The organism is Desulfosediminicola sp. (assembly GCF_048381775.1).
GTDB classification, from domain to species: domain Bacteria; phylum Desulfobacterota; class Desulfobulbia; order Desulfobulbales; family Desulfocapsaceae; genus Desulfopila; species Desulfopila ganghwensis.
Map to the genome: position 1 here is coordinate 1 of NZ_JBLXGE010000015.1, position 57,671 is coordinate 57,671.

Sequence of the window (57,671 nt, forward strand, 5' to 3'; positions counted from 1 at the left end):
AAGCCCAGGGCCATTATGAGAGAGATTCCACACAGGAGTAAATATGTTGCTAAAAAGGGCTTAAACTAGCGCCATTCGGGTCAGAGCAAAATTAAAACTCCGGATAACAAGTTTACCTATCAATATGCCTGAATCCCACATGTCTTTGGTGCCAATGTTCAGTTTTTTGGCGAGTGCGTTAGTTGAGATTTGCTTGGTAGAATCAGACATGAAAATATTGAATACTTTTTACTACTACAGAGTAATAATGAGAAAAAACAAATATTTCAGCATAGTATCTCTGTATCGCCGGGCGTGCAATAACGAATTTTTCCGCAGAAATCTGGCCTGTTAGAAAAGGTTGTCTTCGTAGGTTGCTCAGCTGATTCTTCTGTTTAGAGAAAGCTACAGGGTGAGCTTTCATTTATTGGAAACACAAAGAAAGGGAGATTATCAATGATCCTCGAATTGACAACCTAAACCGGGGACAAAGAAATCTGGAGACTTGGAGCCAAACTAAAAGTTGGCTCAGGCTCAACTTCTGCTGAGCCCACCAGTTAAAAGAAAAGCCCCGGGAGATTTCGATCTCTCGGGGCTTTATTATTTTGTATTTTCCACTGAAATAGGTCTTTAAGATACAAATTGATCTTTAGGGCGCTACGGGCTGTCAAATAGCATTTATCGGGGACGTACAAACGGTAAATGCGTATGCATTTGGATAAACAGGAGGTGCGAGAGAGGCCTTCCCGTACAGTTTTCTGTGAGGCCGTGGTGGACCGGATCACTTCACCTTTGTCGATGTGGCAAAAAATATTATCGGCAACATTGAATAGATAAAGCCGATAATTAAAATCGAATATATAGATAATTAGTATTGGTAACCGTCTAATATCCATTGTAAAAGTGCGTTCGCTTAAAATTGTCTAAGTGAAATTGTCGGTGCTGGGCTAATGACCGATTTTTGTTCTATCTAAGTATTCAAGGAGAAAGCGATGCGCAATATCGGAGTAATCTGTATCTATCTGTCCATATTGATGGCAGTGTTTTGTACAAACGTAGCTGCACAGTCACCTGTCCCCACGCTCAACATGAGTTACATCTTCACTACCCACCATACGCCGCTAATGGTCGCAGCGGAAAAAGGCGAGCTTTTCAAAACCACCGGAGCGTATCTGGAAGAGATCGTTCCGAAACAGAGGTATAGTTTGAAGAACGTTGATGGTAAAGAACTTGCGGTGTTCAACCTCATCGTGTCGAAGTCCGGTTCGGAGACAACAACCTTGTTTGCCATGAACAAGCTCGACCTTGGTCTTGCTTCTTCAACCGCTTTTATTAGTGGCATTGACAAGGGTGCAGCGATGAAAATCCTATGCCCGCTCCATGTTGACGGGTTGAGTATGGTTTTCCCGAAAGACAGCGATGTTAACAGCTATGCAGATCTGGAGCGGCTGGTGGCAACAGCACAGCATCCGGTAAAAATTGGTTATCACTCACCGACCAGTGCACCCAGGGTTGTTTTTGAGGGTGCATTGCATGAAGCTGGTTTTACCATAACCGGTAATCCGAACAATGCTGATGCGGATATTCTCATGGTTGATCTGAAATCTACGGCAAATCTTATTCCTGCCCTGGTTTCAGGTCAGGTGGATGCCTGGGTCGGGCCAGCCCCTTTCCCTGCGGTGGCAGAACATCGTGGTGCCGGTCATGTGGGTCTCGATTCCCGTGCATTGCCACCGGCAGGACAGTGGACCGATTTTCCCTGTTGTGTTCTGGGGGCCAGCGAAAAAGTAATTTCTGAGCACCCTGAAGTGGTGCAGGCTGTCACTAACCTTCTGACCGCGGCTGCGGATTGGAGCAACTCCAACCCACCGGCTTCCGCGACGATCTCATCTGCATGGATAGGGGTTCCCGCCGAGGCAGTAGCAAAGTCATCAATAATTTTCACCACTAACCCCACCGAAAGTTGGTTGCGAGGAGAAGGGATCTTTCTTTCAGTGCTGAATGAAATGGATAAGCTCAGAGGTTCTATGAAAGACGCAGAATTCAAGGATGTGTCGCCTCTTCTCTACGATTTTTCATTTATTGAAAAGAGCCTGTCGGCACAGTGATCCATCGACTGTACCAGAGTCAGCCAACATATTAAATGCCTGCAAGAAAGGAAGTTCTTTATTTTGTTATGTTTAAAAGAATTCTAGGACGGATTGTCCCAGCGCTAGCCCCGCTGCTGCTGATAGTGGTGTGGGCGATATTGGCCGAAAGAATCGCTAACCCGGTTATTTTGCCAGATGTTGCGCAGGTATCGAGCATACTCCTGAACCCGCTTGACGATCTGATCAGTATGGGCTCACTTGCCGGCAATATCTTTGTCAGTCTGATGCGGGTATTGCTTGGCTATCTGCTTGCAGCTTGTGTTGCCATTCCTCTAGGTTTGTTGATGGGGTATTACGCGTTGGTGTATCGTTTATTCAACTCGTTTTTGACCTTATTCAGACCAATCCCACCTCTGGCCTGGGTGCCTCTGGTAATGGCCTGGTTCGGCATTGCAAGCCTTGCCTCTTTATTTGGTGTGCAGAGCGGACAGGCTTACATTTATCTGAACAATATCAAGTTCTCGATGCTGTTCATTATCTTTATTGGGGCATTTTATCCGATTCTTACTTCAACTCTTCATGGCGTACGCGGCGTAAACAGTATCTTTATCGATTCTGCACGGGTGCTCGGGGCAAAAGAACATCAGATCTTTCTCAAGGTGCTTTTGCCTGCAGCGATGCCCTCGATACTTACCGGAATGCGGATTGGGCTGGGGATTGCCTGGATGTGCCTGGTCTCAGCAGAGATGCTCCCCGGCTCTCTTTCTGGTGTAGGTTACATGATAACGCATGCATTTACCCTGGCTTCGACAGACATAGTCATCGCTGGCATGATTTCTATCGGTATTGTCGGGGCAGCCATGGATAGCGCGTTCCGTTGGGTGGAGCAAAGGAAGTTCTTTTGGAAAAAGACGGTGGGGATCTGATGGTTCAGGACATATTGGAAATTGATTCCCTGCGTAAAGAATTTGTAACTGCTTCGGGGGAACAATTTCTTGCTGTCGATGGCGTGAGTTTGAGAATTGAGGAAAATTCCTTTACGTCAATTCTGGGGCCATCGGGCTGCGGCAAATCGACGATTTTGCGTATTGTGGCCGGTCTTGAGAGTTGCACGCTTGGTATTGTTCGATATCGGGGAGGTGAAGTGCTGAAGCCGGGTGCGGAAATAGGCATGGTGTTTCAGGAGTATTCGTTGTTTCCCTGGCTGACAGTTGTTGAGAACGTTGCCATGGGGCCAGCATTTTCGGGTGTTGGTCGTAGCTGGAGGCTGAAAAACGCAATGGAACTCCTGGAGGTTGTTGACGTCGCCGATTTTCATAGCGCATACCCCCATGAACTGTCGGGGGGTATGCGTCAGCGTGTTGCAATAGCCAGGGCATTGGCAAATGATCCTGATCTGTTATTGATGGATGAACCGTTCGGTGCTCTCGATGCCCATACCAGAATTCTGATGCAGCAGGAGTTGTTAAGAATATGGGAATTGACCGGAAAAACAATTGTTCTGGTGACCCACTCGGTGGATGAGGCAATTTATCTCTCGGATGAAATTGTGGTAATGTCATCCAGGCCGGGAAGGATTGTGCAAAAGGTGGCGGTGGATATGGAGCGTCCACGAAACAGGTCTGACGCACGGTTTGGTGAGTTAACCGATATGCTGCTGCAAAAATTACAACCTGCAATTTAGTAATTTATCAGGGAAGTACGAGGAATTTGTTTGCTGACCACTGAAGGCCTCGGTCGCGTGAAGTACTCAGGAAACAAATAGGCTCAGAGCGAAATGAAAAGTTGGCTCGGGTTCGACTTCTGCCGAGCCCACTAGTTAAAAGAAAAGCCCCAGGAGATTTAGGTCTCTTGGGGCTTAAATATTTAAGGCAATTATCGGGGAGTACTCCGATAAATGCCTCTTTGGTTATGGCATCTGGGATGATGTAGGACTACATTCATCTAAGCCCACGCTGGCAAAGCAGGCAGGTCCCTTTCTAGTAGACGTTATGTCTAGGCATTTTTGTTCGTCAAGATTCTGCACATGTTCATCATTCAATTCAATCAGGTTGCAGCCAGATTCTTGATAGATTTCCTGCTTTCTCAGGTAGGTGTGGATCTCTGCATATAGACCCAGATGAAGACAAGCATCTCAGCCTTGAAGCGTACGAAATGGCCATCGGTTGCCCTGGGGCTGGTTCCCGGGCAGGGCACATAAGGTTCACCGGTTATTTTTTTTCTCATCATGAACACCACCTTGTTTGCTTCCCTGTGGAGTGGTCACCCAGCCTCTCATTCCCTTGCACAACAACTCCGGTGTTGACTGCCAATAAATGCATATAGTCTAGGAGTAGAAGGGATAAGGAGGAAAAGAGTCAGAAAATGAGAATAAGCCCTTTTCCCTTTAACCGAGACACCGCTATGAGACGTCCCAACGAGGTATAGAGGAGGAGTCTCCAATGAAACGATTCTTTTCAGCGCTGGTTATACTGGTTTTTCTAATCGGTTCCGTATCCGTTTCCATGGCCGGTAAAAGATATTACCGTTCACCACACTATGGACATTCCTACGGCTACAAATATCACCATTATGGCAATCGGTACCATCGGTACCGTCATCACCACGCTGATGACGCTCTGGCCGGACTTGTCGTCGGTGTACTTGTCGGGGGAGTACTCGTAAGCGCCCTCGCCACGGCCTCTCAGCCGAGAACCGTGTATGCACCACCGCCTGCACCCATGTATCAAACCCGGGTCTGCTTTCAGAATCGCAGGGTGAGTGGTGAATGGCAACAAGGCTCCTATGGCGGCCCAATGGTTTGGGTTGAATTTCCCTACCCATTGATTCGCAGGGTTCAGGTTCCTTGTAATTGATGTTTGTATTCTGTTGGGATTATCATCAAGTATCTAGTACATACATGGTGAAAAGAAGGTGTGGTTAAGTGATTCGGTTTGCTTTGAACTGCTTACTGGGAATTAATGGGAATCAGAAAAAAAATAAATCTATCCACTCTTCATACTGTTCTTAAACTATCCTCTGGTTGTATTCCTTGCCCCGACATAAAAAAGGCCTGCACCATAAGAAACAGATGGGCAGGCAATCAATGAATCTGCTTGTGCATTAGTAGTTACACCCGTACGCTCGGGTAATCAGCCTCCAAAATCGTAATCGAAGCGCAATTCTTCGTTTTGGTTAAACCTCTTGCTTGAGCCAGCAATATTTGGAGTCTTCTCGTCCTCTTTTTGTGGCTCCCATGAGATGGAGCATTCATTCCTGAGTTGATCGATTCGGTCGCTCATCTCGGTAATGATCATATGGAGTCCGTTTACCTCCTCATAGACGCCCTGCTTGCTTGAGGTCGGCCTGTTATCCAGCTGACTGACAATATGAGACAGTTTCTCTTGCCACTGGGACAGCTCGGTGTCGACATTTTTGCAATAATCTTGAATTTCCATAACACCACCCTCTAATCAGAACTGAGGTACTCACCTGGTACTGTGAGTATCAGTTAGAGCTCAATTATAACGGGACTCTTCCATCATCAAATGGCTCTCCCAGCCAATCGTTTCGGAACAGCCATTTATACTAGAAAAATAAGGCACAATAGGGGGAGAATCCATGGACAATCTGCAGGCTCCGGCCAAATTACAGTGTTGAATTCGATTCTACCTCAGAGCTAACGAAAAAATTGTGGAATTACTCCTATAAAAAATCACCAAGGACACAAAAAAAATAATCTGATTACCCCTAAAGCTCAGCACGAGCAAAAGTAGGGTCAGGATGAACCTCCCCCGTTTTAACGGAGCCCGTTCGGTTTTCATATACCGGTCTGGCTACTACCTTTCGGGAGATAGAGGAGGTATCCCGCCTGAAATCCCTCTTACCATCAGTGCATAATCACTTGGGTAGTCCACCATTCTGCGCTGATGGATAACTTTTGGGTTTTAGCAGTCCTTGCTATAAGCGGAGAACTGTTTAGGATTCTGTAAAGGAAAAGATAAAATGGAGTGAGGGCGCATATGCTTTGCGTAACCTCGGTAGAGGTTAGTCGCTTTCCTGTAGCTTATTACGGTATGGGTTCATAACCAGAATCGGGCAATGAACTCGTTTAATCACCCTCTGAGTAACGCTGCCGAGTAAAACTTTCTCAAGCCCTTTCGCGCCGTGAGAACAGATAATCATCATATCTGCATCGACCTTTTTAGCTACATTAACGATCTCTTCAACCGGGTCACCTACCACGACCGTACCGTTGCAGGCAAAACCTTCCTGTCTGAATTGCTCGACAAACTCTTCCATACGGGCGTTGATCTGTTTTTTCACGGCACTTGTAGCTTCCTGTGAATGTGGAACTGACCATAAACCTTCACCGTAAGCGACAGGAATGATGTGGATAAGGTGCAACTCAGCAGAATGCGATTTGGCCATATACTTGACATAATCAAGCAATTTTTCCGTGTTTCCTAAAAAGTCGACGGGAACCGCGATTTTGTTTACTTTTATCATAATTTCTATCCTCACTTTATATAGCTCAATATATTACTGTGTTTTTCCGACGCTAATCGTTGGAGATAACACTCTTTATTCAAACCTTACTTTATACCGCTTTGCATCCCAGCAGAGCACTTAAGATCCTGCTCTGTTGTGCTATTTTTCCTGTCCAATTGTTGCGGCAAGAGATTGTTGCAGTTGACTTTTCAAGCAGTTGAACCACTAAAAGCCTTCCCAGGCAACGAGCCTCACAGGAATAGTCGGCAATTGCGAAATATCTAACCATTTTGTGGTATTAATATCAACAGGTTGATCACCACACAATGTAGCCATGTCAAATTATCAAAGCGTCCCTGACCTACAGTGCTCCTTGAGCATCACATTTCGTAGTTTGAAGAATCGGTGCTTTCATATAGTCCTGTTTCAATGAACGATTTCTGAAGTATTCAGAGAAAAAAAGGGGCCATGACATCTTGTTAAAGATCACCCGATCTTACTCTTGCCTCTGAATACTCTTCTGCGCTGATGGATAACTTTTTGGTTTTAGCAGTCCTTGCTATAAGCGGAGAACTGTTTAGGATTCTGTAAAGGAAAAGATAAAATGGAGTGAGGGCGCATATGTTTCGCGTAACCTCGGTAAGGGTTGGCGAATGCTGGGGAGGATGAATCATTTTTTAAGGAGATCAGTAATGAATGCAACGAAAGTTAAAGACGTGATGGTGCCTCTGGCTGAGTATGCCACCATCTCTCAGGACGCGACGTTGTACCAGGCTGTGCTCGCTCTTGAAGATGCGCATGAGAAAATAGGTGTAAAAAAATATAAATATCGGGCCATGCTGGTTCATGACAATCATGGGCGAATTGTAGGAAAGCTCGATCATATAAGTATTCTTCGCGCCATGGAACCGAAATTTCAGGATGTTGGCGATATCAACATGTTAACGAGGTTTGGTTTCGGGCCAGATTTCTTAAGAAAAATTACCCGGGATTTCGACCTGCTGCAGAAACCTCTGGATGATATCTGCAAAAAGGCCATAAAAGTCATTGTCCGCAACATCATGCACATCCCTGACAAAAGCGAGTGCATCTCACAGGAGGCATCGCTCAACGAGGGTATTCATTTGCTGGCTCTCGGTCGGCACCAATCACTGCTCGTCAAGGAGAACGAAGAGGTGGTTGGGATTCTCAGGCTCTCAGATGTGTATCGTACTGTTCTCGAAATGATGAAAAGCTGTGAGGTCGGGTAGAGCAAAATAAGGGGATGTTTCCGGATTGAAATTGCATTGAGGGTTCAAGGAATTGCCACATTCTCACAACCCCAATGAAACAGGCAGGGTTTTGTGGTGCGTATGGTTATGGCCCATACGCACCACCGAAAAGCAAGGTCCTCTGCCTTGATCACACTCCGATTCTGTCAAATATACCGGGTGTACATAACTCTGAATGCTTCAAAGACCATACTTGACACCTTCTCACACCATCACCTAAAATCTTGTTAGAAGTGGATATCCGGCTTAGAACAAAAATCATGATCCGAGCCACCCTTGTCGTACCAGCCTGGCCCTTGGGCTGAGTCTTACCTGGTCGTAAGCTGCATTGGAGACACAAATACGACCAGTTCTATTGCATGTGGCTAAACATGGCGCCTGTATTGTTAATGTCGTCAACTTTACCTGTAAATTGATAATAAAAACGGAATCACCTGGGAAACAGATGGATAGCAAGGCACAAGGTTCAACTTCTTGAAGAGGAGATTGCCAATGCCAGTGTACGAATTTCGTTGTGAAGAATGCGACCATATCTTTTCTCTGATTATCCGAATTTCAGATTACGAAAAGAAAGACTTTTCCTGTCCGAAATGTAAAAGCAAAAAGGTAAAAAGACAGCTCTCGACCTTTCAGCCCATTACCACAAAAAAGAGCTAAGTCAGAACTGTTAGCCGATCTCCAACCATTAGAAAATTATCAGGTATTGCAGGGGATAAGGGATAAATAGGGCCAGAGTGAAATTAAAAGTTTGATAACTCAATTCACCCTGTTTCTTGAATTTAATTAAGCCTGAATCCCATGCTTCAGCAATAACCTTTGGCGGAATATCATCAAGGTTTTGCAGATGCTCATCATTCCACTCAATCAGGTTGAACCCATACTTCCGATAGATTTCCTGTTTAGTTTTTTTGCGAGCCAGATATTTCTTATCGTGAAGAGTAGGGTCACCCATTGAAAGGCCCCGCAGGTTTCGATTTGCGGGGCCTTTTTTTGCGGTATTATTGTTGTCCGGCCTGGCTGAGGAGGTTGATTCAAACTTCAATGGACTGAACAGGATATGCAGGGATCGTAGGCCCGGACCAGCATTGCCGCGAGTTGGGCGATTTCGCTGTCCGGGAGTCCCGAGGCAGCCGATTCGGCGACCAGTTTGGTGAGGTCGTGTTGGATGTTGGCATGATTCTGGCTAGTGGGAATGACGCAGTCGGCCTTGGTAATAATCCCCTGCTTGTCCAGGGAGTAGCTGTGGTAGAGGATTCCCCGGGGCACCTCGATTGCACCGACACCTTTGCCGGCCCGGGGAATAGGGGTGGCACGGGAATTCTGCCACGTTGTCGCCAGCAGCCGGTCGATTAAGCACTCGGAATCTTCGACCACATGCAGACATTCGACCAGCTGGGCAGCCGTGTTGTAAAACGGGTTGTGGCAGGCCGGCAACAGGCCGAAGCTGTCGGCCATGGCCCTGGCCCCAGGGTGGAGCAGGGTGCCGTTGTTGTTCAGCCTGGCCAGGGCGCCAACGGCAAAAGAGTCACGCGACAGCCTGCTCCATTTGGCGGTGGACTGTTCAGTCAGATATTCATTGGTCATTTCCAGATAGTTGTCTTCTTCCTTTATTACCCCGTCTGAGGAGAGCAGCATCCCGCCGATGAAGGGATAGCGTGTCTCGCCTTTTAAGGAGACGTATTCCGTCTCCCGTTGAAAATCCGGGAGAACGAACGAGTGCATAAGCTCCGCTGCTTGGCTGAGCTCGTGGCGTGTCTGGCGGAGACGTTGCTGCAGACTGACCAGCATATCCTGACGGGGCAGCTTGGTGAAGCCGCCCACGATGAGCCGGGTCGGATGCAGTCTCCGGCCACCGATGAGATCGGCGCCGTCGTTGGCCAGTTTTTTCATGCGCGCTGCAAGTTCGACGATCTCGGGCCTGCCGGCGCGCAAAGACAGCAGACTGTCGGCTTTCAGAAAATCGGGCACGGCAAGGAAGAAAATATGCAGAACGTGGCTCTGCAGGGTTTCCATATGCTTGAGTAGCAAGCGCAAGGTCCGGGTCTGCTCAGGTGGCTCAAAGCCAAAGGCCCGTTCTATCGCCCGTATGCTGGCGAGGGTGTGGCCGATGGAGCAGATACCGCAGATCCGGCCGCACAGGGAGGGGGCGCTCCACCAGCTTTTACCGACCAGGATTGCTTCGAAAAAGCGGGGCGATTCGACAACCTCCCAGTGGGCATGGACCAGCTGACCCTCGACAACTTTGATGGAGATGTTGCCGTGTCCTTCGACCCTGGTGAGGTGTTTTATGGAAATGTCGCAACTATTTTTCATGACGTATGCTGTGTTGTGGCGGTTGCCAGTTTCTGTCGGAGCCGGGCAGACCATTCGGGAAAACCACCGTGGCATTCCAGGTAGTCGAGCATAACCTCCAACGGAATCCCCCGCTGTTGAAAGATCTGCTCGAGCTCTTCAAGGTTGGCGACTTCGGCGGGGCCCCGGCAGCCCTGACAGCCGGAGCGTTCCGCGGGGCACCAGGCATTGCAGCCGGCACGGGTCACGGGGCCGAGGCACGCCTCGCCATGTTCAAAAAGACAGATATGGCCGGCGGCGGTGCATTCCATGCATACCGGGTAATTGGGATGACTGATTTTTTTGCCGACAACGAGGTTGGTGACGATCCGTTCGACTTCACCCTTGTGAATGGGACAGCCGAATATCTGCAGGTCCACCTCGACCAGGGCATGCAGCGGGAGCACCTTGGGCAGGGGCGTCATGGGAATGGTGCTGTCGCCGTAGACCAGCCGGCTGGGCCAGTCGCTGTCGCTGAATCTGTTGCGAAGCTGGTTGATGCCGCCAAAACAGGCACAGCTGCCGAGAGCCACCAGGGTGGCCGCTCTGGTTCGTATCTCCTGCAGTTGCGCCACCTCTTCCGAACAGCTTATGCTGCCCTCGACAAAGGCGATATCATACTGGTCGGAGGCGGAGGTCATGGCCTCACGAAAGGTGACAATTTCCAGGAGATTCAGGAAATCGAGCAGGTTGTGCTCGTCGTTGAGCAGCTGCAGCTGGCACCCTTCGCAGGAGGTGAACTCAAAGAAGGCAACCCGGGGACGTGGGAGGTTCCTGCCCAGGTATGAGAGTCCTTTTTGCATCTCAGATAGCCTCCTTGAGGTTTACGACCGACCAGAAATCGAACACCGGCCCATCGAGACAGGTGTAGGTGGAGCCGACATTGCAACGGCAGCACTTGCCCTTGCCGCAGTGCATCCTGCGCTCCAGGGAGACGAACATGTGGTGCATGGGCAGACCGGCGGCGAGCAGTGTGCTGCAGACCGCCTTGAACATCACCGGTGGTCCGCAGACGATGGCGTACCAGGTGTCAGAGAGGCTGATACCTGACGACAGGAATTGGTCGACCAGGGAGGTGATCATGCCGACCTGGCCGGACCAGCCTTCGTCGGGTTCATCGACGATACATTGCACTCCAATGTCCGTATTCCGCCAGCTTTCATACTCGTCGGCAAAGAGCAGGAATGCGGGGTTTTTCGCTCCGCAGAGAAAATCTACCCTGGCATATCTGCTGCGGTTTTCCAGCACCGCCAATAAGGCCGAGCGAAGCGGGACGGTTCCCAGGCCGCCGGCGATGAAGAGCATGTTGCTGCCTTTCATGCGTTCCAGCGGGTAGGAGGTGCCGAAGGGGCCGCTGATACCCACCCGTAGTCCCCGCTCGCATCGGGCAAGAAAGGAGGTGAGGGTGCCCACCGACCTGATGCACAGTTCGAGGTCGCCCCGCCGTGATGGGCTGGAAGATATGGAAAAGGGAGCTTCCCCGATGCCGGGCACCTCGAGCATGACAAACTGACCGGGGACAAAAGAAAATGTCGAGTGAACCGCCGGGTCGAGCAACCGTATGCGGTAGAGTTTCACTGAATCGATGAGTGGCGAGATCGACGTTATTTCGGCTTCGTGGCAGTACTCGTAACGCATCAGATCAGATTTTCGCCGATGAATGTGATCTGCGGCGAGAATATCGACCACGGGGACGTTTCTATCCATCTTCTTCTGCCTCCCTGCGTACGCTCGCTATCACATCGACCGGGGCAATGTCGGCCAGACATGCCTGGCCACAACGGCCGCAGCCGACGCAAAGAGATTCTTCGAAAGCTTCAACGAACCCCCTGTGCTTGTGATAATATCGGTATTTCAGGCGGGTGGCGCTCTCGGGGCGAAAATTGAAGCCTCCCGCCACTTCGGCAAAATCAACGAGATTACAGGAGTAGAGGCGCATCTCTTTTCGGGCGCTGCCAAGTGTGAGGTCGATGAGCTGCTCTGTGCCATAGCAGTAACAGGTGGGACAGACACTCGCGCAAGTGCCGCAGGAGAGGCAGCGTCGTCCCCACTCATGCCAGACCTCCGCTTGAAATTCCATATCCAGGATCCTGACCAGGTCGGTGGTGTCCATTTGGCTGGTGAATTGTGCTTTTCGCTTCTTCGCCGCCTGGATGAAAAGGGCATGGTGTTCACTTTTCGCCTCTTTTGTGCTAATCCCCTGCAGTACCTGATAGGCGGCGGAGCTCCTGATTTCGCAGAAATAGAGTTCGCCGATATCGGTGATGAACAGGTCGCAGCCATGCAGCACCGTTTCGCAGTCCATGGATTCGCAGAAACAGAAAGGTTGAGGGGAGCAGCTGGTGCCGACGATAAAGGTGTTGCGGCGCCTGGCCGCGTAAAAAGGGTTCGGGTAGGTACTATCCAGAAGCACCTTGTCCAGCCTGTTGAGAGCATTGATATCGCAGGCGTGCATGCCGAAAAAGACCACAGGGGTCTCAGGGGTGAAGTGCACCTCCTTTCGCCAGCTCTGGTCGTTAAGGGCATAGGACGCCATGGTCAGCCTGTGCGGCAGAAAATACTTCTTAGGGGAATGGGAGGTGGTGGTATGTTCGAAGGCGAGGTCTGCAAAATCGAATACCTGCTCGTAGGCGTAGAGGGGCCAGCTCTCCGGTGAAGTCTCCTTAACAGTAGGACCTACCAGGCAGTTATAGGAGAGCACCTCGAAGAGATGTCTGAGTTCACTTTTGGCAAAGACGCAAAAAAGCATAGTTGACCTCATACCGATGTGGTGAACCGTTCATCACTGACCACATAATATTATACCGCTTGCGGTAAATGAGGCGTCAAGAAGTTTTCTGTGATTTACCGAGATCGATTGACCTTGGCCATATAGAGCCAGTTGTCAACAAGCATTTCTGCTTGTGAGCGGGCACCGATGGCCATCGGTGGCGCTATGTTTTGCCTGGAACTTTTCTCTAAAACCCGGGTCTTCGATTGAAGAAGGTTCTGCCGGGAGAAGTAAATGGGGAGGTGCCCCGATATTTGCACTGACGTTCAGCTTTTTAGGGGGTGCAGTTGTTGAGATCTGCCTGATTGAATCAGGTATAAGGATTTTTCATGGAGTTGGCACTATTTGTGGTAGGCCGGCTGCGACCTGACAGCAGGTCCTGGGAATAAATATTATCCCAGGTTGGTGATTGTAACCAGTTGTTTTGTTATGTGAATAACTACATTCTAAAAAATAATTATATCTGCCATTGAATGCTGTTATAATGATATTACCAAATATGATTTATTCGTTTTTATGCTAAAACATGGCAGCTGGTGACTGGATTGATTGATAGTGGTTGCTCTTTTTAATCTCTCTTTTGTGTTTTCAAATAAAACAGTGAGGAGGGGAAATTGGAATTTTTAAGTAAATATTTCATTCCAATTCTTTTGTGTACACTAAGTCTTGCTTCAGGGATGTTTATAGGGCATAAGATTGGTCGCGGAGAAAGTATTTGTTTGTGGAGGTCTACAAATGGCACAACTGATATTATATTAGGTCCTGCGTCAATAACAAATTTCGATTTAAATAAACTGAGTGATTCAGATGCTGCAGCTCTTTTTATAAATATCAAATCTTTGAGCAAAGACCACTTTGTAGCAAAGAGTCTGAATGAGTTATGTGATTGCAATGAGGCATTTTTTGAAAATGAGGAGGTTCAGCTGACCGTAAAATTTCACGAAGAAGACGGGCTGATATCCGGTGATAATGGGGCAGCTTGCATGAACACCACTCCATATAAGAAGCGGATATCTGTAACAAAAATAATTGATAATACAAACGAGTCAGGTGGATTGTATTACATGAAGGAATTTTTTATCATTCATACTATGAGTGGCGAAAAATGCCGGCGGGAAAATGCCGAAGCAACAATATGGATTTCAAATGAAGCTGCACGAAAGTGGTTGCCGGAACAACAATTTGAAGAGTTACCAACGGAGGTCTGGGTTGAGGCTCAAATTATGGCAACTCTTTGATTATGGGTGATTACATGAAAAAAATCTTATCCAGTGTGCTGACGATTTTATTTTTGCTTTTGGCTAGTCAAACATTCGCCGACTGTTGGTATAATGGGGAACTGTATCCAACAGGAACCAGAATTAACAATAAGACATGTCAGGCAGACGGAAGTTGGCGATAAATCCTCGGCAATAATATACAATTCATGGTTGCGAATAAAATGTGGGCGTACCCCCGTTATTCGTACTAACAACTGCTTTGAATTATATGGGGATAGAGCGTTTCTTGATAAATATAATTTAATAATGAGCCGAAGTTCAGAGCAGTAAAAGGAATAGTGTCCGAGTAAAATTAAAATGTGGCAAATTGAATTACAAATTTTTCAGGATATCAATATGTAAACAATTAAATAAAGATCACGTTTGTAAGTGCTCAAAGCAAATCCGACTAATTATTCTTGCCTCCTTTCCCTATTTCTTTTTTTACCCTTATACCGAACTGGCATCCCGTTAAATTTGGACATTGTGCGTAGCTGGGCAGCAAGGTTTTTTAGTTCGCCCTTGGACAATGCATAGAACTTGTGAAGCTGAAAAAACTCCCGGCTTGTAAAGTCGTCGTCCTTGTATCTCATGGATATATTGAGCCCGTAATGCAATACAGTGATAGTGTTAGCCTTTATTTTAAAATTCATTCCTTTTTTAAAGCTATGTGTTTTTGGCGTCTGGAACGACACTACCCTGAAAGTCGGTGCAGTCAGTACCTTAATTGCATTAATCGAGTATTTGCCGGCAGGGAATTTTTTGATTGCGATAAATTGCTTATTAACCCTTGGCCTAACATCTATTTTGACAGTGGACTTCGGCTCATACAGTAGAGAATAATAGTAGCAAAATGGATAAGAAGTTTTGTTGCTGACAACTGTTGGTATCACCAGCACACCGTAGCCAGATTTCGGGTCCGTCGCAAAAGAGTTATTAACGCATAAAGTTGTTAGAAAAAAACAACACAAGACTAATACAATCGCAATTTCAAGCAGGAAGTTCGTTATATCTTTCATGGGAGTCTCCTAATCTTGACGATCAGACATCCTCTCTCCTCACTCCCCTCACTCCGATTTAACTCTGGGTCGATCATTTATTTGGTGACTACCTTTTCCGCCACTCCATTTTTGTCGAAGGTTATAAATATGCAACAGCCGCTCACCCGATCTTCACCATAAGCAGCACCAAATGTTGAGAGCGGATCGAACCACAGACCATGTCCACACTTCACCTGAATTGTCAAATCACTGCTTTTTGAAGTCTGGGTGCTCACTCGGGCAAAGTGCTTTCCCATGAGGTTTACCAAGTATTGGCAGAAGTTCGTAGCTTCTGGTTAGGCCCTGGAAAAACACTGGATATTTCCAAACCTGTAAGGCATAGGTGTAGCCTGGGCATCAGGTTGTCATATATCTCTACAATAAGGCGCCATTGAAAGGCTGGAACAGCTGTATTTATAGCTGAAATTTAAGTCGTGTGGAGATATCGAGTCAATGCCACAGTGTCGCAGATGGTGAAAAGGGGCGGAAGTGACATGTGATCTGTGTCCGTATCGAGAACTCAGGAAAGTAGTAACTGAGCAGGCTTGATTTTGGCAGTGTTTGCTTGTAGATACTGAGGTCTACCGGTGTACCTTTGGGCTTCTGAGAGTTTCCCCCTGAAGTAAGAGAATATACCGTACATGGATATTGTAGCTTGAGTGGTCTGGTAGTAATCAGATATTGTTGAAGATTCGTTACCTCAATTCAGGAGCTTACCCTAATTGTCATCTGCGTTGCTCTGCTCAGTAAAGAGCAATAATCTCAGGCTCTTGCTTTCAATTTTCCATATGCAATCGGTAGCTGAAAGGGTTTTCATGAAGTTTCCCAAAACTCTGCTGGCTTTTTCGGCTTAATGATTCTATCTATACCTTGGGTTGGTTTTCAGTTAAGTAGCAATTAGCTGCTTAATTCCAGCAAGATAGAACATGTACTATGTTATGTTATGGCGATGTATCGCTCAGGTTTACCTATGTCGGGAAAAATTTCACATATTGTCAAAGCCTTTGTTCATCGGCTGAAAAGTCTGCTGACCAAATCGTCCCAGGAAGAGATGCTGGGTGAAGTGCTTGTAAAGAAGGGCATTATTTCAGAGAAACAACTTTATTCTTCTTTGGAGCAACAAAAGCGGGTTTTGCATGAGAGTGGCAAGGTCGTACCGTTGGGGCTGATTATTGTTGAGCAGGAGAATATTGCCGAAGAAGATATTATCGATGCGGTCAATGATCATTATGACCTCTCGATCTCCTCTTTATCCGACAACTTACGGATACTGGTTGGCAAAATACGGGCGAATCTGTCAGAGGAAGTACCATCCCCACGTATTCCGATCTGGCTTCAGCTGTCAGTCGCAACCATGATTGTACTGGCAGTGTCCATATCTGTTCTCAGCTATGTGATTATGGAGAGGCAGAGGGAACAACTGTATGCTCAGACAGTGAAGCTGGGAACTGTCAGTCTCAACTACGTCGCTAATAACGCAAAAGTACCGTTGTTAAATGGTGACACTCTGTCGCTGAATACCCTCATAAACAACGTCGCCTCGGTTGAAGGTCATTATTATGCTTTCATTTTGAACAACGAGGGGATGATAAAGGCCCATACCAATCATGCGAAGATCGATAAACCATTTACACCATTTACTGCAGTAGAATCGCCTTTTATAAAAGGACAGGTTTCCTACTTTAATTACACCCTGCCTGGAAAAGGTCATGTGCTTAACCTCAGCATGCCGATTGTGTTTCAAGATAAGAAACTCGGTGAGGTACATGTGGGATTGTCGATAGACTTTATCCATAACCTGTTCGTCAATGAACGTGCGTTTCTTGCTGCTGTTGCCTTGGCGATAATCTTCGTAAGCATGGTTGTTGCCGTCTTGTTCAGCTTCCGTTTTTCCAGGCCTGTGTCGAAACTGGTCGAGGCCACCTCGGAGATTGCCAGGGGGAACTATAATTTCAAACTCGACCTCAAACGAAATGACGAGCTGGGAACCCTGGGTGGGGCGTTTAACGTGATGGGAAGTGAGTTGTACCGGCAGTCTGTTATGAGGGAATCATTCGGCAAGTATGTCGGGCCGGAGGTTCTCGATATGATCATGAAGAACCCGGCAGAGTCATGGCTTAAAGGCAGAAAGAACGAAGCCTCGGTCCTGTTTGCCGATGTCAGGGGGTTCACTGCCTATTCCGAAGGCAGGGAGCCGGAAGAGGTGGTGGAGAAACTCAACCAGTTTTTTTCAATTGCCACTGAGGTTATTCTTGAACATGGCGGCTATATCGATAAATTTATAGGTGATTCTGTGCTGGCTGTATTCGGTGTGCCGGTGTACAGGCAGAATCACACCAGACGGTGCGTTATGGCGGCGATGGATATGCAGGACAGACTCGCCCGTGCTTCCCTGGATGGCAACCCGTTGTTAGACCGGGTCGGGATAGGCATAATGTCAGGTGTCGTTGTCGCCGGTAACATAGGTTCACAGGTCAAGATGGAATACACAGTGATAGGCGACAGCGTCAATGTTGCCTCTTTCCTGAGCAATCTTGCTGGTCCTGGTGAGGTTGTGGTCGGTGGTAGCAGTGAAAAAGAACTCATTGAATTCATAGATGTGGAGTCGATGGCGCCTCAAAAAATAAAAGGCAGAGAAGGGTTGGTCCAGGCATATAAGCTTATTTATGCGAAATAAAATGCCCCAGAAGTCCGTCGGGCTAATCCCTTTTTTCCCGACTTTCGGTTATTGCTTGCAATACTAGATGTGTGGCTTCGTTTAATTTGCTTTAATTCCCTTGATTTGTGAAAAAAATGTAATACTCTGACAGACTCAGGGGATAACATGCTGGTTGAACAGTTACGACCAATAGAAATTGCCGGAACCCTCTGTAAAGAAAATAACTATGAGTTCCTTTGCAGGTGTCGACGTGAGATATGAAACAGTACGATAATTTCAGGTGGAATATTGACTTAATGAAAGTCCGCACGGGTGTTGGGCTGGTCCTGCTGCTATCTGGTCTCTCCGGTTGCGCGGATTGGCAGGGCAGTACACCCTTGCCTGTCGCCAGCCAACTTGAAGCCATAAAAAATGAGCAGGACCAGAGGTACCTGGAAGCGTTCACGTACTGGAAACAGGCAGAGCAGGTCGTTAACGGTAAATTGGACTCTATCTCATCGCAGCTCAAAACGATCTCGGAGGAACATGCGAAGCAGGCTGTGGTGTTTTACCGAGAGAAAAAGAGTGAAGAGGCTTGTCGTGAATTTATCGAAGCCTTGCGATTTGACCCATCGAACCGGACAGCTCGAGATTACCTGTTCAACCGATATGAGGTTGAACCCTCAGTCTCATATATTGTTCAGGAATCTGATACTATTGAAAAAATAGCTTCAAAAGTATATGGCGATCCCGGCTACGAATTTCTTTTGACAATGTTTTCCGGTGTTGACGCAAGTAAAGACCTCGTTGAAGGCGCTACGTTACTGCTGGCTGATCCCGAAGCATTTTCATCACAGGCGGTTCACGCTTACAAAAAAGATATCCTGGTTGCACGAAAGCTGTTCAAAAGCAACAGATATGAAGAAGCACTGCGGATTTCATATACCATTCTGGAATATCTGCCAAAGGATGATGAGGCGTCATATATTACCAATATGTCGCTGTTGAAACTTGCCGAAATCCAGATAGCAGAACAGAAATATGGGGAAGCTGTCGCCTCACTTTCTAATGTTGATCCCTCCTTTAAAAATGTCAAAAAAGAGTTGATGGAAGTACAGGAACTTCAGCAGGAAAAGATGGTGTGGGACAAGATACTGGAAGATTACGAGTTAGTGCGTCAGGGAGAGGATTTATACCGTCAGGGAGAATTTCTGGAAGCCCTGAAAGTTTTTGAGCAGGTCGATCCGCAGTATGCCGGAAGAGAGCAAATGCTGGCCCAGGTCAGGGAACAATTACGGCGTCAAGCGGAAAATCATTTCAAAGAGGGTGTGACCCTGTTCGTGGAGGAAAAACTTTCATCCGCCATCAAGGAGTGGGAGCGGGCGCTGGAGTATAATCCGAACCATCCTGAGGCGCTGAGCTCCATCGAAAAAGCCCGGAAACTCATGGAAAAGGTCAGCAGAATAAACTGATGATAGAGTATATCGCGCACCGTTTATCAGCTTGAATATGTTTTGGTAAAAGACGGGGCAGGTCTTGAAATTTGCTCACTTACGTTAGAGAACGTCTCACCTTTGAAGCCGTATCAGATCCTTTTCAGCTTCAGTTTTTTTGGCTTTTGCCCCTTTTTGCTCCTAATATCAACCTCACTTCTCTTCCAAAATGGAGTGTGGGGAAATCTGCAGTGGCTTGTCGGGGTACATCCTGCCCATGTTTACTTGTGCTGCCTGCATGATCCCATATGGACGCAGAGGAGCAGGGTTTATTGGGCTCATGACCACACTAATTACCTGTTCAGCAGAAATGGATACCCCTAAATTTAAAAAATAGAACCTGTTGCGGAATCCCATGTGATTTAGCAGTCTCTATCCTGTCAGACAGTTTGAAGTTTCTTCAGAGCTGGGTATGATTAATTAATGGCTAACCAGTTATTGCAGCTGGTCCACCGTTAAAAATTTTACCCAGAGAGGTATGGCATGGCAGAAAACAGAGATCAGAATTGGCCCGATATGTTCATTAGCCTTTATGATAGGCTCACAGGAAGAAATGCGGAAATAACCTATGATTTCGAAAACCTGAAAGTAGAAATTCCCAGTGAGGCTTCTGAGGATGCGGCGCCTGTTCCCTGGACCTTTAACGGGAAATTGAAGATTCGAACCAGAGAGGTGCGAAAATAACATCCGGCAGCCGGTTCTGGTTTAGACCATGAACCGGTTATTTGTTTCTGGATGGAATTCATAAGAATTGCCACGATGCATAATGAATAATATCTCTGATATTCGAAATGATACAATGCCCATGTCACTGAAATGCAGCCCATTAGATGTTTCCGGAGAGCTTGAGGTCACATTCCAGAGCACGTGTTTCAGACTCTTCAGTAAAGGGAGTACGTTAATATTACGCTTTGACAATCTATTGGATTCTAATAGGTTGTTATCTCATCTGAAAAAAACATCAGTAATCAACCCTGCCTTTATCTCCGAAATTGATCGGATCATGATTGATACGGGACTAACCCTGTGCGTCTTCAATAAACGTTTTGCTATTTTGGGCTTAGGAGCAAATCCTCTATTTCATCGAATGCTGGCGTTTGTGGTACGAAAGGGCTAGCAAAGATGTGCATCATAAACAGCGAACAATAATAACGTCCCTTTTTCCCGAAGTATTAATCAGGCAGTGAGTTCGCAACCAGGTCAGGTTCACCTCGTTTACCTTGATAATAAAGGCTTTTCTGACGATAAAAGGAATGTGGTGTTCCTTATTGTCGTCGTCAGGTGCTTTGCCATATATTCTTAGTTCTTTACAGCAGTTGTCAGCACGTTTTTTATGTTAATTATTGCCGGCACTTCAGGAGAAAATCCCCCGAAGTGTCTCTGGGGTAAGGCCCTATCCAGGTGTTGTGGTTTCACGACACGCCACAACCGGCAGTTTTTTTGTTTGGCTTTAACAGTTAAATAGACTACAAAGTCAGCGCTTGTTGGCAGGCGTTGGAGAAGATTGTGCCTCAAACACACCGGTAGCTGATACAATTATTATACAAAGTCTGTTCATTATAGGTCGGCTGGAAATGGCAGGCCTTTGACATAGCTGGGAGTTCGTAACAATACATGCAATGGGCGAATTGGAATATTCTGTTTGCAATGATGGCAACCGTGGCGTTTGCGTCTACAGCGGTATTGGCCATCCGGGAAGATAAGGATCTCGATGTCTTTGGTGCCATTGTTCTCGGTTTAATCACCGCTGTTGGCGGTGGTACCATTCGTGACCTTATTTTGGATGTACCGGTGTTCTGGTCCCTCGATCTGAACTATATCTGGGTTGGAGTCGGTACCTCGATTCTGGCATTTTATGGACGACGCCTTTTTACCAAACGTCATATCTATAGCCTGATGCTCTATCTAGATGGTTTCGGGGCGGCATTATTCGGCATACAGGCAACCGCCAAGGTGTGGGATCTCGGCTTTGGCCTACCTGCTGCACCTGTGATCCTGGGTATCGTTACAGCCATTGGCGGTGGACTGATGCGGGATGTATTGGCGGGTCGCACCACCCTGCTGATGAAGGCGGAGCTTTATGCAGTGCCTGTAACAATCGGTGGCATAGCTTTTGTGATGGTCCTCCATTATCTCCCTGACTACAGAGAAATCGGGTCTATTATCTGTATCCTGGCAACCTTTGCCTGGCGTGGGGCTGCAATTCACTGGAATTTGAGAATGCCCATGCTTGCCAGAACTGGTGGGGAGAGGCGGTAGCTGTATCAGGAAAAGGAAGCGGTTACCTGGATTGGTTCAGGTCTCGTAACACGTGAACAGGTGGGCCGGCGCAGGTGCCACCAGTGCCTGGGATTATTCCTCAATCTCTGCACCATATTGTAGCAGGAGATCTCTTAGAATCGAGCGATGGCATCGTGCTTCGTTCTCACAGTAACAGCCTACCGAAAAATTGCTGTTGTGGGACATGACAGCCAACATTTCGATGACTCGAATTTTATCAGCTTGGGCCATCTCTGCCAGATACTTCTTTTTAAAGGCAAGCCATTCTTTCTCGGTCGTTGCGCTCCTGCCCATCTTCATCGTTTCCGGGCTCGGGGAAAGATTAGGAAGCCAGACATCGTACCAGTTACCTGAGGAAAACTCTGCTTTGGGTATACCACGGGGCGGACGACGCACGGTACCTATCCGAATACCTTCATTCCCGGCCCTGTCACTTCCAAGTCTTACAATTCGAATACTCATTTTATCTCAACCTGTTATATGATCGGGTTATTGTTCACGGATATCCTGTCAGGGGTCTGTCCGGCTCAGAATCCTGGAATTGGCTGTAAGGAAAATCCAATTCAGCATGATCCGTCTGATACAACGTGGTATTGATATAGTGTAAATATTTAATTATATGAAACTAATCTCATTGCCACACACCCTCGGCTTAAGATTTGTGGTGGGGCAGGATAAAGGGGGAAACTACATCATAGCCGGTTTTTTTATCAAAGTTTTTTTATGATGTAATTCAACTTATTCAGTTGATGAGCTTATTGCTCAACCTACACCGCCTATACGCCTACCATTTCACGCCTGATTTTCGACGAGTTTTAACTGAGCATCGGTGTGATGAGAAACAGAATAATTTTAAAATCATATAACTACTAACCAGCCAGGGAGAGGATGATGAACCGTACCTTATGTTTGATCATGTTGTTATGCGTTGTATTATTGAGCTCCTGCACCTCTTACGTGGGAGTACATGTCAATCCCAATAACCCAAATTATTGTAGCAGTTATACGCCCCAGTATCCATGCAGGATCGCTGATGATGATTTCAGGGTTCAATTGGAAATTGATGAACTGGATGAACCGGGAAGTTATCTCGCGAAAGGTGATCTGGCTATTTTGAATAAAGCCAACTTCAATGCGATTACGCACTTGAGGATTACCATATTTATGCTCAAAGACAATGTGGTTGTAGATAGTCTCATTCACTCGATAGGTTCAGGTGAAATTGGTAAGGACCTGCCTATCAACCGGGAATTCAAAACGGATGAGGAGTTTGACGCCATCGTCGTTGGTTATAACTACAGAGTCCAGGGCTGATCGTCGCTGAGAAATTCTCAAGGGAAACAAAGAGCGATAGTTGGACTTTGGCTTACCTAGTCTGCTGTTTTGTCATCGCTTACCTACTATGATCTTTTCATCGCGTTTATTCACAATACTTACGTTTACTGTATATGTGATAACTAATAGTTCAATATTTCAGGGTGATACGCAGCTACCTTTTAGTCTTGATGAGGAAATTGCACTTTCGTCTGAAAGTAAAAGGTGGTTGCTTGCACTTCCCGCCCTGGTTAATCGAGCTAATGGTGAGTCTCACACCACACTGGAAGTTGAACTAATTAGCAGAGAGGCCACAGCAGAGCATTCACGACGATTGCAGGAGTGGTGGGGCATTAAGAACAGGAACGACCTGTTGAAGCAGATCAGCAAGCTGGAAGAACATGGGCATAATGAGCGATATCAGCGGTTGCTGGAATTACTCATTGTTCATCCTGATATGGCTCCACAGAAAATCGTAGCTGTATATCACCTGACTCGCAAAGATAAAAATTATCTGAATTTTCTCAGCGAGAATCTCGAAAAGGCTCAACAAACAGAACTGCTCGCCTGGGATTGGGGTCGGGCCGCTGCCCTTGCAAGATGGGGCTATCAATCCGGTTATCTGGAGGAAAGAGAGGCTTGGATCATTCTTCGGTATTACGGTGAGAAGATCCAAGCCGATTACAACTCGTGGAAGGAGTATGGCAGGGGCTATGCTTTTGGAAGACTCTTCTGGGCTTCAGGTTTTAATGGATTGGATAAATTCCAAGGGCAGACAGAAGAGGTGCTGGAGATTTTGCTTTCCGAACATGGTTTATGGGCGAATATTGCGTGGAATGTCGACTTGGGAAGCTAATATAATTCAATCAGGGATATCAGCATTCCGGGATCGATATGGATATTCTGCATCCGTTTCCCGTCTATTTAAATCCAGCACAATACCCCTTTCGCTCCGGACATATCAGATCCAGATCACTGACTTTCGCAGATTTACCGAAGCACTGGTTATTGTAGAGTTTAACTGTCTTGTCATGCTGGGAGGCACGAAGTTTTTGTTTATCCAGTGCCTTGTTGTAGAGATTTGAGTAATCGTTTCGTTTTGCCAACAGGTAATCATACTGGTCAATAAGGCTGTTCCGTTGGCTACCTGATGAATATTGTATCTCCCCTTCAATATCATTTAGTTTTCTATCGTAATAGCTGATTTTTTCGTCTATCTCATCCAGAATGTCCTCAAGCTTTCTGACATTCCCCTTCTTCTTCTCCATGGTCTGGTGATACGAGACACACTGCCTGAGTTCCTGCTGGCTGTAGAAATCCTGGCTGCTCTGTGCGGGACCTGCTGGTAGAAGCAGAGCCGCGGCGAATAAAAAAAATTGTGAGGCAGAGGAAAATTTCATGATGGATGTGTTCATTATGAAGATTGCAGAGTTAAGGTTAATAATATGAAATTACAACGTAAATTGAATAGCTGTCAATCTACCAGTTAGTTTTCGTCTAGACAATAATTAGCGTGATTTTAATCTCTTATTGCATGATGGGGAAATCAGATGGCGCGAAGTGAGTTGTTGCATTGATGAGGATGGTATTTTTGTAAAAGATGTATGTTCAACAGAGTATACCGAACTGTTGGTGGTATAGGGCAATTCGGTACGGGCCAGCCACGATCTTATTGGCGAAAAAGATATCGAATTTTTAAAGCCGATAATTATGGAGCAGGCTTTTCCGGCGTAATGCCGGAGGGTGTTAAAGCAGGTGGTTGGCCGGTTGTATAGGCGTGAGCGTTGGAATGATCGAAATGCTGTTTGTGCTCAACCGGGCAAGGAGAGGAGGTTACAGGTACGCATCAGCTGAGATACGCAGTTGATAATTCGGTCGCTGTGAAGGTTGATGTGAACGGGAAAAACCGGGATGACGTTGGTTTTTATGAGCAACAGGAGGGAAGGTCGTCTCCCGCTCACCACTGGGCAGCATGGGCAAACCTTTTCCGGTATTGCATCTGGAGCTGGTCAGGAAGTAGCTTGTGATTACTGATAGCCCGGAGCAAGGTCTATTCTCCAGGCTATCACGTCTCATTCTGGTGAAATACAGATTTTATTGAGCGTCTGCAGGAGCGACGCTCTCAACTGCCGGGAACGAATAGTGAGTGCCGTTTGCCTCCACCACCATGCCACGGACAGATTGCCCCTGGTCATCGTAAATGGCGATGCCAGTGTGCCCTTCCTTAAAGCCGATTCCGGCTCTCTCCACTTCATTACCATCCATGATAACCAGACCATAGCCTCGGTTGTCTCCACCGAGAGCAATAAATTTATTGCCGTTTTCATCACTCATTGCCAGGCTGGGAACACCCATGTCCATGCCCAAACCCAGTCTCGCTTTGCCGTGTTTGTCTGAGACCAAAATGCCGCTGCCCCTGTCATCTGCGGTGACACCGAGGCTCAAAACTTTTGTCCCGCTTGTATTGAAAACGCTTAGACCGGTACCAACTTTCTCATCGCTGCCAATATAGATGAGATGGTTGCCACGGCTATCGACTATGGTGATTTTCTTTGCGGTAAGTTCACCGAAAACCCCATCATTCCAGCTCGATTTTGCCCCCATTACCAGTATGACGAGTAGACCTATCGCCAAAAGGACCAGAGTACTCTGTAAGCGCCTGTTCTGTTGCTCCAGTCGATCAATTCTTCTCTGCAGGTTATCGAATCCCATAACTGTCTCCTTGTGAGAAAAGGGAATACCTCGCTATTGTGTCAGGACGTCACCCTATTTATTGAGAGCGTCATTGAGCAGGGCGCCGCCCAGAGCACCGGCACCAGCGCCTATCAAGGTTGCTCCGGTACTCGATCCTATAATCTGTCCGCCAATAGCCCCTACTGCACCGCCTACTGCCGCCCCTTTTTGGGTGGGGGTCATATTGGCACAGCCGAGAACAAAAGTTGAGATGAGGAGGCAGAGGTAGAGAGTAGTAGCTTTTCTGATCATGGTCATTTCCTCCTTGTTGGGATGAGTGATCATCATCAACCGATTATCCGCGGAAATGACAGAAGTAGGAAACGCTGGATTGATGATGATCGGTAACTGCTGCCTGCTGGTTTTATGAAAAATAATTATCTGGGGTATCCGTGTGCGTCAGATCACCTGCCTGCACCTGACCTGCCCAAACAGCGCCAGGGGCAGCTGAGTTATTCTTTAATATTATAAGATCGCTCTGAGCCAATGTAACGGTCTGAAGTGTATATTCAATCTACCTCAGGGTGGGAGATGATGTGGTAAGGCAGCAGGAATACTTGAATAAATTTGTGCGGTTTTGTGCAGACAGAGAGAAATGTCTATGCAGGTTATCGAATTTATGGAGGTTTGTCTGACATAAAAAAATTACTCCTGAAATTAAGCACGAGCCCGGCGATAATTCCAGTAACAGGGGAGAGGGGTGAAAAGTGTGAAATCCCCAACGGTGCAGGCTGTTGGGGATTTGTTGTTCTATGCCGGACTATTAACAGGCCGGGGACGGAGGTAATATCTGTAGTAACCAATCACGTTGGAAACCATGAAGCACGATTCCAGTGCCACTGCTCCGGGAGATCCGGCAAGGATGTTATGCATAATCCAGAAGCAGGTCCCGCAGAATATCAGTTCACGCAGCAGCTTATCTGTACTACTGAATGAGGCGACAGTACTCAGGATTGCGGCACCTAAGCTCAGTACGGAAAGCAGTCCGGCGTAGGTGGTGCAGAAGATCGCTCCACAGAAAAAGAGAAATACCCAGAGAAGCAGTCTGGCGGTGGTGAATATTGTGACTGTATACCTGATGGCGTTGAGCATAAACAACCATGCTCCGGTCCAGTGCTCGAGACACATGAAATGAATCGAAATGAGAAAGCAGGAGATAGCAAGGCAGGTAAGGATACTGGATCGGTGCTTAAACTGAAAAGAAGCAATATCAGCAATGACAGCTATGCCGACAATGATTTGCGAAATGAGAAAAAGGGACATCCTGAAAAAACCATGGGTAGAGCTCTAAGCAAAAGGCGGAACTGGTCGGGTTGGTGCGACCGCATCGGCGCGACAATATATAGTTGGGATAACAGCTTGTCGAGCAAATTGTGGCAGGCTGAAAAGGTAACGGGAGGAAGGTTCTGACCAGCTGCGTTTGAAATGAAAAAATAGCGTTGAATATTCATGACATCGACGTCAGGTTTACCTGTCGTACGTCATTTACCATGACGGCGGCTAAGAACTGCGATGAGGGGGTGAGCGGAGATGCCGTGGCCGATGATGCTCAGGATAACGCAGCAGACAGCAGTTATGACGATCTCGGCCTTATGGGGAAGTTGGCTGTTGAAAATCATTACAGCGAAGACAATGGTCGCCAGCCCTCTGGGACCAAACCAGCCAATAAAAAGCTTATCGGAAGTATTCAAGGCTGTGGCTGAAAGTGCGACATATACAGGTAACATTCGAATAACTGTCAAGCTGAGCAGGGCGAAGACGATACTCTGCCAACCAAAACTGCCTATGGTGCTGCTGACCACACTGCAACCGAAAACCGTCCAGGTGATAAGGGACAAGCCATCCCCGGCACCTTCTGCCGCGAGAAGATACTGATGTTTATGTTCTCTGACCATGCCACCAAAGATCAGGCCGCCACAGAAGGCCGCGATGAAACCGCTGCCGCCCGCCAGTTGAGCAAGGGAAAAACATGAAAGAGAAAGGGCAATAACCGGTAGCTCCTGCCAGTCTTCATTGATCCAGTTTCTATTTTTACAGTAGTTGATCAGCAAGCTGCCGCCAACTGCCAGCAGTCCGCCAACAATTAATCCAATCCCGATTTCTTCAAATGTGTACTGAAAAGCGATCAGCAGTGGTTTGCCCTGTTCAACACTATCGGTGGCAACAGTCAGAAAGGTGAGCAGAACCGGGACACAGATGCCATCGTTGAGGCCGCTTTCAATATTAAGGCTTTCGCGCAGGTTGACCGGAACTTTTTTGTCTGTCACCACCGCAGCACCTAAAGCTGCATCGGTTGGAGCGAGTATAGTTGCCAGTATGGCGATTTCCAACCAGCCAAGGTCCCGGAAGATTATCCCTCCGACAAGTATGCCGGAGATGATGGTTAAAGGCAGACCGATACACAGCAGCCTTTGTGGAATACGGAAATTTTGTCTCAGGACTTTGAGGTCGGCATTGGCAGCGTCACTGAAAAGTACGAGCGCAAGGGTCAGCTCTGCGAGAGATTTCAGCCCCTCTGCTTCAATGTCGAGACTGAGCAGATCAAAGCCCAAAGGACCGGATACCAGGCCAAAGGCTGTAAACATAATTGCCCCGCTGATAAGCGATCGCCCAATTACGCCGCTGGTTACACTATAAATAAATACAAAAATGCAGATTACCGCCAGATTTGCATACATGAATTCAGCTGGAGATACGTAAATGGAGTGGATGAGAGAGTATCTTCCTGTCCTGATAGTATCTCATGCCAGAGCTGTCCGGTCAAGAAAAGGAGGACGGCGGTGCGAAGAGTTGCACAGCCGGGAACGGTAAAGTCGGCAGGTGAATTCAGATGTTAGCAGGCATGGTTTGTAATAAACCATGCCTGCGGGCGGAAAGAATCACGCAGCCTTAGGAGGGATTGTTTTACCATGAAAGTTGCCTCGTTTGGGAGCCTTATGTACCATGCTGTACGCATAATCCACCCCCATGCCATAGGCACCGCTATGCTCCTGAACCAGAGCGATGGTTGCGTCATATGTTTCTTTGCGGGCCCAGTCCCTTTGCCATTCAAGGAGTACCTGCTGCCAGGTCACCGGTACCACTCCGGCTTGTACCATTCGATCCATCGCGTAGTTATGAGCGTCAAGGGATGTTCCGCCTGAGGCATCGGCCACCATGTAGATTTCGTAGTCACCTTCCAGCATTGCAGAGAGGGCGAAGGTACAGTTGCATACTTCTGTCCAGAGCCCGGAGACAACTACTTTATTTCTACCATTTTGAACAAGGGCGTCCCGTACTTTCCGGTCGTCCCATGAGTTCATGGAAGTCCTCTCCAGTAATTCTTGTTCCGGAAAAACATCAAGTAATTCAGGGTAAGTATGGCCGGAAAAACTTTCTGTCTCAACAGTGGTGATGATGGTGGGAATTTCGAAAATCCTGGCAGCTTTGGCAAGCGCCACCACATTGTTTTTTAGTAGTTGTCTGTCTATAGACTGCACACCGAAGGCCATCTGCGGCTGGTGATCTATAAAGATGAGTTGACTGTTACCAGGTGTGAGAACTTCGAGTTTTTTCCTGTTCATGATCTTTCTCCAGCTAATTTTTCAGAGAGATGAGGGGATACCATAAAAGTTCTATGGTGACAGTATCGCAGAGAATACCTGTAGTCACCTCGGAGTATTACCATTGGCTTTGAGAGCCGATGGAAACTGTAAAATTGCAACGATGCGATCAACGATCAGCTAGCGGGTTGTCGTGTTTGGTTCATCTGTAATCTGCTCGGCCTGCAGACCAATTTTTTTAAGAAGTGAGGCCAGTTCACTGAGCTCATTCTGGTTAAAGCCTTCAATCAGGCGTTCCAGCATTTTGCAATGGGAGCTGTACGCCGCTGTAATTATCTGTTTGCCTGCTTTGGTTAAATGCAGGTAGTAGGATCTGCCGTCCGCGGGGTCGCGGACCCGCTGGACCAACTCTCTTTTTTCAAGGCGATTAGCGGCAGTGCTCATTGAGCCGCTGGTCAGCAATACCTTGTCGGCGATCTTGCTGATCGGCATAGCCCCTTTATGCAGCAGGGCTTCCAGGATCATGAAATCGGTGGTGTTGAGGCCGGTTTGGGCAATACTCCTTTTATCCAGCTGTTCAATAGCTTTATTGGCTCTGCCGAAGATCAGCCTGATGCGTGACCCGGTATACATAGCTATCATGCTCCATGGTGTTGTTGTTTGAAATGGGTAGGTGAAATCGTTATTTCAGGCTGTTGCGGGCTCAGTCGATTGTCGGTTTTGTAGCCACTTCCTGGCAATTTCAATATCTGTTGGAGTGATATTGTGGTCAGCCTGGATTTCAGCCACGTGCACCCTGGCACCATATTGTCTGAGAGTATCTATGAGTTTGTCTGTACTCGCAGCGGGAATAATTCTATCCTCCGTTCCTTTTAATATCAGTGTATTGTGGCCAGTGAGATCCACCGGCACAGGTACGGTGATAGGCAGCATGGGGCGTACCAGTATGGCGCTGCCAAAGAGTTGTGGATGGAGTAAGAGCAATGCTGCAGCGATGTTGGCACCATTAGAATATCCCAACGCAATGAGTTGTTGGGGATTCCGTCGATATTGGAGAGAGACCCGGCCAAGGAAGCTGTTCAGATCTTCACTTCGTTTTCGGATATCGTCTTCATCGAAAACACCAGACGAAAAACGTCTGAAAAATCGCTTCATGCCGTGTTCAGTCACCTGACCGCGGGGGCTGATAATCGCAGCATCTGGTGCTATGGTTCTGGCCAGTGGAATCAAGTCATGTTCATCTCCACCAGTACCGTGGAAAGCGACTATTGTTCGCTCTGTTGGAGGCGGTTTGGGAGGTGCTGAATAAGTGTAAATATATTCAACAGCCCGGAGTGGAGCCAAACGCTTTTCGATTTCGCCACGCATGGGTTCATACTCGCCAGGCAATTGCAATTGCATGCCAAGCTGGACGATATCTTCGTCAACGGCAAAGCCGGGAGGATCGGTTGCGATTTCAAATAGAACACCGCCCGGTTCGCGAAAATAAATTGAGCGGAAATATTTGCGATCCCGCACCGGGCTTACCGGGTAGTCTCGCTTGAGCAGTCGTTCCTGCCATTCTCTCTGTTCACTGTCGGAGCTGCAGCGGAAGGCGATATGATGGACTGTGCCGCGTCCCTGTAACCCGTCGGGCAGCTCAGGTGTGAGCAGTACGTCGTAATACTGGATAGAGCGGTCCGGCGATTTCAGAGCAAAGCGGTGGCGCCCGGCTTCTTCCCCTACATAGCCCATAGACATGGTATCTTCAAGCAGTCCTCTCGAGTGATCCAGGGAGGTTGCCAGGGCGGTGACGGAATGAAGACCAATGATTCCGTTTTGGTTATACTCCTGGTGGTCGCAGGTTATCAATTCATAGGTCAATCCCTCGGAATCTGAAAATTGCAGCACAGTCTCGCTAAATCTCTGTTGCTCTATCACGTCTATACCCTGGGCTCTGAGGTGCTCTTGCCAATACCCGAATGCCCGCCAGGGTATCGTGAAGGCTATTGAACTGATCATGCCTGGCCCAGGCCTTCCTTTTGGTGCATTTTCCCATGGGAAAAAGGTGACTATTGTGCCGGGATTACCCTGGTGATCGCCGTAATAAAGGTGGTATGTGAACGGGTCGTCGAAATTCACGGTCTGTTTAACGAGCCTGAGGCCAAGAACCTGCTCCATAAAGGTGAGGTTTTCCGGAGCAGATCCGGTAATAGCAGTGATGTGATGGATGCCATGAATAGAATTGGTTACTTGCATACCAACCTCCAATGAATCTTTATCTCAAGGTAGAAAATTCTACTCCCTGATAATGATATTTTAGTATGTTAATCAAAGGATATGCTTTAAGTGGGAATGTTTCACATATGAGAAACAATAATACAATCTATCTTGATATCAAGATAGATTGCCATGGTAATATAATTGCAGAGGGTGAAATGGATAATGGTGTGACTATTCGTGTACTTGACGAAGGGGATCTGGACGCAACCGCCGCAGTTCACCAAGCGTCTTTTGTCCGGCAACAATGCTCAAAAGAGTGGTTGCATTGCAACTTTAACGCATTTCCCAGGTCTCAACTCTTTGTAGCAGAGAACGTGAAAAATGAGATTACAGGATATATCCTATGGTGCCAAAAAGCAGGTTTTCGATCGGAAGTGGTACTTGAACTGGAGCAACTCGCTGTACATCCAGCCCATCAGGGGCAGGGCATCGGGACCAGGCTGATACTCGAATCTCTACCGTTGGTTCAACGGCAGCTGCAAAGCAGGGGAGCAACGGTAAAACACATTATGGTCACCACCAGGGCGGATAATGCGGCGCAACGACTCTACAGGAAAACCCTCAATGCAGAGGTGGAGGCAACGGTGTGTAATTTATATTCAGCCGATGAGGTGGTAATGATTTCCAGAAATATTGCTCTCTGAATAACAGTTGTGTCAACTGGCTTGCCTGTTCCAGCTGTTATGGACATCAAGGATGTTTGTCTGTAGTGACATCCAAATCGCTCATGACTTTTCCCCTGATTTTGCCAACCATGCCTATAACCTCTCAACTCATCAACCAGATTAAACAACATTACGGCCTGGACTGGTATGGCACTCATGGTGTTGTGCACTGGAGCCATGTCTATGAGAATGGGATGAGGCTGGCAGCGCAGGACGGGGTAAACCGAAAAGTTGTAGCGCTCTTTTCGGTGTTTCATGACTCCCGGCGGTTGAATGAGGGCGTGGATGACGGTCATGGTCCACGCGGCGCCGGGTTAGCCGGTGATCTGCGGGATCTTTATTCTATAACTGATCAGGAATTCGACCTGCTTCAGATAGCCTGCAGGCTGCATACAGTGGCCGATACCCATCGTGATATCACAGTTCAGGCCTGTTTCGACGCAGATCGCCTCGATCTTGGCAGGGTCGGTAATATTCCCGATCCGCGTTATCTTTGCACCCCGTTGGCCAAAGAACGGGAAATACTCGATTGGGCCTATAACAAGAGCTTGATCCGGAAATTTCCTTGCGATCCTTTTGGGCTTTCGGATATTTTCTGAATTGTAATTTCCTCGCGAATACCGTTCTATCACACCTTTTTCGCTCCCTGGCATTAAAACTCTATGCCCTTCATTGTTTTGAAACGGACGTATCAATTGCTGCAAAGTGACCCGAAGAGGCACGAACAGGAATAAAACGTTTGTTCAGCTGTATAGGTGTATAGGTGTATAGGTGTATAGGTGTATTGGTGTATTTAGGTCATAACCTGACAGGTCGAAACCCGCAGGACGAGTTTGGTTGAGCACTGGGGAATGGAAAGAGTGTATGGCCCCAGGCTGAGAAGGGGAATCCGGTGCCCTGAAGAGGGCGATAACCATCAGGGCACCGAACGTTCATTTAAAAAACGAATTATGTTTTTTCCCTGTTGATACATCTTTCAAGGTAGTCGAGCTGAACTTCTATCTCTTTCTTGAGCAGGTTCACATTGGCATGAGCTTCCTTTACCGCGTTGTAGAGCGAAGAGAGTGTGAAATATGGCGGGTCCGGTTCGGGAAGGGGTTTGACCCCGGGAATCGATAATAGGTGGATGCCCAAAAAGGCCACAAGAAAAGCGTCTTTGGGTGAATAGCCTGCCGTTATCAGGCTGTGATACTGTTTGACCGCTGCGGCGGCATCAAGGGCTGCCTTGCTTTTCATGGTTTTATGGAATCGTTCTTCCATCACGTTGCTTGCATTTGCCATGATGCACCTCCTGTTCGATTGTTCTCGTGGATTGTCGTGCGGGTGAAGGGTGAGGTCGGAAAGGGCATGGGCAAAACCGGTGCTTGCTTGATTGTATGCAGATACGGAAAGAAAGTCCACAAGTGGGAAAAAAGGAGTAGAATAGGGGCACCTGATCGTTCCTCACAAAAGAAATACGCTTTCTCTTTGAACTTCCTCAAACATTGTCTTCACTGATTCTTGACGCATCAAAAAGCCCCCCGTATAGTGGACAACGAAAAAATAACAGGATTTCGATGTCTATTGATATATGGCAAATCGCTTATGGCTTTACACCCTTGTGCGATTTGAAAGGATGCGTACAGGATGGGACAAACGGTAAATAGCGTGAAACGATTTATTTGTCGGACGACGGTAGGAGCATTGGTATGCACTCTGCCTCTTTTTCTCGGCACAGGCGCCGGTGCTGCAGAGATCAGTTTTACCGAGGCCTGGCAGCGGGTGAAAGCGAGTAATGAACTGCTGCAGGCGGAACAGGCGAATATTGAGCGTGCCGAACATGAGCGGTCTGCCAATCGTGATTTGTATTTGCCCCAGTTGAACCTCTCGGCGGGCTATATGTATCTCGACGACAGTGTTGAACTGAGTGGCTCACAGATACTTGACTCCATTTCGGGAAGTGACGATTTGCTTGAGGCATTGGCGCCGATCCTTGGGTCGATCGATGTTGATCCGACTTCATTGCTTGGTCTCAGTTCAACCATCAGTGAGCGGGAGGTGTTGATCAGCGGTCTCTCCATGCTCTGGCCGCTCTATACCGGAGGCAGGATCACCGCAGCACAGGATATTGCCAAAGCCAGGGTCAGGGAGTCGGAACTGCAGTATCAGTTAAAACTTCGTGACCGCTTTGAAGAACTCAGCAAACGTTATTTCGGCGTGGTCTTTGCCGAACAGATAGTAGCCACTCGCCTGGAAGTGGAGGCGAGCCTGAAAAAGCACCTGGACCATGCCACCCTGCTCTATAAAAACGGCCAGGTTGCCGAGGTTGAGCGCATGCAGGCCGAGGCTTCCTACGATCGGGCCAGGGTTAACCGGCTGAAAGCCGAAGCTGATCGTAAAATTGCCTCCACCGCTTTAAACAGTATGCTCGCTGTCGAAGAGCCGGCCCAGCCGGCTACCCCGCTGTTCGTGCGGGACGATCTGCCACTCCTGGAGAGCAGCATAAATGGTGCGCTTGCCGGCTTTCCGGGTCTGGCAATATTTGACGCCAAGGAGGAGATGGTCGCAGGCAAGGCGGCAGTTGAGAAAGGTAAGTATTTCCCTGAAGTGGCCGCTGTTGGTAATTACAGCCTGCACGAGGGTGACGGGCTTGCCTTCGAGCTGACTCCCGATTGGTTTGTGGGGGTGAGTGTAAGCTTGCCTCTTATTGACCGTTCAGGGCGTGGTGGGCATTATCGGGCGGCGAAAAGCCTGGAGAGAAGGATCGATCTGCTCAGGAGTCAGGCCAGGAAGGATATCAGCCTGCTGGTGGAGAAGACCTGGCGTGAAACCTCCCAGGCGCTGGCTGAATATGAGGGGCTGAAAACATCACTCAAATTGGCGGAAGAAACCGTCGTGCTCAGGAACAAGGCCTTTCAGCAGGGACTTGCCACCTCTCTGGATGTGATCGACGCCAACCTGTTTGTGGCTTCGGTAAAAACTCAGCGGTCGCTTGCCGCCTATACCTATATAAAACGTCTGGCCAGGCTGCTCACTCTCAGCGGGGATGTGGGTGATGAAGGGTTTGACGTGCAACTGATAGAAGGGGAATGAGATGCGTTTTTTACAAACATTGTTGCTGGTAGCTGTGGGTGCAGGAGTGACCGGATATCTCTGTTATGGGTTCTGGCAGGCGTACCAGCCGCAGCCCACAATGATTCAGGGGCAGATCGAGGCGCAACAATACAATATTTCCTCAAAGGTCCCGGGCCGTATTGAGGCGGTGAATGTTAAGAAAGGTGATCAGGTTGCCAGCGGGGATCTGATTTTCACCATTTACAGCCCGGAGCTTGAGGCGAAACTGGCCCAGGCCAGAGCGGGTCAGGATACTGCGGATGCGATGGCAGAGCAGGCCAACAAGGGAGCACGCGATCAGGAAGTTGCTGCGGCCCGTGACCAGTGGCAAAAGGCCAAGGCGGCTGCTGATCTGCTCGAGAAAACGTATGCCCGCATTGAAAACCTCTATAAGGACGGGGTAGTGCCTGAGCAGAAACGGGATGAGGTCTATACCCAGCTTCAGGCTGCTCACTATACTGAGAACGCTGCTTATCAGCTCTATCAGATGGCTGAGGAAGGTGCCCGTGAGGAGACCAAGAAAGCCGCGGAAGGCCAGGCTCGGATGGCTGCAGGCGCTGTAGCCGAGGTAGAAGCATATGCCGCCGATACCAGCATTATAAGCCATAGTGGCGGAGAAGTGAGTCAGGTCTTGCTTCAGGACGGTGAGCTGGCCCCCCAGGGGTTTCCTGTGGTGACCCTGGTCGATATGGATGACGCCTGGGCGGTGTTCAATATCCGTGAAGATATGCTGACCATGTTCAGTAAGGGCACTGAGTTTACTGCCTCGATTCCAGCTCTTGGCAGTGAGTATAGCTTTCAGGTAAGTCACGTCGCAGTCTTGGGGGATTTTGCCACCTGGCGGGCGACGAACACCAGTAAAGGTTTTGATATGCGCACCTTTGAAGTCGAGGCGCGGCCGGTAGAGGCTGTCGAAGGGCTCAGGGTTGGCATGAGTGTTGTCGTGACAATGCCATGATGAGCGGCACCGGGGTACAGCGAAAATCAGAGTGGCGGCTGCTGGCTTCAGATCCCTGGTTACAGGCCCTGACTGGTTGGCTGCCTCTGCTGCTCTTTTTGATGATCTATGCGATCTTTGCGCAAGGGTTGCCCAGGGACCTGGCCATAGGTGTGGTCGACCTGGATAAAAGCCAGCTATCACGAATGCTTGTTCGTGGCTATGATAGTTCGCCGACCCTGGCGGTGACACGATCATATAGTTCGTTGGCAGAAGGGCTGCAGGATATGCGGGGAGGCGAACTCTACGGAGTGGTTCTGATCGGGCGTGACAGTGAAAAGCATATGATGCTCGGTATTCCGCCAGAAGTGAATGGCTTCTACAATAGTCAGTATCTCCTCACCGGCAAACTGGTGAAAGCGGCTCTTGCTGAGGCCCATATGACCACAGTGGCCAGAATTGACGTGAAAAAGCGTCTGCTGGGCGACGGTGCTCGGGTGGTGAGCGAGGCGCTGGCTGGTGCCGTGCCTGTCTCGACCCAGGTGACGGCGCTCTATAACATCAGCCGCAATTATGCGCAGTTTCTCTGCACCGCAATTATCCCGGCTATCTGGCAGATTTTGATCGTAATGGTAACCGTCTACAGTTTCTCCATCGAGCTGCGAAACAACCCCTCCGCCGGGCTTGGTGGCTGGTTGCAGGACAAGCCCTTTTCTGCTCTCCTGAACAAACTCGTTCCGTACACCTGTATCTTCTGGTTACAGGGCCTTGTAACCATAATTGGCATGTTCGTAATCGCAGGTTGGCCCATGCATGGCAGTTTTGCGGTATTGGCCTGTGCGCAGTTACTCACGGTTTGTGCCTGCCAGGCCATGGGGGCTCTGATCTTTTTCCTTATCCGGGATGCTGCCCGTGCGATAAGCACGGCCGGAGCATTCTCTGCCCCGGGGCTTGCCTTTATGGGGGTAACGTTTCCGGTGACAGATATGATCTATCCTGCCCAGGTGTGGCGGAGTCTTTTGCCGGTAAGCCATTACATGGACATTCAGATAACCCAGGCAAACTATGGTGCCACGATTGGTGCTTCCATGTCGGATTTTATTAATCTGTTCGCCTTTGTTGTACCGGCCCTGATTGTGCTGGCATTGGCATATCGTTATCGGCTTAAAGAATCGGAAATTGTCGATAAAAGGGAAGCAGGGCTTGAAGGTGAGGTGCGGGCATGAGTTTGATTGAGCTATGCAAAGCAGAGTTGCGGGCCATCTTCACCAACCCGGCCCTGCTGTTGACAGTTTTGGGCGGGGTATTGTTTTACAGTGTGCTCTACCCCTTGCCCTATGTATCGCAGGTGCCGAGAGAGCAGCAGGTCGTAGTGGCCGATCTCGACGGGAGTCAGCTGAGTAGAAAATTACTGCGCATGGTGGACGCCACTCCCCAGGTAAAAATTATCCGGCAGGCCGGTTCCATCAACGAGGCGAAGCAGATACTCATGGAGCAGGACCTGGCCGGAATGCTGGTTATTCCCGAAAATTTTTATCGGGATCTGCTTATGGGGCGGCAGCCTGCTGTTTCATTTGCTGGAGATGCCAGCTATTTTCTGGTCTTCGGCACAGTGATGGAGGGGATGACCGGAGCCGGACAAACTCTGGCGGCGCAGGTGAAGGTCTCGCGACTGCTGGTCGATGGCCAGGCCCTGCCCATGGCAGAACAGCAGTATACGCCGGTGAAACTCCGTCTGCACGCCATGTTCAATGAGGCGGAAGGGTATGTGAATTATGTTATTCCAGCAGTATTTGTCCTTATTCTGCACCAGACCCTGATTATGGGACTAGGCATTCTGGCGGGCAGCGAAAAAGAAAATCTGGCGCGCCAGAAAAGCGTGGGCGAGGAGCCATACTGGCTAAAGGTATCACCGCTTGCGCTGGTGTGTGTCCGGGCTTCGATTTTTGTAGGTATCTATCTGTTGCTCTGCTGTTACTATTTTGGTATCTGCCTGCAAATTTATGATCTGCCGCGCCTCGCAGAGGTGGGAGATATCGTCATGTTCGGGCTGGTATTTCTTTTTGCGACCAGTTTCTTCGGGGTGGCGCTGGGATCGGTGCTTGGCAGAAGGGAGCAGGTGACGGTCATTGCCCTTGTCAGTTCACTGCCGCTGGTTTTCAGCTGCGGTTTTATCTGGCCGGAGACGGCTATTCCCGGCTGGATCGTTATGTTGGTTCAGCTTGTTCCTGCAGTTCCAGGCATAGACGGTATGGTCAAGCTGAACCAGATGGGGGCCTCTATTCAGCAGGTTTTGCCGAATATGCAACACCTGTTGCTGCTCGGCGCTGTGAGCCTGGTGCTGGCGGTGGTGCTGATGTCGCGCAGAAAACGTTTGGCGTTAAAAGAGATGAATAAAACGGGCTGAAGCAGTCACTCCTTTCGTGGTGATTGCCTGGTATACCCATTGAATTGTACTCTTAAAAGTTTGGCAGGTAATCAAACCCTGCTGACCTGAGACCTCTTCACACCCAAGAAACGGGTATGCGGGCCGAGCGCGGCCAAAAGGACTTGCAAGAGCCTTGCATGGATATCAACCCTTTCGTCAAGCAGAACCGGGCTGCAAATTGATATATAAAGATACGTCAAAATTTCTGTCATAATCGGGCAGAATATAAAAGAAGTTCAGATATGAAGTGTCAGTTAAAAAGAACCCGATTGCATGATGTACGTGAGCCGATGTTTAACAGAACGTGGGAGCTGTATACGCAATCTTTTCCAGCCGATGAGAGGCGATTGCCGGCTGGCCAGTCGGCTGTGATGGCAAAGAATGAGTACAGATGCGAATGGATTGAGGCAGATGGTCATTTGGCCGGTCTGCTCTTTTGGTGGTCAGTTGCTGGTATGCGCTATGTGGAACACGTGGCAACAAGCCCTGGCATGAGGGGGAAGGGGCTTGGTAAACAGATTCTAGAGGATTTTATCGCCGAATCGGTATCCCCAATCCTGCTCGAGGTTGAGAAACCCGAACTGGCTGTAACTCCGGCCGAGCAATGGATACGGCAGCGGAGAGTTGACTTTTATACCAGACTCAATTTCATCCTGAATCGTCATGAGTATTATCAGCCGCCATATTTTCCAGGTGGAGAGCGTCTCAATCTTTACGTGATGTCGTATCAGCAACCGCTCTCAAAAGAAACGTTGGCAGAATTTGTCTCTGGTTGCCATCCGGTAATCTACGGGCCTGAATGTCCGACACCCCCCAGGCAGGGTTGCTGCCGGAATGGGAGATAAGTTTGCGGTTTGACCTTAGGAGCGCAAAAAACAAAAAGGCCGGAAACTCCGTACGGGTTCCGGCCTTTTCTGTCCATCTGGTAAAAAACTGCCGAGTACCAATAGCTTGAATATCATGAACTCAGTCTATAAACCAAAGTTGTCTCATGAATAGTTAACATCTTGTAACCGCCAGTAAGAGGCACACTTTACAAGGATGTTACTGATGACAACATGGTTCAAAAGGGAAGTCTGCAGTCCACCGGTTGAGTGGCTATAAACTCTATCTCCCTATCTGGAGCAGGTCATCCCTTCTCCAGGATTTGTTTTGTGTTCAGGTTGACACCTCCATACTTTCGCGCCTTCAGGCTACGACCTTACGGCACGTCATGTTTTAACGTTTGATGGCGACAGGTGATTTGGAGTATTCACACCCCGTAATTCTATAAATTAAGTGGGTATTACGATTATCCCAGTTGTCTGTCGTCCGTGAAGTCAGGTTTTATCAGGCTGAAGTAAAACAGCAGATTGTGAAGCACCGGATACCTGCCGGTTATGCATGTATCTTTTTCATTAGCAGAAAAATCCCATGAATAACAGAGGTAGCCTGATGCTTCAGACCTACAATCGGATAAAACACGAACTCCTGTTAAATTTGTGAATGTTTCCGGGATGAACAGTTGAAGATACTCCTGGTCATAATCTGCAAAAACGGGAGTAGCTTTGCTGCAATTACGACGGCGCAATCAACTGCGCTTTGATGTCGTTATTATGTTCGTACCGGTCTAATGCCAGCCCGGAGTTACATTCATTCGCTACAGGCACATATGGTTGAAGCCGTAGATAGCCTGTTACATCTTTTCACTACGCAGAGACACGAATTGGGAAAAGAACCATTCTGTCGCTATTCAATGAAGATGTAAACATGGTTTCAATGCGTGAGGTTGAAGAAACGTCTACAACCTCATTACAATGTTCTGCTTCGGGCTATTTGTCTTTGATCTTGAGATCTTCGATGTCGAGATCAAGGGGTAGTAGCTGCCACGTTGTTGCCTCTTTCTCCATAATCACTACCACCGCCTAAATGGTATGTACAGCTTTAAAAGCCCTGTGTTTTCAGAACAAATTGCTGAAAGTGTTAAAATCAATGGTCAGCATATTATCTGCTTGCAAAGAATGGTGGCAGTGGAGTAGCCTGATAGATTTTTTTATCATCCCCAGATACTCTTATCGAGTATGGCAGCTGGCAATATAATTTCAGGCTGTTTTGTCTTTTCCTTGTCTGGGGGCATCCTTGCGGCGTGTCACCGGCTATTTAGGTTGTTCTCCTCTGCTGGTATTATCCTATTCTCTTTCAGGCTCAGTCAGCATATTGATATCTGTCGTACTGTAAAGCTGGCTGAACTCTACCCTGGTTGTCGGTGAGGCAATAAAGGTAAATGACCAATTTTTTAGTAGCTTGATTTAACAGCTAGTCATAGCAACAATTAATAAGGGTAAGGAAGGCTAATCGGTGCCATTGGATGACGAGGTATGGATGAAAGTTCATTCTGTGGAATGATCATTGTGCGTCCAGTTAACACCTTAAAGTCTCTTGAAATTTAGAAAAATACAACCAGGTGTGATATGAAACTCTCATATATTCTGATTGCGGCATTGGTTCTGTCTTTTTCTGGCTGCACGTTGGGTGTTGGCCCCTTTACTTCAAGCAAATTACCGGATGAGTGGTCAGCCACAAACGGGGTATTGGTCATTGCCACCGACGCCACGAATAGAACCAGCGATCGCTTTGCCTATTATTACTCGTTTGTCTCAGCCGACAGACCGGATTTCAAGATTAACCTGCGTCTTCTGGAGACGAGAAAAACAGCGGTGATAGCTGATATGATCCCGGGTCAGTATACCCTGACGGGAGTGAAAGTTGTGAGTGAACCCACCAGCCAAATCAAGACTTTTGTAGCCCCGGATATCAGGCAGATGAAACACCCTGTGTCGTTCACAATTGAACCGGGGGCTATTACGATTCTTGACTATGGTGTGTCGGCTGCCCAGGTTTATCCAAATGGGTTCAGGTTTGAGGATCTCATGCAAAATATGCAGCTCAAGAAACTCTCGGCGGTGGATCGGAGTGTTGTCCTGCAGGATTTGAGTCTGCGTGGAAATCTCTCTGCCTGGAAGGTCGTTGTAGGTGAACCGACGGACCATCTCCCTGAAGTAGCATTTTCAAACAGTTCGAAAGCCTTTATCAGAACCTATATCAGGAGGTATGACGACTGATCGAATGTAGAGTCAATATCGATAACATGCGTCAGGGCCGTCATTGGGATTGAGGCTTCCGGACAGCATAACGGGACGTTTGGTTTTCCAGCCGGCAACTGCCGAATCGGCGAGCAGGCAGAGCGAATACAAAAGGGTTACTCCACAACAGGAGTAACCCTTTTGTTGTATGGAGTGCACGCTATGGGCAGGCAAGGTTCCGTTGTGCTACCGGCGAAGATGGCATGATGTTGGGTAAATAATTGAAATCTTGTGGTTAATGTGTTTTGCTGTGTTGGTCTCAAGGATTATGTCCTGTAAAAACAGATAGATGTGGTCACAGCTCCGCTCAACTCTACCTTGATGGTTCCCATGAAATTTCGTCTTGTGCTGTTCCTGGCTGCAATTGTTGGGTGTGTTAGTCCAATATATTCTGCAGAGGCCGCTGAATATACGATGGCCTCTGAACCGGCATGGGCGGCTCCTGCACAATTGCCGGAAAAGGGGTGGGCGCAAAGGGCGGATCATACCGAAGGAGTGGCGTACCTGCTGCTGGACAGGCAGTATCTTGTCGATTCGGAGGGACAAAAATTATTCGTCCATTTTGCCGAACAGGCTGTGAACCCATCGGGTGTCGGGGAGATATCCCACATTTCCATTGAATTTGATCCCTTATATGAAAAGCTGAGCCTGCATAAGCTGGTTATTCACCGTAATGGCGAGGTCATTGACTATCTCAGTCGTGCCAAAATCAACCTTATCCAGAGAGAGACCGGTCTGGACCGTCAGATTTATGATGGTGAGAAAACACTGAACATCTTTATCGAGGATGTCCGCGTCGGTGATATTGTTGAGCACAGTTATACTTTGGCCGGCGCAAATCCTGCCTTTAACGGTCACTTCGCAGAAGCGCTGGCAACACAGTGGGCCGTGCCGGTGGGGCGGGTTCATTATTCCATTCTCTGGTCACGTGATACAACACTCTACTTCACGACGGCAAACTCAAATATCAAGCCGCAGATCGAATTTGATGGGGATGTTACCCGTTATACCTGGCGATATGACTATGTGGAAGGGTTGTTGCTCGGTGACACTTCGAATGCCCCGGCATGGCATCAGCCCTATGGAAGACTCTACCTCAGCGACTATGTAAGCTGGTCGGAGGTGAGCAGGTGGGGGTGGCAGCTTTACAGGCAGGACCAGGGGGATGGTTTGGTCAAGGAAACCGCAACCGCTCTCAGCAAGGGTACGCGTTCAGAGGAAGAGCGGATTTTGGCGGTGCTCAGGTTTGTGCAGGATGAGATCCGTTATCTTGGCATGGAGATGGGCCTGCATTCATTTAAACCCACATCTTCCGGGCAGGTTATTGTTCAACGTTACGGAGATTGCAAAGGCAAGGCGGCTTTGATGGTAGAGTTGCTGAGAGAACTTGGAATTAAAGCACAACCGGCTCTGGTGCACAATTCGAAAGGGCTGAATAGAGTACAGTTATTGCCGACGCCCAAAGCGTTTAACCACGTGATTGTCTTTGTTGAGAGTGAGGGGGAGCGATATTGGCTCGATCCGACTCTAAGCTATCAGCGAGGTGAACTGGATGGGTTGTACCAGCCGGATTACGGGTATGCAGTTCGAATATCTGAAAACGGCTATGAGTTGGAGAAGATGTTTGAAAACCGGCCGTCTCTCCACAAAAAAGAGGTGACAGAGGTATTTGATCTATCAGGTAAAACGGATGATAAAGTCAAATATACCATCAACACACGACATGAACGTCGTTTTGCAGATCACATCCGCAGAAATCTGTCGGAATCCAGCCGTAAGGAGATCGAACAGTCGTATCTGGATTATACAGCCCGGTATTATCCTGACGTCGAGCGGATAGATGGGTTGCAGATTATTGATGATGAAAAAAATAATACAATTACAGAAATTGAGCAGTACAGCATCTCGAAGATATGGGAGCAGCAACAGGGCGATAGCTATGAGTATGCTGGTTTTGAACCCGGTCTGTTATACAATTATATAAATAAGGGTATTTCTGTGAGGCGGTCGGTACCGCTGGAGCTGTCGCATCCAATACAGATCAGACAGACTACCATAATCAAGCTGCCGGAAGGCTTTGTGTTTGAAGAGCAGCACCAGCAGATAATCGACAAGGCATTTCGCTTCAGCTATGATGTTCACTTTGAGGATGCTACCCTGGTGCTGGAGTATAGTTATCAGTCGCTCAGTGATCATGTTTTGCCTGCAGATCTCGTCGACTATGCCGGTCATATGGATCAGGCGTATGATCTGCTCGGTTTCTGGATACAGCAGCCCAGCCCGAATCCTTTTCAGGGCCACTTCGGGATTGATACCAGCGACCTGAACACCGGTATGCTGGTGACTATTTACAGTACCGCGGTATTGGTGTGCGGGATTATGTGGTGGCTGATCTTTTTTTACGATCCAGGGTTTGCCAGGCGGCAGTCTGGCGAGAGCAAAACGGAGGGTATCAGAGGCTGGCTGGTCATGCCGGGAGTTGCCCTGGCAATGTGCCCGGTGCTGGTGATCTGGCTGAATTGGGAGGCAGGCTTTCTGTTTTCAGCTTCTCAATGGGCACAGCTTGGTCAGCAGTTTGGCAGTTCAATGCAGCTGGTGGTAGCATTGCAAATGATTGGTGTGGTTTTTTTGCTCCTTTTTCCCCTGGGGCTGCTGGTACTCTATTTGAGCCGACGCTCTACCTTCCCGAAGCTTTTCCTGCTTTACCTGCTGGTATGGCAGCTGTTCGTTATCAGTGATGGTGCGGCTATCTGGTTGTTTGATGTCGCAGATCCAGAGACTGTCCGGGCAGGAGTTCAGCAGTTCCTTGGGGTTACTCTTGCTGTGCTGGTAAGCGGTGCCTACCTGTTGCGTTCAGATCAGGTCAAGGTGGTTTTTAACCAAAGGAAGACCCCTTCCCCTGATGGAAACATTGGCGAATCAGGTGAAGAGAATGAGGGGGTGGTGGCGCTTGGGTCGCTGAAAAACTGAAAAGTCAGTTCCAATGATTTACAGGTTTGCTGATTTCTTTACCGAACTATCAAAGACACAGGGGGTAGCGATCTATTCAGATAAAAGAGGCCTGCCCGACTCCAGGAAGGAGGAGAGGGCAGGCCGACAGAAAGGTATTACAAGGAGTAGTTACAATGGTTAGTTACCTTGCATCATAGCTGTAATATCTTCCTGCACTGTCGAGATCGGTTTTATGTCAAAGTTGTCCACCAGAACATTGAGAACATTTGGCGAAACAAACGCCGGCAGAGTCGGTCCAAGACGGATTCCCTTCACCCCCAGGTGGAGCAGGGCAAGTAGTACCGCGACCGCTTTCTGCTCATACCAGCCGAGATCAAATGAGATTGGCAGCTCATTAATATCTTCCAGCTCAAATACTTCTTTCAGTTTCAGGGCAATTACAGCGAGAGAATAGCTGTCATTACATTGACCTGCATCAAGAACTCGGGGGATACCGCCGATGTCTCCGAGGTTCAGCTTGTTGTATCGGTATTTCGCGCACCCTGCGGTCAGGATTACAGTATCCTCAGGAAGATTTTCGGCTAGCTCTGTGAAATAGCCACGCCCTTTTTGCCGGCCATCGCAACCGGCCATAACCACAAAGCGCTTGATTGCGCCTGATTTTACAGCATCAACTACTTTATCCGCTAAGGCGAGTACCTGATTGTGGGCGAATCCGCCTATCAGACTGCCGGTCTCTATGGCCTTTGGCGAAGCGCACTTCTTAGCCTGCTCGATAATGGCAGAGAAATCCTTGGCCCTGCTGTCTATCCTGTCGTCAATGTGCTGAACGCCCGGGTAACCGGTCATACCTGTCGTGTAGATACGATTCCTGTACGAATCCTTCACCGGTACAATGCAGTTGGTGGTCATAAGGATCGGGCCGTTGAAGGTCTCAAAATCCTTGTTCTGATGCCACCAGGAATCCCCGTAATTTCCCTTGAGGTGTGTATATTTCTTGAAGGTCGGATAGTAGTTGGCCGGCAGCATTTCACCATGGGTGTAAATGTCGAGCCCCTGGCCCTCGGTCTGGATAAGGAGTTCCTCAAGGTCCTTGAGGTCGTGACCACTGATAAGAATTCCCGGCTTATCTCCTACTTCAAGGCTTACTTCTGTAATTTCAGGGTTGCCATAGGCAGACGTGTTGGCAGCATCAAGGGCTGCCATGGTGGTAACAGCGCATTCACCGGCTTTCAGAACCAGTGCAACCATCTCATCGACCGACAGATCCTCGGTTGTGGAGGCCAGCGCTTCGATCATGAAGTCATACACCTCATCCTTTTCAACTCCGAGAACAGCAGCGTGATCTGCATAGGCGCCGATACCTTTCAGACCAAGGATCAGCAGTTCTCTAAGAGAACGCACATCTTCGTCAGTGGTGGCGAGGACTCCGACAGTTGCTGCCTTTTCCTGATAAATGGTTTTATCCTGGGCAAACCAGAGGGCAGCTGCAGCGAGCTTGTCACTTTTGGAAGCTTCCTCTGATGGGTTCAGAAAATTGAGAAGTCTGGACCAGATTGACTGTTGAGCGCTGGTTGATTGCAGGCCGTCCAGTTGACGCTTCAGTTGCCTTTTAATGGTCTGGGAGCGGCCAATCCAGTTTTCAAGGCTTGTGTCATCGAAGTTAGCGTTGGTAATGGTAGTGAAAAGTCCCTGGGCAAGGAAAAGACCAACATTTGAATCGATTACAACCCCGGCTTCTTTCAGGTTTTTCGCTAGAACAGCAATTCCCTTGAGGTCAAAAATAAGAAGATCCTGCAGGTTTGCCGTGGACTCCTGCTTACCGCATACTCCTTTAACTGTGCAACCTGTACCCTTAGCGGCTTCCTGACATTGAAAACAGAACATTGCCATGATGGCTCCTTTTTCGTTGTGATGAGAGTCGTCGAACATTGACCAGTTGTGTGTTGTAGTTGAACAGCTGCAATGGTCGCTGGCGAAAACTGGTAGCAGACCGGTTGTTACCGGTGCGTTGTGAATCATTTATGGTGCTAGTTATAGCAGAACGGCGGAATCTCTCTTTGACCTGGGTCAAATTTGATATTTTTTTCTTAAAAAGAAACTGTAACTGTAGGTTGGACGTGGGAAGTAGGACGTTGGACGGAACTGCTACTGCAAATGGAACCGCAGGTTGGATGTAACTGCTACAGCCAGAGAAACTGCAAGTTGGACGTGGGATGTAACTGCTGCTGCAAAGGCAACTGAAACTGCGGGTAGGACGGGGAAAAAGACCGTGAGAAGTCAGGAGGTAGAGGTAAGGTGTCAGGAGTCAGGGGGATGCGTTTGTATTGGGTAAAAGAGTTGAGCTTGCTAAGAAAGAGGTGACGTATTTCATGAAAATGTCGGGTTGTTCACTGTGTAGCCAGTGGCCGGCTTTTTCCACTTCGACCAGTGAAGAGTTTGGGAAAAAGTGAATGCGGTCCTGTTCATGCTCAGGCAGATAATAGTTTGATTCGCCACCTTTGACAAACAGGGTGGGCACAGTGCAGGGTGCGTAAAGTTCCAGGTCTTCGAGGCCGGTCATCAGGTGATTAAGTGCGGATTGCAGCACGGGCAGGTTGGGTTTCCAGGCAAGTCTTTTATCAGAGTTACCTTGTCGGGTGAGGTTTTTGACCAGGAATTGTGCCAGGAATTCGTCGCCCAAAGTTTCACACAGTTGTTGCCTGACTGTTGCCCGGCTTGTATGGAGATGAAGATCTATCCCCAGCAAGGTTGAAATAAGATTGTCGTGGAATCCGCTGGTATTGAGATCGTAACGCGATGGGGCGATATCTACAATGATGAGTTTTTCGAGAAGTTCCGGGTTGAGCAGGCCGAAAATCATCGCGAGTTTACCACCCATGGAGTGCCCGATAAGGGAGAATCTTTCCAGGTTATGTTGGGCTATGTATTCGAGAATATCCTCACACATGTCGGTATATCGATGGCTGGCCTTGTGTGGTGAACGACCGTGATTTCTAAGATCAGGAACATGGACACAATATCCTGAGTTGGCAAGGCCTTTGGCGATGCTCAGCCAGTTGTCAGACATGCCGAAAAGTCCGTGCAAAATAATGACGGGTTCACCTTGACCAATTATACGGGAGTAAAGTTTCATCGGGAGATAACGAGGAATAGTTCTGCGTGTATATGCTTCACAATAGAATAATCATACAATCTTTTCTGGTTGCCAATGGAGCCAAGCCTGAAACGGTGAGGAGACAGGCATAAAGTGTGAGGCATGACAGATGAGTGAATAACCCCTCACAAATCGTAAGCTAAGCTTTTAGTGGTAATTATATAATATTTTAACCGTAACCAGCTGTATCAATGGAAATATACCAGTCTGTTTAGCAGGTAACCTCATATTAATTTTTATATTGGGCTCTTCAGGGTAAGGCGAAGAAGAGGGGAGGTTCGGGCAAATTATCAGTTTACTAAATACATGATATCACGCCAACAGGCTGATGCTGCAGGGAAGTTGAAAAAATTGTACTCTAAGAGAGAATATATTGGACGAGTCCACGATATAGAGGTATATTCTTTTTTGATAACACATTATATGGTGTGTTTATCGAAGTGTTGGAGTTTGTGTGGTTCTGATTCAGCTGTGCTGAAAACGTGAAAAGGGAATCCGGTGAGAGTCCGGAACTGTCGCGCAGCGGTAAGCGGGAACGAAAGTCACCAGAGAGCACTGGGTTTGCCCGGGAAGCGGTGACGAGTAGGTGCTTTTAATGCCCGTGAGTCCGAAGACCTGCCATGCAAACGAACTGGCATTTGGCCTTGTGTATTTGTGTAACTCATCACCTCGCGATAAGGGAGAGTAACCGTGTCCCAGTCCATTCAGTATTTTTGTGAATTAGAACGAGCATTTTCCTGTTTGTCTCCGCTGTATATTCGACCGGTTCCCAAAGAACAGGTGCTTTACTATGCCATAGCTATGACTGCCAATCTGTAGCAAAACACACAGTTTTCGGTTTCTTGACGCAACCGAGTGTGTTTTCTCCGGTATCAGTGCGGTAATGCTGTGTTGTCTCTGGTGTCCTGGAGGCAGGGGAGATAGGTGTTGGGTCGTGGATCGAAAATTACACTGTCTGAAGCGTACGGTTCCACGTACCTCAGTCTATCAGGGACAACGAATACAGGTAATTGCCGGCCGAATCGCGTTGGTTTTGTCCCACACACCCAAAACCTGGAGGATGAGGATGGAAAAGAATGTGATTGCCAATATGAAACAAGGACTGCTGGGAACCCGTGATTGGGACTCGTTTCAAGCAATTATGAGGAAAGCCCATGGAGCTCTCCATAAACAGCAACGGAAAGTATGTCACATAAAGGTTCGACAAGAAAGAAGAATATAATAATTTTGTAAGTCGGCAGTGATAGTTTGATGGTGCCCAAGCCAAGTGCCAGTTATGCATAGAGTGGGGCACATCGACAGGAACTGCCGACATCCAATGCGCTGCAAAACTGTTTTTGGGGTCTGGAGAAGGCAGTTGTTGGCGGATGTAAGTCATTTTTTAAGACTGTGCGTGAAGCACCTCTGATTGCAACGGGATTGAGTTCAATTTTTACCTTGAAAAAAAAATATCAGGCTGGTTGTCTAGCGCACTCACAGACCTCCTGGCACGGAGCGCCCAATGTCACAGTTGTTTGCCGGACTCAAGAGATTTGCTAGGTGCTGTAACAATATTGATTCCCACAACATATTGTAGTTTCTTGTTGAGCATACCATAAATGTAGGGTATAAGCTGGTGTGTGTCGGTTTTGCCGTCACACGATTTTGTTCTGAATTTCGCATGTTTACTTCGGGGAAAAGAGACAGTTCTGTGCAAAAAGCAAGGGCGTGATTCAGTTGAACTTTCATAACCATTATGAGTAAGAGAAGAGAGGAGTGTATGGCACCTGATTTGACCAAGCAGGAATTGACGAGTACCGCAGAAACTGTCCTGGCCCGGCGGTATTATCTTAAAGATGGCGAGGGGAAGCCTGTTGAAACCTGGGAATCTTTATGCCGTAGGGTTGCACAGGCTGTCGCGGAGGTGGACAAGGAGAATCCTGCTTACGAAGAGATGAAAGAAGGCTTCTTCCATATGATATATCACATGGATTTTCTTCCTAATTCTCCTTGTCTGATGAATGCCGGAACTGATATCGGGCAGCTTTCCGCCTGTTTCGTTCTCCCCGTGGAAGATTCCATGGATGGTATTTTCACAGCTATCCGCAATGGTGCTCTGGTCCATAAAACCGGTGGTGGAACCGGTTACTCCTTTTCGAGGTTGCGCTCGAAGAATGCTTCTGTACGATCAACCCAGGGGGTGGCTTCCGGTCCTCTCTCGTTTGCGGCGGTTTTTGATGCTGCCACCGAAACCATTAAGCAGGGTGGTAAGCGCCGCGGAGCGAACATGGGTGTGCTCCGGGTCGATCATCCTGATATTATGGATTTTATCTCTGCTAAAGAGGATCAGAATCGTTTCAACAACTTCAACTTCAGTGTCGCCATTACCGATGTCTTCATGAAGGCGGTGGAAGAGGGTACGGATTATGAGTTGATCGAGCCTTCAACCAAGCAGGTTGTTCGCAGCCTGGATGCCCGGGGAGTCTTTGAAAAGATAATTGATCTTGCCTGGCATAATGGTGAACCCGGCGTTCTCTTTATTGATACCGCGAATAAGGCCAACATGACTCCGCAACTGGGCGAGTTCGAAGCAACAAACCCGTGTGGGGAGCAATGGCTGTTACCATATGAGAGTTGTAATCTCGGTTCGATTAATCTGGCGAACTTTGTGGTCAACGGCGCTATTGATTATGACCGCCTGAGAACCATTGTGGAGAGCGCGACGGTATTTTTGGATAACGTGATCGACTGTAACCGTTTTCCGATTCCCGAAATCGAAGAAATGACCCTGAAGACGCGCAAAATCGGCATGGGAATTATGGGACTCCACGACATGCTGATTCAGTTGCAGATTCCCTATGCGAGCGAAGAAGGCCGCAAGGTTTCAGGTGAGGTGATGAGCTTCATTCGTGAGGCTGCAGCAGTTCAATCCGAGAAACTTGCCGAAACCAAGGGAGCATTTCCTGCTTATGACTCTAAATTTAATGACTATGCGCCAAGAAGGAATGCTGCACTGACTTCTATTCAGCCCACAGGCACAGTCTCAATGATCGCAGATTGCGCTTCCGGCTGTGAGCCGTATTTCTCCATCGTCATGATCAAGCATGTCATGGACGGTGATCGTTTAATGATGGTCAACAAACTCTTTGAGAAAATAGCCAGGGAGGAGGGCTTTTATTCTGAAGAGTTGATGAGCAAAGTCGCTGATTCCGGGACTGTTATTGGCCATGAGGAGATTCCTGCAAGGTGGCAGGAAATTTTTCGCACTGCCCAGGATATTGGTCCGGAGGATCATATCGGCATGCAGGGTGTTCTCCAGCAAAACGGAGTGGACAGTTCAATCTCCAAGACAATCAACCTGCCAAACAGCGCGAGTCGCGATGAGGTAAAGCTCTCGTATATCACCGGCTATCAGCTGGGATGCAAAGGATTGACCGTTTATCGTGACGGTTCCCGTGATTCCCAGGTACTGAACACCAAGGAAGCGTCTCAGCGGGATGATAGCGTTATAGTGGGCGAGAGCGGTCTGGTGAAAAATAACCTCCCGGATACCCTTGATGCCAAGCGCTACCGTGTGAAAGATCAGGATCAGAAATCGGTCTATATAATTGTCTGTTTTGATGAGAATGAAAAGCCGATGGAGGTTTTCGCCAAATTCCCATTTGACAACCGGGTTGATCTCAAGGACAAATCGACAATGTGGACCACCACGTGCCGCCTGGTTTCGCTCGCCCTTCGCTTCAATGTACCGATGGACGAGATTATCAAGCAACTGGACCGCTCAAGTGGACATATGCTTGACCTTCCCGCTCAATTGGGTAAGCTGCTGAAATCTTTCCTCGCAGGTACCCAGCGCGGTTTTTCCAGTACCTGTCCCGAGTGCTCAGGAACGCTGGTTTTTGAGGAAGGTTGTGAAACATGCCACGATTGCGGATACAGTAAGTGTGCGTAATAGGTTGCGGTTGTGAGTTTGCTCCGGGAATGGTTGTGCTCCACCTGACATTAAGCCCTGTATAATAGGCGGGACTGTATTACAGTTGCTATTTGCAGGGATAAGGTGAGTATCTGACTGAGTCCGGAGCCATAAAGTTTTATGTAAGGTGAACCATGACGAAAATTGGCAGGAATGAGAAATGTCCGTGTCAGAGCGGTAAAAAGTATAAGCATTGTTGTGCACGAAAGGATGAGGCAGCGCGTCCGAGACAACTGACCCCCGCGGAACAGATCAAGATAACCCTGATGGGTGGTGTTGAGGCGATTCAGGAATTAGCTGTCACGCGTGAGGCGGCGGTGAAGGAGATTGGCGTCTTTTTCTTTTACTCAACGGAAAAAGGTGACGCCTGGTTGCTGGAGATGACCGATTGCGATTGCGTGCAGCTGGCAAAAGACGGTGAGCGACTCGCAGCACCAATTGATGAGAACCCTGAAACAATTGAAGTCAACTGGAGCCACACCTTTAAGTTTGTGGACAAGAAGTTGCAACTTACAGCCTATGCAGACCGCAGTGTCATGGTTCTTGAAGATGCTCCAGCACAACAGGCGAATGCGATGCTGCGCAGGATCAGAAAGAAGTTCAGCCCTGAGCAGCTTCGCCAGGTTCATGCTGATCCGTCAGAGCATGCTGCCGATACTGCCGATACAAGTGCTGCCTAGAGTGTTTCGTTGAAGATGTTATCTGCATTTCGCGTGATCCCCATGGTTTTGATGATGGGGATCATCTTTTTCCTCTCCAGTAAAACCGGAGATTCCTTTCAGGTTCCTTCCTTCCCCGGTATTGATAAAATAGCCCACGCGTCCATTTATGGTGTTTTGGCTGCTACTGTGATTTTTGCCCAGAGTAAAAAGAGCCGCGAGCGAAAACCGCTTCTGGTGATACTGATCACAGTCATTGCCTGCCTTCTCTACGGTATTTCCGATGAATTTCACCAATCAATGGTGCCGGGCAGATTCCCCAGCGGCCTTGATATTGTGGCAGATGTCTGCGGGGCAACGGTAGTTTGTGTGGGATGGATCTGGTGGCGCAGTCGCGGGCAGAAACTCAAAGCCAGAGGGCAATCAGCGGATTCCGCGTAGATTAAGGGTGCCTGAAGGACGGCAGAGGTAATTTGAAGAGCAGATGTCACGGCGCAGTGCCGTAAAGAAAAGGGAACCTGAAGCAGGTTCCCTTTTTTGTTGCCTGAAATACTAATCAGCTTTTGAGCAGTTTTGCCATTTCTTTGGCGAAATAGGTGACAATGATATCCGCTCCCGCACGTCGGATAGAAAGCAGGGTCTCTGCCATTACTTTTTCTCCGTCAATCCAGCCGTTTGCAGCGGCAGCTTTGACCATGGCATATTCGCCGCTAACGTGGTAGGCGGCAATGGGCAGATCAAATTCATCACGCAGTTTAGAGATGACATCAAGGTAGGCGACTGCGGGCTTCACCATCAGGATATCTGCCCCTTCATCCACGTCAAGGGTTGCCTCACGCATGGCTTCACGTACGTTTGCCGGGTCCATCTGGTAGCTGCGCCGATCGCCAAAAGACGGGGCACAGTCAGCGGCTTCACGAAACGGACCGTAAAATGCAGAAGCATACTTCACCGTGTGGCACATGATCGATACGTTCTCGAAATTGTTTTCATCGAGGCTGGCGCGAATTTCGGCTACACGCCCGTCCATCATGTCTGATGGTGCGAGCATGTCAGCGCCTGCCTGGGCGTGGGAGAGAGCGACCTTGCATAAAATTTCGAGCGTTGCATCGTTATCCACCTCTTTATTGATCAGGCAACCACAGTGGCCATGATCAGTGTATTCGCAAAGGCAGACATCGGTGATGACCATAATCTCAGGTACTTTCTTTTTCAGTTCCTTGATCGCCCGCTGGATAATTCCATCCTTGATATGAGCGCCGGTTCCCACGGGATCTTTTTTCTCAGGCAGGCCGAAAAGCATGACGGACTTAATGCCGAGCGAAAGACATTCTCTGGCCTCGGCTGCAAGCAGGTCAACGGTAAGCCGGGAGACACCAGGCATTGATGCGACATCTTCTTTTTTATTTTTTCCCGGAATGACGAAGAGCGGGTGGACAAGCTGGGCGGCATGCAGGTGAGTTTCCCGCACCATTGAGCGTAGTGAATCGTTTCTGCGCATTCTGCGTGGTCTATATTCTGGAAAAACCATGTCGGCTCCTGTAGGTTTTCCCTGGTTTCTGGAGCCGCGGCGTAGTGACCTGCAACTCCAGATTGCCCAGGGAGTGTTAGAAAATATGTATATGACGCTGTCCGTTCAACACTCAGATAGAGTGATTGAAGAACAACACGTTTTTTCGCGTGAAAAGATAGTCCCGCTAATTGATGATGTCGAGACTTTTCAGTTTTTTATGCAGATGACTGCGTTCAAGGCCGACCTGTTCCGCCGTTTTCGAAATATTGTTGTTGTTTTGTTCCAGTTTAAATTTCAGATATTCCTGTTCAAACAGTCGCTTCGCCTCTTTAAAATCCGGTGCAAGCAGGTGGGCAATGGAGGAACCGGAGCTGGCCATTACACCGCTACCTGCCGGGTTGAGGAAAAGGCGGATCATTTCGCCATCAATGGTCTCGTCCGGGCACATAATGGCGAGTCTTTCCACAAAATTTCGCAGTTCCCGGACATTTCCGGGCCAGCTGTGTTCCATCATTGCCTGGTAGGCATCTTCGGTAAATATCTTTCGATTGAGCCCTTTGCCGACGATACCATCCATGAGCGTCTGGACCAGCTCAGGGATGTCTTCAAGCCGGTCGCGTAATTTGGGCATATTGATCGGAACAACGTTAAGGCGCCAAAAGAGGTCTGCACGGAAATTGCCGTTCTCAATTTCTTCTTCAAGATTTTTGTTGGTTGCAGCGAGCACCCGGACATGGACCTGGATGGTTTTATTGCCGCCAACCCGCTCAAACTTCTGTTCCTGGAGGATGCGCAGAATCTTAGCCTGGGTTTTCATACTCATATCGCCGATCTCGTCAAGGAACAGAATGCCCCCGTCGGCCTGGTCAAATTTGCCCTGTTTACTGGTGTGTGCGCCGGTGAATGAACCTTTTTCATGTCCAAACAGCTCGGATTCGATCAGCTCTTCAGGGATGGCGGCGCAGTTGACCTCTATCATCGGCCTGTTGCGCGAGCTGGAGAGCTGGTGAATGGACTGGGCGACTAATTCCTTGCCGGTACCGTGATCTCCACGAATCAATACCCAGGCATCGGTTGGCGCTACCATCTCGATCTGGCTGCGGATGGCGCTTATGGCCTGCGACTTGCCGGTAATCTGGCTGGGCCGGGCAGTGGTTTCCCTGAGTAACAGGTTTTCCTGCTCAAGCTGGGCAAAGCGAAGTCCGTTTCGAATTGCCAGGATTATCTTGTCGTAGGAGAGCGGCTTTTCTATGAAATCAAAGGCACCACTCCTGGTTGCCTGTACAGCAGTTTCAATAGTGCCGTGGCCGGATATCATTATAACCGGCAGGTTGAAACGCTCTTTGATAATGGGCAGGGCGGTCATGCCATCCATACTGTCCCCGAGCCAGATGTCGAGAAGGATCAGGTCTATTCGTTCCTCATCAAGCAGGGCCAATCCTTCTTCCGCTGAAGAAACAGCACGGGCAGAGAATCCTTCATCCTCTAAAATTCCTGAAAGAGTCTGCTGAATGCTGAGTTCATCGTCAATTATGAGAATGGTTTTGCTCATGAAATATTACCTGGCTGATATGATATGCATAGGCTGACGGTAACTGGCTGCGAGGATTGACCTGCTAGCCAATGGGCTCTTTCTGGTCAACCATTGGCAGTTCTATAGAGAATACTGAACCTTTTGGCTGGTTGTTTCGCACTCGAATGTAGCCACCGTGGTCAGAAACTATAGTAGAGACGATGGCAAGCCCCAGGCCTGTGCCACTTTTTTTGGTGGAGAAGTAGGGCTCAAAAAGTTTGAGCTTGTTTTCCTTGCTGATCCCCGGGCCGGTATCGCTTACTCGAATATAGATGGAATCAGTAGAAAAGTCCGGATCAAGTTCCAGTCTAATTTTACCGCCGGCAGGTAAAACTGCAACCGCGTTATCGAGCAGGTTAATGATACAGCGTTTGATCTGTTCCGCATCAAAGTTGAAAATAGGGATCGGTCCAGTCTTGGTGAGCTCGAATTCGATATGTTTGTGTGCCTGGCGGTAGAGGACAAGAGTATCCTGGGCAAGGCTATCCAGGTCTGCAGGTCCTTTCTGCACTTTCGGCATTCGTGCGAACTGGCTGAACTCACTTACCAGCCGCTTCAGTTCATCTACCTGGCCAATAATGGTATTGGTGCATTGGTCAAAGACCGAGTCATCTTCTTTGAGTATCTCCGGATACCTTCTGCGGAGCCGTTGGGCAGAGAGCTGAATTGGTGTAAGCGGATTTTTTATTTCGTGGGCTATTCGTCGTGCAACTTCGCGCCAGGCAGCGACCCTTTGTATTTTCTCGATCTTGGTGAGGTCGTCAAAGACCAGAACATAGCCAAGAGGTGTTTTATTCTCATCCTCAAGCCGGGTAAAGTGGATCAGGAGAGAGAAGTTTTTGCCGATCACATTGAGTCGGAGATGTTTTTCTATTGAGATCTTTCCGGATTGTGAGAGTTCATCGATAAACCCCTGGATAATCTCTGCCTGTTCTCTGGAAAGTACCTGACGGAACGTTCTGCCGATAAACATGTTTTTATCGATACTGAGAAGTTCTTCGGCAAAGCGGTTGATGGTTGTTATCCGGTTTTTGATATTGAGTGATATGACCCCGGCACTGACGTTTTGCAGAATGATTTCCGTGTAGCGGCGACGTTGCTCAGATTCCTGGGAGCTATGTTGCAGTGCCGTATGGGTTTCAGCAAGCTGCTTGGTGCTGCTGTTCAGGTTGGTGGTCATCTGGTTGAAGGAGTTGACCAGATGGCCGATTTCATCATTGCTGTCGCTCTCCATCTCGAACTCCAGGTCACCTTCTGCCACACGTCTGGTGGCGATAACCAGTTTTCCAAGTGGTTCGGTGATTCCTTTGGAAATATAGAGACCAAACCAGATTGAGGCAAAGATTATCAGCAGGGTGACGATCAGCAGGATAATAAAGATCCAGAACTTGAACGGGTCCTTGAAATGTTTGAGCTGCCTGTATCCCTCGATTCCTTCGGAAATGATGCGCATCTTTTCCAGTCTGTCGCTTCTCACCAGGATGGAGGTGGTAAGGAGGGCAGTGGTCTCCGGGGTGAGGGCGATTGTGCGGACACTGCTGACCAGATCGCCGAGGTTGGTTTCCTGAATGATCACCTCATGTTCACCGCTGTGCTGGGCTTTCTGGCGGACAGTAACTGGGATATTGGGAAGGACTATGTTGTTGATATTGGGGCTGGTCTGGGAAATACGAAGCCTGGGGTTGTCGGCCACGATACGTATAATATCAGGTCCGTAAGTCGAGGTATCGGCAACCAGTTCTTTAATGATTGTAGCTATGCCCTCAGTTGTCTGCTGTTTCCCTGGCGCTGCGGCCAGCTTTCTGGCTACACCGTTGTTCATCAGACTAGCCTGGTCTGAGGTGTGGTGGAGTATGGATTGAGCCAACTCGAGTGATTCCTGTAAAGAGTCATCAACATTGGAGTTGAACCAGTAGTCCATACTGGTGGAGACAAATTGAAGTGAAACGAAAAACAGCAGGATAGTCGGGATCAGGGTCAGCGAGAGGAAAGAGGCAATAAGTTTGGTCTTGAGTTTGCTACCGGGCCTGTTGATCCTGCGCTCAAAGAGGAGTTCGGCCAGGCTGCGAAGTACCAGGAAAAGTACAAAAAGAACCAACAGGACGTTGAGGTTGATCAGACCGAAAATCAGAATGTTACTGCTGAAGG

The 57,671-nt window shown here is 48.3% G+C and carries 50 protein-coding genes, 1 pseudogene and 1 riboswitch (1 of these 52 running past the window's edge); of the genes and pseudogenes, 26 read left to right on the forward strand and 25 right to left on the reverse strand.

Annotation, left to right across the window (positions count from 1 at the left end; all coding sequences use genetic code 11):
* The first annotated feature begins 971 nt into the window (after positions 1–971).
* The 3 genes from ACN5NT_RS20275 (at position 972) to ACN5NT_RS20285 (ending at position 3,753) form a co-directional block, all read left to right on the forward strand.
* Positions 972–2,087 carry a CmpA/NrtA family ABC transporter substrate-binding protein gene (locus ACN5NT_RS20275; RefSeq protein WP_419176689.1) on the forward strand — a complete coding sequence of 372 codons (1,116 nt, stop codon included), beginning with the start codon at positions 972–974 and terminating at the stop codon, positions 2,085–2,087.
* A gap of 68 nt (positions 2,088–2,155) precedes the next feature.
* Positions 2,156–2,995 carry an ABC transporter permease gene (locus tag ACN5NT_RS20280; RefSeq protein WP_419176690.1) on the forward strand — a complete coding sequence of 280 codons (840 nt, stop codon included), beginning with the start codon at positions 2,156–2,158 and terminating at the stop codon, positions 2,993–2,995.
* Positions 2,995–3,753, forward strand: a complete 759-nt coding sequence (locus ACN5NT_RS20285; RefSeq protein WP_419176777.1) for an ABC transporter ATP-binding protein — start codon at positions 2,995–2,997, stop codon at positions 3,751–3,753. Before ACN5NT_RS20280 ends, ACN5NT_RS20285 begins: the two co-directional genes overlap by 1 nt.
* Positions 3,754–4,154: 401 nt before the next feature.
* Here ACN5NT_RS20285 and ACN5NT_RS20290 read toward each other — a convergent pair whose 3' ends face one another.
* Positions 4,155–4,298 carry a hypothetical protein gene (locus tag ACN5NT_RS20290; protein WP_419176691.1) on the reverse strand — a complete coding sequence of 48 codons (144 nt, stop codon included), beginning with the start codon at positions 4,296–4,298 and terminating at the stop codon, positions 4,155–4,157.
* A 212-nt stretch (positions 4,299–4,510) separates the two neighbouring features.
* Between ACN5NT_RS20290 and ACN5NT_RS20295 the strand changes: the two genes are divergently transcribed.
* Positions 4,511–4,924, forward strand: coding sequence for a hypothetical protein (locus tag ACN5NT_RS20295; RefSeq protein WP_419176692.1), 414 nt, complete (start codon positions 4,511–4,513; stop codon positions 4,922–4,924).
* Positions 4,925–5,200: 276 nt separating this feature from the next.
* Here the strand turns inward: ACN5NT_RS20295 and ACN5NT_RS20300 are convergent, their stop codons facing one another.
* Positions 5,201–5,506: a hypothetical protein gene (locus ACN5NT_RS20300; protein WP_136797914.1), complete on the reverse strand. Its 306-nt coding sequence runs from the start codon at positions 5,504–5,506 to the stop codon at positions 5,201–5,203.
* A 589-nt stretch (positions 5,507–6,095) separates the two neighbouring features.
* Positions 6,096–6,557, reverse strand: coding sequence for a universal stress protein (locus ACN5NT_RS20305; RefSeq protein WP_136797915.1), 462 nt, complete (start codon positions 6,555–6,557; stop codon positions 6,096–6,098).
* 674 nt (positions 6,558–7,231) lie between these two features.
* Here ACN5NT_RS20305 and ACN5NT_RS20310 point away from each other — a divergent pair.
* Positions 7,232–7,789 (forward strand): CBS domain-containing protein, encoded by a 558-nt coding sequence (locus ACN5NT_RS20310; RefSeq protein ID WP_136797916.1) that lies wholly within the window; start codon positions 7,232–7,234, stop codon positions 7,787–7,789.
* Positions 7,790–8,302: 513 nt separating this feature from the next.
* Positions 8,303–8,467, forward strand: a complete 165-nt coding sequence (locus ACN5NT_RS20315) for an FmdB family zinc ribbon protein (protein ID WP_419176693.1) — start codon at positions 8,303–8,305, stop codon at positions 8,465–8,467.
* Between the two features lie 28 nt (positions 8,468–8,495).
* Here the strand turns inward: ACN5NT_RS20315 and ACN5NT_RS20320 are convergent, their stop codons facing one another.
* The 5 genes from ACN5NT_RS20320 to ACN5NT_RS20340 form a co-directional block, all read right to left on the reverse strand.
* Positions 8,496–8,762 (reverse strand): hypothetical protein, encoded by a 267-nt coding sequence (locus ACN5NT_RS20320; protein WP_419176694.1) that lies wholly within the window; start codon positions 8,760–8,762, stop codon positions 8,496–8,498.
* 86 nt (positions 8,763–8,848) lie between these two features.
* Entirely contained in the window at positions 8,849–10,123 is a 1,275-nt protein-coding gene (locus ACN5NT_RS20325) for a Ni/Fe hydrogenase subunit alpha (protein ID WP_419176695.1), read from the reverse strand.
* On the reverse strand, positions 10,120–10,944 hold the full coding sequence (locus ACN5NT_RS20330; RefSeq protein ID WP_419176696.1) for an NADH:ubiquinone oxidoreductase: 825 nt from the start codon (positions 10,942–10,944) through the stop codon (positions 10,120–10,122). The genes ACN5NT_RS20325 and ACN5NT_RS20330 overlap by 4 nt, the downstream gene beginning before the upstream one ends.
* Position 10,945: 1 nt before the next feature.
* Entirely contained in the window at positions 10,946–11,848 is a 903-nt protein-coding gene (locus ACN5NT_RS20335; RefSeq protein ID WP_217907611.1) for an FAD/NAD(P)-binding protein, read from the reverse strand.
* Positions 11,841–12,890, reverse strand: coding sequence for a 4Fe-4S dicluster domain-containing protein (locus ACN5NT_RS20340; RefSeq protein ID WP_419176697.1), 1,050 nt, complete (start codon positions 12,888–12,890; stop codon positions 11,841–11,843). The genes ACN5NT_RS20335 and ACN5NT_RS20340 overlap by 8 nt, the downstream gene beginning before the upstream one ends.
* Positions 12,891–13,525: 635 nt before the next feature.
* Between ACN5NT_RS20340 and ACN5NT_RS20345 the strand changes: the two genes are divergently transcribed.
* Positions 13,526–14,149, forward strand: a complete 624-nt coding sequence (locus ACN5NT_RS20345) for a hypothetical protein (RefSeq protein WP_419176698.1) — start codon at positions 13,526–13,528, stop codon at positions 14,147–14,149.
* A gap of 434 nt (positions 14,150–14,583) precedes the next feature.
* Here the strand turns inward: ACN5NT_RS20345 and ACN5NT_RS20350 are convergent, their stop codons facing one another.
* On the reverse strand, positions 14,584–15,189 hold the full coding sequence (locus ACN5NT_RS20350) for a hypothetical protein (RefSeq protein WP_419176699.1): 606 nt from the start codon (positions 15,187–15,189) through the stop codon (positions 14,584–14,586).
* A gap of 77 nt (positions 15,190–15,266) precedes the next feature.
* A complete protein-coding gene (locus tag ACN5NT_RS20355; protein ID WP_419176700.1) occupies positions 15,267–15,467 on the reverse strand; it encodes a hypothetical protein in 201 nt (66 codons plus the stop codon).
* 713 nt (positions 15,468–16,180) lie between these two features.
* On the opposite strand from ACN5NT_RS20355, the gene ACN5NT_RS20360 reads away from it, so the two are divergent.
* The 4 genes from ACN5NT_RS20360 (at position 16,181) to ACN5NT_RS20375 (ending at position 21,600) form a co-directional block, all read left to right on the forward strand.
* A complete protein-coding gene (locus tag ACN5NT_RS20360; protein WP_419176701.1) occupies positions 16,181–17,887 on the forward strand; it encodes an adenylate/guanylate cyclase domain-containing protein in 1,707 nt (568 codons plus the stop codon).
* Positions 17,888–18,165: 278 nt separating this feature from the next.
* Complete coding sequence (locus ACN5NT_RS20365) at positions 18,166–19,320, forward strand: hypothetical protein (RefSeq protein WP_419176702.1); 1,155 nt, start codon at positions 18,166–18,168, stop codon at positions 19,318–19,320.
* Between the two features lie 504 nt (positions 19,321–19,824).
* A complete protein-coding gene (locus ACN5NT_RS20370) occupies positions 19,825–20,025 on the forward strand; it encodes a hypothetical protein (RefSeq protein ID WP_136797926.1) in 201 nt (66 codons plus the stop codon).
* A 930-nt stretch (positions 20,026–20,955) separates the two neighbouring features.
* On the forward strand, positions 20,956–21,600 hold the full coding sequence (locus tag ACN5NT_RS20375; RefSeq protein WP_136797927.1) for a trimeric intracellular cation channel family protein: 645 nt from the start codon (positions 20,956–20,958) through the stop codon (positions 21,598–21,600).
* Positions 21,601–21,693: 93 nt separating this feature from the next.
* Here ACN5NT_RS20375 and ACN5NT_RS20380 read toward each other — a convergent pair whose 3' ends face one another.
* Entirely contained in the window at positions 21,694–22,083 is a 390-nt protein-coding gene (locus ACN5NT_RS20380; RefSeq protein ID WP_419176703.1) for a DUF488 domain-containing protein, read from the reverse strand.
* A gap of 591 nt (positions 22,084–22,674) precedes the next feature.
* Here ACN5NT_RS20380 and ACN5NT_RS20385 point away from each other — a divergent pair.
* Positions 22,675–22,935 carry a hypothetical protein gene (locus ACN5NT_RS20385; protein ID WP_136797929.1) on the forward strand — a complete coding sequence of 87 codons (261 nt, stop codon included), beginning with the start codon at positions 22,675–22,677 and terminating at the stop codon, positions 22,933–22,935.
* Positions 22,936–22,975: 40 nt separating this feature from the next.
* Complete coding sequence (locus ACN5NT_RS20390; RefSeq protein ID WP_419176704.1) at positions 22,976–23,791, forward strand: DUF1266 domain-containing protein; 816 nt, start codon at positions 22,976–22,978, stop codon at positions 23,789–23,791.
* A 64-nt stretch (positions 23,792–23,855) separates the two neighbouring features.
* Here the strand turns inward: ACN5NT_RS20390 and ACN5NT_RS20395 are convergent, their stop codons facing one another.
* Positions 23,856–24,350 carry a hypothetical protein gene (locus ACN5NT_RS20395; RefSeq protein WP_136797931.1) on the reverse strand — a complete coding sequence of 165 codons (495 nt, stop codon included), beginning with the start codon at positions 24,348–24,350 and terminating at the stop codon, positions 23,856–23,858.
* Positions 24,351–24,522: 172 nt separating this feature from the next.
* Here ACN5NT_RS20395 and ACN5NT_RS20400 point away from each other — a divergent pair.
* Positions 24,523–24,955 (forward strand): annotated as a pseudogene (locus ACN5NT_RS20400) (GNAT family N-acetyltransferase).
* 74 nt (positions 24,956–25,029) lie between these two features.
* Here ACN5NT_RS20400 and ACN5NT_RS20405 read toward each other — a convergent pair.
* The 7 genes from ACN5NT_RS20405 to ACN5NT_RS20435 all read right to left on the reverse strand — a co-directional run bounded on the left by ACN5NT_RS20405 (position 25,030) and on the right by ACN5NT_RS20435 (position 31,448).
* Positions 25,030–25,647 (reverse strand): hypothetical protein, encoded by a 618-nt coding sequence (locus ACN5NT_RS20405; RefSeq protein ID WP_419176705.1) that lies wholly within the window; start codon positions 25,645–25,647, stop codon positions 25,030–25,032.
* 54 nt (positions 25,648–25,701) lie between these two features.
* Positions 25,702–25,956 (reverse strand): YMGG-like glycine zipper-containing protein, encoded by a 255-nt coding sequence (locus ACN5NT_RS20410; RefSeq protein WP_419176706.1) that lies wholly within the window; start codon positions 25,954–25,956, stop codon positions 25,702–25,704.
* A 462-nt stretch (positions 25,957–26,418) separates the two neighbouring features.
* Positions 26,419–26,931 carry a YgjV family protein gene (locus ACN5NT_RS20415; RefSeq protein WP_419176707.1) on the reverse strand — a complete coding sequence of 171 codons (513 nt, stop codon included), beginning with the start codon at positions 26,929–26,931 and terminating at the stop codon, positions 26,419–26,421.
* Positions 26,932–27,149: 218 nt separating this feature from the next.
* On the reverse strand, positions 27,150–28,346 hold the full coding sequence (locus ACN5NT_RS20420) for a cation:proton antiporter (RefSeq protein WP_419176708.1): 1,197 nt from the start codon (positions 28,344–28,346) through the stop codon (positions 27,150–27,152).
* Between the two features lie 201 nt (positions 28,347–28,547).
* A complete protein-coding gene (locus ACN5NT_RS20425) occupies positions 28,548–29,231 on the reverse strand; it encodes a hydrolase (RefSeq protein ID WP_419176709.1) in 684 nt (227 codons plus the stop codon).
* 159 nt (positions 29,232–29,390) lie between these two features.
* Positions 29,391–29,843 carry a MarR family winged helix-turn-helix transcriptional regulator gene (locus ACN5NT_RS20430; protein WP_419176710.1) on the reverse strand — a complete coding sequence of 151 codons (453 nt, stop codon included), beginning with the start codon at positions 29,841–29,843 and terminating at the stop codon, positions 29,391–29,393.
* Positions 29,844–29,897: 54 nt separating this feature from the next.
* A complete protein-coding gene (locus ACN5NT_RS20435) occupies positions 29,898–31,448 on the reverse strand; it encodes a VOC family protein (RefSeq protein ID WP_419176711.1) in 1,551 nt (516 codons plus the stop codon).
* Between the two features lie 179 nt (positions 31,449–31,627).
* On the opposite strand from ACN5NT_RS20435, the gene ACN5NT_RS20440 reads away from it, so the two are divergent.
* On the forward strand, positions 31,628–32,116 hold the full coding sequence (locus ACN5NT_RS20440) for a GNAT family N-acetyltransferase (RefSeq protein WP_419176778.1): 489 nt from the start codon (positions 31,628–31,630) through the stop codon (positions 32,114–32,116).
* A 65-nt stretch (positions 32,117–32,181) separates the two neighbouring features.
* Positions 32,182–32,736: a hypothetical protein gene (locus ACN5NT_RS20445; RefSeq protein WP_419176712.1), complete on the forward strand. Its 555-nt coding sequence runs from the start codon at positions 32,182–32,184 to the stop codon at positions 32,734–32,736.
* A gap of 349 nt (positions 32,737–33,085) precedes the next feature.
* Here the strand turns inward: ACN5NT_RS20445 and ACN5NT_RS20450 are convergent, their stop codons facing one another.
* Positions 33,086–33,418, reverse strand: a complete 333-nt coding sequence (locus tag ACN5NT_RS20450) for a hypothetical protein (protein WP_419176713.1) — start codon at positions 33,416–33,418, stop codon at positions 33,086–33,088.
* Between the two features lie 366 nt (positions 33,419–33,784).
* On the opposite strand from ACN5NT_RS20450, the gene ACN5NT_RS20455 reads away from it, so the two are divergent.
* The 7 genes from ACN5NT_RS20455 (at position 33,785) to ACN5NT_RS20485 (ending at position 44,687) form a co-directional block, all read left to right on the forward strand.
* Positions 33,785–35,209, forward strand: coding sequence for a TolC family protein (locus tag ACN5NT_RS20455; RefSeq protein WP_419176714.1), 1,425 nt, complete (start codon positions 33,785–33,787; stop codon positions 35,207–35,209).
* Position 35,210: 1 nt separating this feature from the next.
* Positions 35,211–36,188: an HlyD family secretion protein gene (locus ACN5NT_RS20460; protein WP_136797940.1), complete on the forward strand. Its 978-nt coding sequence runs from the start codon at positions 35,211–35,213 to the stop codon at positions 36,186–36,188.
* Complete coding sequence (locus tag ACN5NT_RS20465) at positions 36,185–37,393, forward strand: ABC transporter permease (protein WP_419176715.1); 1,209 nt, start codon at positions 36,185–36,187, stop codon at positions 37,391–37,393. The genes ACN5NT_RS20460 and ACN5NT_RS20465 overlap by 4 nt, the downstream gene beginning before the upstream one ends.
* Positions 37,390–38,574, forward strand: coding sequence for an ABC transporter permease (locus tag ACN5NT_RS20470; protein ID WP_419176716.1), 1,185 nt, complete (start codon positions 37,390–37,392; stop codon positions 38,572–38,574). Before ACN5NT_RS20465 ends, ACN5NT_RS20470 begins: the two co-directional genes overlap by 4 nt.
* A gap of 311 nt (positions 38,575–38,885) precedes the next feature.
* Entirely contained in the window at positions 38,886–39,440 is a 555-nt protein-coding gene (locus ACN5NT_RS20475) for a GNAT family N-acetyltransferase (protein ID WP_419176717.1), read from the forward strand.
* A gap of 1,605 nt (positions 39,441–41,045) precedes the next feature.
* A complete protein-coding gene (locus tag ACN5NT_RS20480) occupies positions 41,046–41,696 on the forward strand; it encodes a hypothetical protein (RefSeq protein ID WP_419176718.1) in 651 nt (216 codons plus the stop codon).
* A gap of 351 nt (positions 41,697–42,047) precedes the next feature.
* Positions 42,048–44,687 carry a DUF3857 domain-containing transglutaminase family protein gene (locus ACN5NT_RS20485; RefSeq protein WP_167495796.1) on the forward strand — a complete coding sequence of 880 codons (2,640 nt, stop codon included), beginning with the start codon at positions 42,048–42,050 and terminating at the stop codon, positions 44,685–44,687.
* A 159-nt stretch (positions 44,688–44,846) separates the two neighbouring features.
* On the opposite strand, the gene hcp is transcribed toward ACN5NT_RS20485, so the two are convergent.
* Together hcp and ACN5NT_RS20495 are read right to left on the reverse strand one after the other, a co-directional pair.
* Positions 44,847–46,691: a hydroxylamine reductase gene (gene hcp, locus ACN5NT_RS20490; RefSeq protein WP_419176719.1), complete on the reverse strand. Its 1,845-nt coding sequence runs from the start codon at positions 46,689–46,691 to the stop codon at positions 44,847–44,849.
* A 286-nt stretch (positions 46,692–46,977) separates the two neighbouring features.
* Positions 46,978–47,805 carry an alpha/beta fold hydrolase gene (locus ACN5NT_RS20495; protein ID WP_419176720.1) on the reverse strand — a complete coding sequence of 276 codons (828 nt, stop codon included), beginning with the start codon at positions 47,803–47,805 and terminating at the stop codon, positions 46,978–46,980.
* Between the two features lie 459 nt (positions 47,806–48,264).
* Positions 48,265–48,464, forward strand: a riboswitch (cobalamin riboswitch).
* A 1,121-nt stretch (positions 48,465–49,585) separates the two neighbouring features.
* Between ACN5NT_RS20495 and ACN5NT_RS20500 the strand changes: the two genes are divergently transcribed.
* From ACN5NT_RS20500 to ACN5NT_RS20510, 3 genes are all read left to right on the forward strand, one after another.
* Positions 49,586–51,757: an adenosylcobalamin-dependent ribonucleoside-diphosphate reductase gene (locus ACN5NT_RS20500; protein WP_419176721.1), complete on the forward strand. Its 2,172-nt coding sequence runs from the start codon at positions 49,586–49,588 to the stop codon at positions 51,755–51,757.
* Between the two features lie 155 nt (positions 51,758–51,912).
* Complete coding sequence (locus ACN5NT_RS20505; RefSeq protein WP_136797948.1) at positions 51,913–52,458, forward strand: SEC-C metal-binding domain-containing protein; 546 nt, start codon at positions 51,913–51,915, stop codon at positions 52,456–52,458.
* A 15-nt stretch (positions 52,459–52,473) separates the two neighbouring features.
* Entirely contained in the window at positions 52,474–52,878 is a 405-nt protein-coding gene (locus ACN5NT_RS20510) for a VanZ family protein (protein WP_419176722.1), read from the forward strand.
* A gap of 115 nt (positions 52,879–52,993) precedes the next feature.
* Here ACN5NT_RS20510 and hemB read toward each other — a convergent pair whose 3' ends face one another.
* The 3 genes from hemB to ACN5NT_RS20525 form a co-directional block, all read right to left on the reverse strand.
* Positions 52,994–53,968, reverse strand: coding sequence for a porphobilinogen synthase (gene hemB, locus ACN5NT_RS20515; RefSeq protein WP_136797950.1), 975 nt, complete (start codon positions 53,966–53,968; stop codon positions 52,994–52,996).
* A 166-nt stretch (positions 53,969–54,134) separates the two neighbouring features.
* Positions 54,135–55,502: a sigma-54-dependent transcriptional regulator gene (locus ACN5NT_RS20520; RefSeq protein WP_136797951.1), complete on the reverse strand. Its 1,368-nt coding sequence runs from the start codon at positions 55,500–55,502 to the stop codon at positions 54,135–54,137.
* Positions 55,503–55,566: 64 nt separating this feature from the next.
* Positions 55,567–57,671 carry the 3' portion of a sensor histidine kinase gene (locus ACN5NT_RS20525; RefSeq protein ID WP_136797952.1) on the reverse strand. 196 nt of this gene lie beyond the right edge of the window, so 2,105 of the gene's 2,301 nt are visible here — the last part of the coding sequence; its start codon lies off the right edge, out of view — the gene reads right to left on this strand; its stop codon occupies positions 55,567–55,569.

Bases quoted from the DNA above. Each gene is read 5' to 3' on its own strand.
- ACN5NT_RS20275 (WP_419176689.1), top strand. From the start codon at position 972: ATGCGCAATATCGGAGTAATCTGTATCTATCTGTCCATATTGATGGCA.
- ACN5NT_RS20280 (WP_419176690.1), top strand. From the start codon at position 2,156: ATGTTTAAAAGAATTCTAGGACGGATTGTCCCAGCGCTAGCCCCGCTG.
- ACN5NT_RS20285 (WP_419176777.1), top strand. From the start codon at position 2,995: ATGGTTCAGGACATATTGGAAATTGATTCCCTGCGTAAAGAATTTGTA.
- ACN5NT_RS20290 (WP_419176691.1), bottom strand. From the start codon at position 4,298: ATGATGAGAAAAAAAATAACCGGTGAACCTTATGTGCCCTGCCCGGGA.
- ACN5NT_RS20295 (WP_419176692.1), top strand. From the start codon at position 4,511: ATGAAACGATTCTTTTCAGCGCTGGTTATACTGGTTTTTCTAATCGGT.
- ACN5NT_RS20300 (WP_136797914.1), bottom strand. From the start codon at position 5,506: ATGGAAATTCAAGATTATTGCAAAAATGTCGACACCGAGCTGTCCCAG.
- ACN5NT_RS20305 (WP_136797915.1), bottom strand. From the start codon at position 6,557: ATGATAAAAGTAAACAAAATCGCGGTTCCCGTCGACTTTTTAGGAAAC.
- ACN5NT_RS20310 (WP_136797916.1), top strand. From the start codon at position 7,232: ATGAATGCAACGAAAGTTAAAGACGTGATGGTGCCTCTGGCTGAGTAT.
- ACN5NT_RS20315 (WP_419176693.1), top strand. From the start codon at position 8,303: ATGCCAGTGTACGAATTTCGTTGTGAAGAATGCGACCATATCTTTTCT.
- ACN5NT_RS20320 (WP_419176694.1), bottom strand. From the start codon at position 8,762: ATGGGTGACCCTACTCTTCACGATAAGAAATATCTGGCTCGCAAAAAA.
- ACN5NT_RS20325 (WP_419176695.1), bottom strand. From the start codon at position 10,123: ATGAAAAATAGTTGCGACATTTCCATAAAACACCTCACCAGGGTCGAA.
- ACN5NT_RS20330 (WP_419176696.1), bottom strand. From the start codon at position 10,944: ATGCAAAAAGGACTCTCATACCTGGGCAGGAACCTCCCACGTCCCCGG.
- ACN5NT_RS20335 (WP_217907611.1), bottom strand. From the start codon at position 11,848: ATGGATAGAAACGTCCCCGTGGTCGATATTCTCGCCGCAGATCACATT.
- ACN5NT_RS20340 (WP_419176697.1), bottom strand. From the start codon at position 12,890: ATGCTTTTTTGCGTCTTTGCCAAAAGTGAACTCAGACATCTCTTCGAG.
- ACN5NT_RS20350 (WP_419176699.1), bottom strand. From the start codon at position 15,189: ATGAAAGATATAACGAACTTCCTGCTTGAAATTGCGATTGTATTAGTC.
- ACN5NT_RS20355 (WP_419176700.1), bottom strand. From the start codon at position 15,467: ATGGGAAAGCACTTTGCCCGAGTGAGCACCCAGACTTCAAAAAGCAGT.
- ACN5NT_RS20360 (WP_419176701.1), top strand. From the start codon at position 16,181: ATGTCGGGAAAAATTTCACATATTGTCAAAGCCTTTGTTCATCGGCTG.
- ACN5NT_RS20365 (WP_419176702.1), top strand. From the start codon at position 18,166: ATGAAAGTCCGCACGGGTGTTGGGCTGGTCCTGCTGCTATCTGGTCTC.
- ACN5NT_RS20370 (WP_136797926.1), top strand. From the start codon at position 19,825: ATGGCAGAAAACAGAGATCAGAATTGGCCCGATATGTTCATTAGCCTT.
- ACN5NT_RS20375 (WP_136797927.1), top strand. From the start codon at position 20,956: ATGCAATGGGCGAATTGGAATATTCTGTTTGCAATGATGGCAACCGTG.
- ACN5NT_RS20380 (WP_419176703.1), bottom strand. From the start codon at position 22,083: ATGAGTATTCGAATTGTAAGACTTGGAAGTGACAGGGCCGGGAATGAA.
- ACN5NT_RS20395 (WP_136797931.1), bottom strand. From the start codon at position 24,350: ATGAACACATCCATCATGAAATTTTCCTCTGCCTCACAATTTTTTTTA.
- ACN5NT_RS20405 (WP_419176705.1), bottom strand. From the start codon at position 25,647: ATGGGATTCGATAACCTGCAGAGAAGAATTGATCGACTGGAGCAACAG.
- ACN5NT_RS20410 (WP_419176706.1), bottom strand. From the start codon at position 25,956: ATGATGATCACTCATCCCAACAAGGAGGAAATGACCATGATCAGAAAA.
- ACN5NT_RS20415 (WP_419176707.1), bottom strand. From the start codon at position 26,931: ATGTCCCTTTTTCTCATTTCGCAAATCATTGTCGGCATAGCTGTCATT.
- ACN5NT_RS20420 (WP_419176708.1), bottom strand. From the start codon at position 28,346: ATGTATGCAAATCTGGCGGTAATCTGCATTTTTGTATTTATTTATAGT.
- ACN5NT_RS20425 (WP_419176709.1), bottom strand. From the start codon at position 29,231: ATGAACAGGAAAAAACTCGAAGTTCTCACACCTGGTAACAGTCAACTC.
- ACN5NT_RS20430 (WP_419176710.1), bottom strand. From the start codon at position 29,843: ATGTATACCGGGTCACGCATCAGGCTGATCTTCGGCAGAGCCAATAAA.
- ACN5NT_RS20435 (WP_419176711.1), bottom strand. From the start codon at position 31,448: ATGCAAGTAACCAATTCTATTCATGGCATCCATCACATCACTGCTATT.
- ACN5NT_RS20440 (WP_419176778.1), top strand. From the start codon at position 31,628: ATGGATAATGGTGTGACTATTCGTGTACTTGACGAAGGGGATCTGGAC.
- ACN5NT_RS20450 (WP_419176713.1), bottom strand. From the start codon at position 33,418: ATGGCAAATGCAAGCAACGTGATGGAAGAACGATTCCATAAAACCATG.
- ACN5NT_RS20460 (WP_136797940.1), top strand. From the start codon at position 35,211: ATGCGTTTTTTACAAACATTGTTGCTGGTAGCTGTGGGTGCAGGAGTG.
- ACN5NT_RS20465 (WP_419176715.1), top strand. From the start codon at position 36,185: ATGATGAGCGGCACCGGGGTACAGCGAAAATCAGAGTGGCGGCTGCTG.
- ACN5NT_RS20470 (WP_419176716.1), top strand. From the start codon at position 37,390: ATGAGTTTGATTGAGCTATGCAAAGCAGAGTTGCGGGCCATCTTCACC.
- ACN5NT_RS20475 (WP_419176717.1), top strand. From the start codon at position 38,886: ATGTTTAACAGAACGTGGGAGCTGTATACGCAATCTTTTCCAGCCGAT.
- ACN5NT_RS20480 (WP_419176718.1), top strand. From the start codon at position 41,046: ATGAAACTCTCATATATTCTGATTGCGGCATTGGTTCTGTCTTTTTCT.
- ACN5NT_RS20485 (WP_167495796.1), top strand. From the start codon at position 42,048: ATGAAATTTCGTCTTGTGCTGTTCCTGGCTGCAATTGTTGGGTGTGTT.
- hcp (WP_419176719.1), bottom strand. From the start codon at position 46,691: ATGATTCACAACGCACCGGTAACAACCGGTCTGCTACCAGTTTTCGCC.
- ACN5NT_RS20495 (WP_419176720.1), bottom strand. From the start codon at position 47,805: ATGAAACTTTACTCCCGTATAATTGGTCAAGGTGAACCCGTCATTATT.
- ACN5NT_RS20500 (WP_419176721.1), top strand. From the start codon at position 49,586: ATGGCACCTGATTTGACCAAGCAGGAATTGACGAGTACCGCAGAAACT.
- ACN5NT_RS20505 (WP_136797948.1), top strand. From the start codon at position 51,913: ATGACGAAAATTGGCAGGAATGAGAAATGTCCGTGTCAGAGCGGTAAA.
- ACN5NT_RS20510 (WP_419176722.1), top strand. From the start codon at position 52,474: ATGTTATCTGCATTTCGCGTGATCCCCATGGTTTTGATGATGGGGATC.
- hemB (WP_136797950.1), bottom strand. From the start codon at position 53,968: ATGGTTTTTCCAGAATATAGACCACGCAGAATGCGCAGAAACGATTCA.
- ACN5NT_RS20520 (WP_136797951.1), bottom strand. From the start codon at position 55,502: ATGAGCAAAACCATTCTCATAATTGACGATGAACTCAGCATTCAGCAG.